The sequence below is a fragment of the Paenibacillus sp. Lou8.1 genome (assembly GCF_024213565.1).
Lineage (GTDB): Bacteria > Bacillota > Bacilli > Paenibacillales > Paenibacillaceae > Paenibacillus > Paenibacillus polymyxa_B.
This window is the reverse complement of the sequence record NZ_JANAVN010000010.1, coordinates 57,672-115,342: the sequence shown is the minus strand read 5'-3', so window position 1 is coordinate 115,342 and position 57,671 is coordinate 57,672. Positions and strand designations below refer to the sequence as shown.

Here is a 57,671-nt window from a genome sequence, read left to right as displayed (position 1 = left end):
AGGTCTTCTAAATGAAACAAAGACGATTAGGTATAGACGGTCCATTGGTTTCAAGCATGGGTCTAGGCTGTATGGGAATGTCAGGAGGAACATACGGCTCTGCGGATCGCGCAGAAAGTATTAACACGATTCACGCTGCACTAGATGCAGGAGTTACGCTTCTAGATACAGGGGACTTTTATAGTTCGGGACACAATGAACTTTTGGTTGCTGAAGCTTTGAAAGGAAGAAAGCGTGAAGATGCCATCCTCAGTGTGAAATTTGGCATGCTGATCTCACCGGATGGCTCCTATTCGGGAATTGACTGCCGTCCTCAGGCTGTGACAAACTCCCTCTCGTATACTTTGGCACGATTGAATACTGACTATGTGGACATTTATCGTCCTGCCCGGCTGGATCCTACAGTTCCTATCGAAGAAACGATTGGTGCCATTGCTGATATGGTCAAGGCGGGATATGTCAGGCACATCGGTTTGTCAGAAGTTGATGCAGAGATACTCCGGCGAGCTCACGCTGTTCACCCAATCACAGATCTGCAATTCGAGTATTCTCTGATGTCAAGAGATATCGAGAAAGAGATTTTACCAACAGCGAGAGAACTCGGCATTAGCATCACAGCCTATGGAATCCTCTCGCACGGATTACTTAGTGGAACATGGGACAAAGATCGTCGAACTGATGGTTTCGATTTCCGTAAACATTTACCACGGTTTACTGGTGAGAATTTGGATAAAAATTTGGAGCTAGTAGAGGCCTTACGTACCATCGCTGAAGAAAAAAACACAACCATTGCATCACTTGCAACCTCGTGGGTTCTATCTCGTGGGGATGATATTATCCCACTTATTGGTGCTCGCCGTCTAACGCAACTTCAGGATGCTGTCACAGCGCTCGACTTACAACTTACCGCATCTGATTTAGAGAAAATTCAAGAGGCTGTCCCAGCAGATGCTGCCGCTGGTACCCGATATTAATGGTAGATCAGTTTCTAACAAAAGAAGCCATTCTGGACGCGACGGAAGACGTTCTTCGTCGATTTGGGCCAGAGAAGACGAGTGTAGTTGATGTGGCGCGATCATTGAATGTCACACACGCAACCATTTACCGTCATTTTCCAAGTAAAACAGCTCTACGTCTTGCAGTTGTAAAACGATGGTTTCATGTAATCACTGAACCTTTGGACAAAACATTCCAACAAGAATGCTCTGCCAGTGAGCGTTTACTTATATGGATGGATACGTTAATTCGGATCAAACATACCAAAGCCCAACAAGATCCCGAATTGTTTGCAATTTATACTAAAATTGCTGAAGAATCGGATGATATTGCTAACGAATTTGTTAATCATATCATCGGTAACATCACCAAAATTGTAGAAGCAGGGATAAGCAATCACGAGTTTAAAGAAGGATTAGCAGAAGAGGTTGCGCGTGGAATCTATGTGGCAACAGTCCGATTTCATCACCCTCTTCACAGTCGAGAGTGGTTATTACCGACCATTCATCAGGAATTCGAAGTTGTTTGGAATCTCATTATGTCTGGAATTCTGCAATAATTTAAGGATGGGTTTCCCCCATCCTTTTTTTGTTGTCAAACAATTTACTCCTCGACTTATTCATGAGGAAGATATCCACGGTATCCCTGGCTAACGCTTTAATTGAGCTTCATTCGAAGCCCCGGACTTACGATCGAATGTAATCGGGCCTTTACGGTTCACAAGCCGTTTCAGATCCACGGTCATTTCATTCTTCAATTTATCAATGAGCTGGTCTTCTTGGATGCCTTTGCTTTTAGCAACCTCGGCCAATGACTTCCCTTGTCCCAGTTCTTTCTCTAATTGGACAGGAGTGATGCCCAGCAGCTTGGCTACTTTCTCGTTGAGATGGTGATTCAAGCCGCCAGGCCGTTTGCCGTGTCTATGTCTGTGAACATGCCCATGTCCGTGGTCGTCCTGTGGTTCAACATTCCATTGGCGGGCTGCCCCTTGGATAGAACCGTTGGGAGTGAGAGTTTGCAACGAATTACCCGGTTCGGTCCCGGAAGCTCCTGCTGCACCCGCAGTACCATACATCATCACTCCTCCATATAGGATAGCAGCGGCCAATTTCAATTGTTTTTTCATGTTGCAGACCCTTCTTTCATCCTTTTTCATCTATATTTTCTCTTTCTGCTTTTTTTATTCATTCCCTATGTTTTTTCACAACATTCTCAATGTAAAAATAACAAAATCTTGAAAATTGCAATCTGTTGTATAATGGCCGGTAACAACTAGAAATCGCTATAAAAATATTCATAAGAGATGCAGGTGATGGCGATGGAATGGTATTTTGCATACAAAGACGAATTGGAAAAAGTATTTCGTCAAGCGGAGGAACGGACGTCCACGTTTCCAGCTCCCTTTCAGCAAGAGGGTTTAAACTTTCTGGCGCGTTTTAATCCGTTGCGGGAAGACAGCACGCGTAATTACATATGCTATTTGCTTCCATTTTGGCTGCAAGAACTCACCGGACTCCCCCCCGAAACATGCCACAAGCTGTCACTTGGCAACGTGTTTATCATGGCTCACTATTTAATTCAAGATGATGTGATGGACACAGCAGCAGACAACCGTAAAATGCAACTCGCCTTAAGCCAGCTCTTCTATACCGAGTGTATAAGCGTATATCGGGACCTTTTTCCGGCAACCTCTCCTTTTTGGTCATATGCCCGAACGTATGTTGATGAATGGGCCGTTAGTGTGATATCCGAAGGAACAGAGGACTATTTTCAAGGAGAAAGAAATAAGGTCGCGCTGAAAGCAAGTCCATTAAAAATGGCCGGAACGGGTGCTTTACTGCTCGCAGGCCGTGCTGATCTGATCCAGACTATTACAAATATAACGGACTTGGCGCTACTCGTGCTTCAAATGTCGGATGATTGGGCGGATTGGTCAGAAGATTTGGTCGAACATAGCTATAACTGTCTTTTGTCCCATATCAGTGCCGAGCAGAAGACAGCTTACTGTGAAGGATTGGGACCCCAACAGATTCAGGAAGCGATTTATGTACGCGGTGTGCTCGCCAGCTATGTGAGCATTGCCGATCAAGCAGTCCAACAGTTAGAGACCCTGGAGCCTTCTATCCACGGCCTAAGTAGCTTTGCACATTCTATCGCAGCAGAACTGGGCGAAGTGGCGGCGGAAATTGAAGGCGGACGCTCGCATTTGAGAAGAGGCGGACTTGACTACTGGCTCTCCAAAAATATGAAATAATGCTAGATTTTTCTGAGCCTTTCGTGGTATACTGACTAGGTAAATATAACCAATTGAATGAGAGGGTGATTTTTGATGGCTACTGAAGTTCTTCAAACACAAGTCATTCAAAAAGCTTGGGAGGATGCCAGTTTCAGAGAGAAACTGATGACAGATCCCAAATCTGCAATTCGTGATGTGTTAGGAGTCGTGATCCCCGATCATATCCAAATCAAAACGTTAGAGGAAACGCCTGATCAGTTTTTTCTGGTAATTCCTCCAGACCCCTCCGGCGTGCTCGCTGCATCCCAGAAACCTCGCTCGATGTGGTAAATTAGTTGTTCATGCTTATTTAATCTATATTCCTTAATCTCATGTGGGTGGGCTCAGCAAGCTTCCCTCCGTTTTCTCCGAATGCAAAAAGCCGGATATTATCCGGCTACGGGGAAGCGGATGGTCGCTTCTGTTCCCACCCCTTTTGCACTTGTAAAAGTTATTTTGCCATTCATCGTTTCAATAATCCGAAAAGTCACCATCATCCCCAAACCCGTGCCTTTTGTCTTATTCGAGAAATAAGGCTCACCTAGTCTGGATAAAGTCTGAGCATCCATCCCTTCACCATTATCCCGAATATGAATGACAGCTTCTCCGTTGTCCACATAAGCCCATATATGAATATGACCCTGATCTCGCAGCGCTTCAATGCTGTTTTTGATGATATTGATGAACGCCTGCTTGAACTTGGAGGAATTCCCGCGTACTTTGATTTCCTGGGGAATATCCAGTGAAATTTTTCCACCTTGCAAATTAGCCATTGGACTGATGATTCCTTCAATATGTTTGAATTCGTTCAATATGGTCAACGTTTTGGTTTGGTCAAATTCTGGCTTGGCAAAAGTCAGAAAATCAGTAATAATCGCGGAAGCTCGATCCAGCTCCTCCAGAGCGATATGTAGATAGTCTTTATTTTTACCATCCTCCTGCTTGCTCATCAACTGAAGAAATCCACGTGTAACCTGAAGGGGATTACGTACCTCATGAGCTACAGATGCAGCCAGATCGCTAATAATCTCCATTTTCTCCGAACGTTGAAGCTCATTATTGAACATTTCCAGTTCTCTGGAGTACCGAACCACCTGCTTGTGCTTTTCTGCCAGCCTTCTGCCCAATATCGCGATCAACGCCAGTACAAAACCGAACACGCCCCATTTCCACAAAAACATATTGTAGTGTCCGTCCAGAATGAAGAACCAGCTCAGTTCCCCGATAGAGATGACTGCAAAAAATGCAAAGCCTGTCGATAAAATGATCGCTTCGTGATCACCCTTAAGTGCCATGCGAACCGAAGCAAATACCAGCAGTATCAATAAGGCGACGAGTAATATACCCAAGATGACTACACTAAAAAAATAATATATATCGTTCAACCGCTCCTGTGCTCCTAAATTCACAATCATCATGGTAAAGCAGAACAAAGAGTATGCGGTTAACAACTTTCTGAATTTGCGAATCAGTATAATCGAATTGATATTTTGTTCAAAAAAGAAGGCTAATGAAGGCAGCAGAATAAATAGTGCCACATCAAAAAGTTGTAAGTACAGCTTGCCATAGCCGCGATAGAATGTATACAAGAATGGTGAATACGTTACGATCATCAGACCAATAGACAATACTATTGCACTTAGGGACAGCCACATGGCCATACTCGGACGGAACAGGAAAAATGAGCAGATCAGTAGTACCAGGGCGATAAAGATAAACGTACTGCCCAGTACAATATCTAAAACATCCATTCTGACCAAGGTCCCCAACAAATCACGATAATCACCGGTCATCACATTGCCGATAATGCCCAGTCTATTCTTACTGCTTTCCGTCCATATGTATAATGTTTTACCGCTGTCTTCCGGCTTAAGCGGAATCAGAATACGATTATTCTCATAATTGTACCCACGGTAGGATTCGTAAAAATTGGTCCCATCTTTATACAGCGTAATATGCCTGCCATAAATATTTTCAAAAAGCACCGCTGGCGTTTCATCATTTAGCGAAGGTAACTTCATACGAATCCAGGCAGAGCCTATATTACCGGGCTGCCTAAGCAGTTGTGTATCATTTTCAATATGCATCCAGGCCTTGCTGGAATCCTTTACCTCATCTAAAGAGCCATCCTCGTTTACCGCTCCCCATCTCATATCCCAGGAGGGTATCTTATAATCCCTTTCCGGGGTCATTTTGGCCGCATAGGCGGAGTAGCCCAGCGACAACAACAACACAATGACCGCTAGCAGGGTGGCGACAGCTTTGGGCACATGCCTCATATTAAGCACCTCAAAGTTACATAGTAGGATTTACAAGTTTGTATTCGTTTTAACATTTTTTACGTCCTGAAATTATATTATTCTATACGATGATGTGCATACCTTCTTCATTAGTAGGGTATCATGTTCTTTTTACTCATTTTTTGTAAAATCTTCATATTGATTAATGATCATTTCCTGTTCGCGCCGCTCCTTCTGCTCTCTAAGCCCCAACCATGGTTCACAATCTTCATCCTCATAGATCGTCCAAATATCGGAAAATAAATAATCGCGTATTTCTACTATTTTTCCGGCCTGTCCGCCATCTGTCCAGTATAAGCCTTCCGGGCGCCGAATGAGGGTACGGGAAAATCCCGGGGTAGATGCCTTTTGACCTACTCGGATACGACTAATCATCGGACCAAACATGTACCATTCCAATTCATATCCCTCCCTATCCTCTTTATCATATCACAGCAGTTACCAAAAAAACGCTAATTGAGAATGGGCATATCCCTATTCGCATGATTTTAACTTCCTACAGACACACTAACTCAAGGTTTAGCCGTTCTACTGTTTGGGTAAGGTCGGAATAAGCAACAAAAAGCAAAGGAGCTGAGCAACATGGCCAATCGTGATGATCGAGTTAATGAGCTACATGACAATGATTTTGAGCCTTCTCTGCAAAATGCAGAAACCAACTGGGAGAATCTAACCGAGGGCCCAGATACTCCTCTCGAAGACGTCCCAGATGCCGATGAACTGACACCGAACAGTCCTGTTGACCCTTCTGCTCCTGCCGAATTCCTGCATGGTACCGATTTGCTGAATGGTACCGATGGGGACGAAGAAGAGCAACTGGACAGCGACGATATGCTGGATTAAGCACTTCATTTTATCAGGTGAAGGAAAACGGTTACCTATTCTGCTATGCGGGTAATGAAGTGTATAACCGAAAGGAGTTGACTGATCTCCTATGTATAAAGATCCGATGTCTCAAGCCGATATGGAGTATAAGCGCTACAAAGCCTTGAATCCCGTGGAAGAGGATGACCGCAGGTCTGCGGACAAGACAATTACAGATGATATCTCGGCCGAAGATAACCCACGAGGAGTCGCATCTGCGAAGCCCGAACCCAGAGATCAAGGAAAATGAAAGGACAGATAGAGAATGCAAAAAGGGTGCTACCCAAGCCACACAAATGATACACATGGCTTGAGTGCACCCTTTTGAACTTCACATGTTTACAATGGCAGCAATGCTACTGTCGATTTGGCTTCCAATCCATCTATCATTTCGTTCCAGACAGCAGGCTTGTTCGGCAATACTGTATAGTAACGACGTAGGAAAGCTGCCACCAATTTGGCGCTCACTTCTTCCATGCTATCATCCTCAGGCATAAAGCCTAAATTCAGCCCTTCTACTGCTACACCATCGTTATTCCAGGACGGATGTACGTAGTACAGATCCAAACGCTTATAGCCCAGATGAGATAGCACCTCACGTCGCACGTACGGGTCCATTGGCTTGACACCACCAAAGGGATGCTCGTTGCCACGGTAAGGGTCATAGATTTCAGCAAACATACCCAGCAACTGCTGTCCGCTGGCCTGAGCAAGCGCGTGCAAGTCATTCTGGCGTCGTGTCCAAAGAAAACGGCCAATGCCCAGTCCCGATTGTCCGATGATCGTAAAATCTGTCATAGCTACATTAAAGTCCTCATAATAACGATACTCTGTTGCACCAACTACCTTATCATCCTGTACCGCAACAAAGACACGAATACCCGGGTCTTCCAGCGGTTCCTTCCACAGACTGTACTCTAGCACTTCCTCTGGTGGAAATACTCTCTGCATTAGCTGATGCATGCTCGCAAACAAGGGGTCTTCAATATGAGTAATGCGATGATATTCCATAGGATAGGACACGCTCCTCTACAATTAGTGATGGGTATGAAACGGATTTCTCCATTCCATGAGGGCAGCATAATTACGCGATTGTTCATCATCCAAATAATTCGGCAGGATACAAACGGGCACCCGTCCGCAACGAAGCAGAAAAGTTAATACCGGGTCCTTCAGCTCACCAGACACTACGGCATCCACATACGCTTCTGCGCTCAATTGGTCGGCATGATGCTGATAACCAGGCATACGCCCCGCGCCCAGCAAACGATCCAGTCTCCGTTCAATCACAAGATGATATAAGGAAAAAATCAGCCATTTGCCCAGACCCAATCTGCGGTAAGCAGGACGTACCGCCAAATCAATCACATACAGCGCCTTGCCGTCCTCACAGTGCGTACGAATATAACCGTCATCCGCTACTTCATCCCATGTATGCTGGGGATGTTCGGGGTTATAATGCATCAGTAGGCTGGTTACCGAACCCGCCAGTTCCCCCTCAATTTCCACACACAGCGCTCCATCTGCAAAATGCTCTGTCTGGCTGGCAATCTGCTCCCGGCTCCATAACAGCTCCTGCGGATAAGGTGGGGGGAAGCTCTCCTGCTGAATACGCAGCAACCCCTCATAATCGGCTGTAGAATAATTACGAATCACCGCCCGTAGCGGTCGATCGCCGTCAAAGATGAACCATTCTTTGCGATACATGGCTTATTTCCTTTCATTAGCTCCAGTCTGTGTATAAATCTGTTCTACGGTCACGCCAGGTTGTAACCGAGCCCCGCTCGCGCACATCGTACAACAGCTGCAAATCGAGATCTGCTGTCACAATCATATCGTTGTTCAGTTCACCCTCCACCATAATGCCGCGTGGCGGAAAAGGAATGTCATTGGGTGTAATGACTGCGGCTTGTCCATAATTGGCACGCATAAAATCAACCGTAGACAAAGCGCCGACAGTCCCCGTTAAAACGACATACACCTGATTTTCAACCGCTCTGGCGTGGCTTGTATACCGTACCCGGTAAAATCCGTGACGATCGTCCGTACAGGAAGGACAGAAAATAATATCTGCTCCCTTGGTCTTCGCCATGCGAACGATTTCGGGAAATTCAATATCATAGCAGGTCAGCATCGCTATGGTGCCCTTGGACGTCTCAAACACATTCAGCCCCTCACCGGGAGCCATATTCCATTCATGCACCTCTGTCGGTGTAATGTGAATTTTGTCCTGAGTGGCCACACGCCCGTCCGGGTAAAACAAATGTGCCGTATTATATAAACGTTCGTTTCTCCTAACTACATGAGTGCCACCGATAATATGCATCCCGGTTCGACGTGCGAACGAAGTGAATAATTCAAGGTACCGGTCCGTAAAATCCGGCAGGTCGTTGATCGTCAGAGCTTTGCCTTCACTGTCACCAATCGACATAAGCTGGGTCGTAAAAAACTCGGGAAACAGAACAAATTCCGCGCCAAATTCCTCCGCTGTTTTGATATAATGCTCCGATTGCAGGGCAAATTGCTCGAATGAGTCAATCGTATGCAGGTGATATTGAACCGCCGATACTCTGATTTTGCTCATAATTCCTCCTCAGACATCACGTCTTTTAGATTGGCAAGGGGGTCCCGTTGCTGTTCACATTATAACCGATTCAAAACGGTGCGAAAACTGAACCTGATAATCAGGGCTTGCCTTCTGCACCTACTTTGTTTAAAATAAGGTCAAATCTTTTGAATACCATGAACAAAGACATCGACGGAGACAAGTAGACGTTTAACGGATTCCCACAGAAAGGTACGAATTGCTGAGAGCGTACCGCAATCCCGCGTTGAAATTCACTCCCGAGTCGAGCCTTGAACCGACAGAAGGATTCATTCCTTTGTCCGCAGTAGAGGTTTCCGGAAGCCCCCGTTACGGGCATCAAGATCAGAAGTTACTGCCGTCGACTGAACGACGTTGACGATTCGTATGTATACTTCTGTAATTAGGGTGGTACCACGGCATTCGTCCCTTGCGGCGAATGCCTTTTTGTGTTATTTTCTGCAAAAAAAAGTCCATTGGCTAACAGAAAAAACAAATTTAAATTCGGGAAGGGTGTACTGTATGTCTACAAATGAAAATTCTTTGGAGCTGTTGCGGGAACAGCTCGATGCTACAAATTTGCAATTGCTGGAGTTGCTGTCCCAACGCGCTGAACTGGCGGGACAACTTGGAAAATTGAAGGAAGCTCAAGGGGTACCTGACTTTGATCCGGTACGCGAGCAACAAATGCTGGACAAGCTGATCGCGGCTAACCGTGGACCATTTGACGATGCTACGATTCGCCAGCTGTTCAAAAATATTTTCAAGGCTTCTTTGAACTATCAAAAAGAAGAACACAAAAAGCATCTGATCGTCAGCCGCAAAAATCAACCGGATAGCACAGTTATCAAGGTTAAAGATACGTTGGTGGGCGGCAAAGCCTCCATTATGGTCGCAGGTCCCTGCTCGGTGGAAAGCTACCAGCAAACTCGCGAAGTAGGTGCGGCTCTCAAGGAAGCCGGTGTGCCGATTCTACGTGGTGGTGCGTTCAAACCACGTACGTCCCCGTATGATTTCCAAGGACTGGGCGTAGAAGGATTGCAAATTCTTAAACGTGTAGGCGACGAGTTCGGGCTGGCTACAATCAGTGAAATCGTCGATCCAAGACATTTGGAGGAAGCGATCCAATACATCGATATTATCCAAATTGGTGCGCGCAACATGCACAACTTTGAATTGCTCAAAGCTGCGGGTGAAACCAGAACTCCGGTTCTGCTCAAGCGCGGACTGGCTGCCACAATGGAAGAGTTCCTTCATGCTGCTGAATACATCGTTTCCCGTGGTAACACGCAAGTCATGCTGATTGAACGCGGTATTCGTACGTACGAAAAATGGACGCGTAACACGCTGGATATTTCCGCTGTTCCGATTTTGAAAAAGGAAAGCCATCTGCCTGTATTGGTAGACGTGACTCACTCTACAGGACGTAAGGACATCCTGGCCCCTTGCGCCAAAGCTGCCCTAGCTGCTGGAGCTGACGGTATCATGGTGGAAGTTCACCCGAACCCGGCAGTCGCTTTGTCCGATGCTCAGCAACAGCTGAACATTCCTGAGTTCCACAACTTCCTGTCTGAAGTCAAAGAATCCGGTTTATTCAAAGCGTAAAACTAATTTTATGCCGGCATTCATAAACCGCTTTCATTTTCTCAGATAATGATGTAGAATTGGATCAGGATTGTGACTGATCATGCAGGCAAAACCTAAATGTATATATGCTCGACTTTTGTTGAGACATATATATGTTTAGGTTTTTTTTATGCCTAATTCTTGAATAAAAAGAATACCTACATGGTTATAATCCACAAAAAACATCATAGGAACGTTCAGAGAGGGGAACAGAAATGAGAGAAAGAAAAGGGTTAAGCATTTTTCTATTAGCCATGATATGTATTCTGATCATCAGTGGTTGCAGTGGTAAGGCGCCCGCCGTTGTGAAAGATGAAAGCGCTGCTCCAACAGAAAAACAAACGGAAAATAAAGTAGAAAATAAAACTACCAAGGCCAGAACGGTGATCACTACCGATGGAGAAGTAGATGATATGAACTCTGTCATTCGCTTCCTTCTTTACTCCAATGAAATGGATTTGTCCGGGATTGTACTGACTAGCTCTGTATATCATTATGCAGGTGATGAAAAAGCTGGTATCAAGCCATTTAGATGGACCGGAACACAATGGGTAACGGACATGATTGATGCCTACGGAGAGATTTATCCCAACTTAATTAAACATGCCGAGGGATATCCAAAGCCTGAATATATCAAGAGCGTTACCAAAATAGGTAACATTTCAAATAAAGGTGAAATGGACAAAGAAACGGAAGGCTCCAATTTCCTTAAAACGCTTTTCCTGGACGATGACAAAAGAGATTTATACGTACAAACTTGGGGTGGAACCAATACCACGGCCAGAGCTTTAAAGTCCATTGAAGACGAATATAAAAATACAGATCAATGGGAAACGATTCGAAAAAAAGTAAGTGATAAACTCGTACTGTACATCATTCTGGACCAGGACGATAGCTACAATAATTACATCGCTAAAAATTGGCCTGACATCAGAATTATTAATGATCAATCTAACTTCTGGCATTTCGCTTATGCTTGGAAAATGCACACAGAAGAAGTAAACAGCAAGTTGCACGGGGAATGGAATTTCAAAAATATTAAAGAGGGTCATGGCAAGTTGCTCAATATGTATGCCTTGATGGGCGATGGCAATATCATCAAAGGCGAGTTGGATGAAGAACAAAGAGGCAGTGAAGCCTACTTAAAGAAAAATCCACAATACGACAAGTATGACTTTATTTCTGAAGGTGATTCTCCATCCTTCTTCTATTTAATTGATAACGGATTGCGGAGTATGGAAAACCCAACCTATGGTGGCTGGGGAGGTCGTTTCGGTGTCGTTAACGATAAATTGTTTAGAAATACTGTGTTAGATTATGATGTGCATACGAAAAAATTCGAAGCAGAATATTCTCTGATGCGTTGGTTTGATGATATTCAAAATGACTTTGCTGCTCGTGCAGATTGGGCTATTGCATCCGACTACAAAGATGCCAACCATAATCCAACATTGACCATTAAAGAAGGAATAGACCTAACGGCTAGTCCAGGGGAGAAAATAACCCTGCATGCAGAAGGTGCAGATCCAGACGGTGATCAATTGACTTACAAATGGTGGAGATATTTTGAAGCCGACACGTATGAAGATTCCAAAGTAAAACCCGCACAAGTTAAACCTGAATTGCTGGGAGAAATGCAGCTTGGGCTTCACCGAGAAGTAGCTAAAGGCGAGAAAGTAAACACAATTGACTTGCAAGGAAGTGACACAAATACAGCAAGTTTCACAGTTCCAGCAGATGCTAAGTCTGGAAATACGCTTCATATCATTGCAGAGGTACAGGACAATGGTAAACATCCTTTAAAGCATTATCAACGTGTGATTATAACCGTAAAATAATAGAACACAACATCAATAAAATTAGGCTCATGGAATAACACTCCATGGGCCTGTTTATTTTTGCACATCGAACCTCGGACAATCTCTATACACGTTTAATGCTTTTTTCAGTCAAAGGAATATAATATCCTTTGCCATTCGGGCCCATAGCAAATTTATTGCGAAGATGAATTAGATTAGGGCCGAATTTCTCCTCTAATTGTTCGCGGAACTCATATAGGATTTCCATGATATAAATATCATGAATAATCACTTCAGTAATCGGCATCACCAGCCCCGGATGCAACGTCCATGCAGCGCGGCTGTCATCACCAAGTGAAAGTATGCCAGCTACGACCTCCCGGTCGTCTATGCTAAGTACAATCCACCGACCACCAATTTCAGACGTAATCTCCTCACTCATATCATGGCGGTAAACAGTAGCGAAATCAAAGTTAAGCTCCCCATACGCTACAATGATCACTTCAATTCCTTGCTGAGCGACTTGCTCTAAGGCATCTCGGAACACCTCGGCATCCTCTTTCCAAATTTCTAATAAAATTCGGTGTTTTGCTCCCTTTACCCCTTCATTTATGCGATTGATAATGGCTTCATACCCCGAAATATTCCAAATATTCTCTCTATTTTGAAATGATGCTGTGTACTGCTCCAAACTCTCTTGCGCCACATTGAAAATCTGCTCTGCTTTGCGTTTTCTCTGGGCAATCAATTCATGTGGCGGAAGCGGCACATACAGAGGCGTATTTTCTTGACTGACCATGATATCCCCACGGTTAACCATTCCAGACAAAACCTCGTAAATTTTGGATCTCGGTACCCCGGAATTCAATGAAACGGCGTATCCCGAAAGTGGAGAGCTTTCCAATAAGGTCACATAAGCCTTGGCTTCATATTCACTAAAATTCAAATCTCGTAGAATTTCTAATATATTTGGTTTTGGTTTCATGACGTCTTCTCCTCAATTCGTGTTCATCCTTACTATATCACTTCCCCTTGACAAAAACTGATATACACACTATCTTTTTAGTAACGTTTTTATAGTAGTCACTTTAGTAGCAACTATTATATTTCACAGGGAATTACCTCAGGGAGGATTTAACTTGAACAAAGTCATAGCTCATCACAGCGAAAGCAACCGCATTTACTACGGTTCTACGATTCTAGCCCTATTGATCTGGAGTACATCGTTTATTGCCACCAAAGCAGCCTACACGACGTTTCCCCCTCTTACCTTGGGTCTATCCAGATTTATTATAGCTTCCGTTGTGCTAGGTATCGTTTTGCTGATTAAAAAAGAACATGTCAAAGTAAAGCCAAAAGATTTGGCTACGATTTCGTTTAGTGGTGTTTTGGGGATCACTCTCTACTTTTCAATGGAGAATATAGGGGTTAGCCTGACTACCGCTTCCAACGCAGCATTAATTGTTGCATCATATCCCGCAATTACGTCGCTGCTTGAACTTATTTTGTATAAAGTGAAAATATCCAAATATAAAATTTGCGGCATAGCACTGGCCATGATCGGGGTATATTTCTTGACTTCAGTTGGCGAAAGTTCGGATAGTAAGAATCAACTAATCGGAAATTTAATATTAATCGGGACGGGTTTTGCGTGGGCGTTTTACACTTTCATGACGCGCAAGGTTGTGGACAAATATCCGCCTTTGACGTTATCTTTTTATCAAACCGTTGCAGGGAGTATCTTTTTCATACCGTTGGCTCTATTAGAAAAGGATCGTTGGCAGGTTCCGACAACCGGATCGTTTATGTTGTTAGTATATCTGGGTGTATTCTGCTCCGTTATCGCATTTTTGCTCTACAATTACGGATTAATCAAGCTGTCACCGAGTAGTTCCGTTTCTCTGATGAATTTGGTTCCGATATTTGGAGTCTTATTTTCTGTGTTGCTTTTGCAAGAAACGATTACATGGCGCCAAATCATTGGCGGTTTGGTCGTTATTATCGGTGTTTTACTGAGTGCACATCAAACAAATCGTACCTAAAATGAAAGATTGCACACTAGTTATAAAAGTTAAGACAAGCATCGTTGTTATAAGTTCAGCGCTACAATATAAGGGCGAGTGACCTCACCAAAAGTTTCTCGCCCATCGGTTCCATTTATGCAGTTGGCTTTTTTTCTTTTATATAAAAAAGGTGGTTATATTGATTGATGAGGTTATCCATAATTACAGACTGTCTGAGCACACTGGCATGATTAAAACCATGTTTTGCTTGCAAAATATACAGCTTTTGACGAGCTTTCTCAAGCTGTTGACACAAAATGTCGTCTCTTATCATAATATATCCCTCCTTGTCATATTATCAGTGTAGAGGGTTATGAATAAGTATACTAAAAGTAAAGGTTTGGGATAATTATCTAATAACACAAAAAAAGACCTGCTCTATGAGCTCTAAGGTTGTCCTCTTCCACAATCCTGTGTGATTCGCTTATCCGGCAGAATGAATATCCTGATCCGTGACGTTCTTCTTGGCTGAAACCGGGAACACGTTTTTCCCCTTCACCCCTAGCAACAACGCTGCAAGCAGCAGTATGCCACCGTTTAACACAAAGATCCAGCGGATCGGCATCCAGCTGCCAAGCATGCCGCCAATCAACGGCCCTGCCATTGTCGCGAGTTGAGTGGCTGATTGGCTCAAGCTAAAGGCTCGTCCGCGAAACTCCGGCTTGGTGACCTCCACAGTCATCGCGTTGATAGCAGGCATGACGGACGCATAAAACAATCCATATCCAAACCGAAGTGCACCAAAACCAACAAAGTTGGTTATAAAAAATTGTAAGATATTCCCGATTCCCGAACCGATCAGCCCAATCAGCAGCACGTGTGCAAATCCGGTCCGTCCTCCAATCCGTCCCCATCGGGGAGCCATCAGCACCGCCGCGATGCCTACGGCTGAGAATACAATCCCGGAACTTAAAGACGCCTGGCTACGGTCAACTCCCATTTCAAGCACATATACCGTAATTAACGGTTCCAAGATCATGACGGAAAAGGTACTTAATCCCGCCAAAATAAGCAAAAAGCACAAAGGCCGATTAGCAATAGCCTCCTTGATATCATCACGAACATGCGAGCGGGTACTGGTTCCCTTGAAGCTGTCCTCTCTAGCGCCAAAAGTCGCGATTAACGCAGATACCAGTACAAGAGCCGCAGAGAAAAAAAAGGCATTCCGATTGCCATAATAATGGCTCACCACACCGCCAATTAACGGACCTATAATGCTGCCTGTCGCCCCAGCGGTCGCCATAATACCGAGTGCATAGCCGGTTTTCTCCTCAGGCGAACCTGTTCCGACCAGCGCAATCGCAGCAGGAATAAACCCGGATAGTAGGCCTTGAAACAACCGTACTCCTACGAACACATATGGATCTGTCACCAAAGCACATATCAGGTACAACACCGCCAGGCTAAAGCCTGAACGAATCAGCATCGGCTTACGTCCATACTTATCCGCAAGCGAACCCCAAAATGGGGCAATCAGCGCGCTGGCTAAAAAAGTGACTCCAAAGGCAATACCCGACCACAGTTCCAGATGATCATTTACACCCATTTCCGTATTCAGAAATATAGGTAAAAACGGAATAGACACGGAATAGGCCATGCTGCAAAACAATACTCCAATCCACAAAATGACCAGATTTCGCTTCCAATATAGATGCATGATGCCACACGTCCCTTCTGCTCATTCCATTATTACCCTCTAAATTAGAAAAGTCTACCGTCCCCTCATCCTTCAATCGTGGAACAACCGTGAAGAAGCTGATATAATCGAATGGAATGGAGTTGATGACATGGCTAAGAAGAGAAATTCGTCTTCCCCTGCTCCTGCGGCTCAGGACAAACCTACTACGTTAAAGGATTTGTTGAGTCAGGATGTGCTGAATAAACTTAAGGCTCAAGCCAATGAAGCCCAAGCAGAACAGGACAAGCGTAAAGAAGACGAACGGCAGCGTGCCGTCGAAGCAAAAAAAGCTGAACAGAAGAAGCTGGATAACAACTTTGAGCATCTGCTGAATAACAGCAATTTGGACTGGCACAAATACAAATAAACCAAAACCATAACGGTTTTGGCCTATCTTTACGCTTTATGTTATAGCCAGTCACGAATATGTTGTACTGAGTACAGCACCCCTACCCAAACCGGCAGACTGAACGCCATACCCCATATGAGACCTTTTGCCAGCTTTTTGTCTACCTCCATCATGATCCTGCCCCTTTCCTTGGGAATAGCAGCAGTATGGGTCAAGAATACGGCTTTCAAACCCGTATTTCCTTATCCCCAGCAAAAAAGGTATGATAGAAAATGGAAAAGTGTTCTGCGCTGCCCCCAAACTTTAAAATTAGGATGTTACACCATCCAACCTTTCAGGAGGAATATCAATGAACCGAAAAACGATACGCCCATGGTACACGCTGTGCCTACTGGCCATCATGCTCGTGCTGGTTGCTGGATGCGGTACAAAAGCGGCCGATGTGGAAGCTGCCAGCCGGACAAGCACTACAACTCCTGCTGCGACTAAAGACAAGAACAAGGCTGTTTCCCATCCGATTGTCACGATTGTCATGAATGATGGCAAGAAAATTAAGCTTGAGCTGTATCCGGAAGTAGCACCGAACACGGTTAACAATTTCATTTCTTTGGTGCAAAAGGGAGCCTATAACGGTACCATTTTCCACCGTGTTATCCCAGGCTTTATGATTCAGGGTGGTGATCCGCAAGGTAACGGTACAGGTGGCCCCGGCTACAGTATCAAAGGCGAATTCAAGAGCAATGGTGTTAACAATACACTCAAACATACACGTGGCGTATTATCCATGGCCCGTTCAGCGGATCTGGATTCGGCCGGATCGCAATTTTTCATCATGGTTGCCGATGCGGACTACCTCGACGGTCAATATGCCGCTTTCGGTAAAGTAACGTCCGGGTTGGATGTGGTCGATGCTATCGTCAATTCCAAACGGGATAGCAATGACAAACCGATCCAACCGGCTACGATGAAAAAAGTCACTGTGGATACGCTGGGTAAAAAATATCCAGCTCCAGTCAAAGTAAAGTAAGACATTCAAATCAGTCTTTCAAATCGGGATAACAGCAACGACCTTGTGCATACGCATGAGGTCGTTTTTGCTTATCCCTTGATGCTCTCTAAGCTGCTGCCTCTATGATGTAGTAAGAGTATATACACAAAAGGAAGCGTTTTCAATCATTATTTCTAAAGTTTTTTTTCGTTATAAAAGCCGTCAGCGTTCGACAAAAAAGCTACTGTATGAGCAGTAAATTCGTCTAATTGGACTTGGTCTCGACTGAACGAATACCTTCCATCTCTTGAAGCAGTGACAGCAGTTCCTCCACTCCCTCTGACCGGGACAGCTTTAAAAGCATATGAATAACCAACTGCTCACCGTTATTGATGCGCTCGACGTGAAAGCTGTGAATCGTCAGCTTCTTGTGCTTCAGCAGTTCTTTGATCCGATTCAGTACGCCCGGCTCATTGTTGACCTGAACAACTACTTGTTGCGTGGACGGGGTAGCCATCTGATAAAAACGACTATGGAGCAAGGACTGAGCCGCTAAAATAAACAACGTTACACCTGCACCAAGCCCATACATCCCTGCACCTACGGCAATACCGATTCCGGCGGTAGTCCAGATGCCTGCGGCAGTGGTCAGTCCTTTAATTCTATTTTTTTGTGTAAAAATCATCCCTGCGCCGATAAAGCCCACTCCACTTATAACCTGTGCTGCTATTCTGGAAGGGTCCAGCGACAGGTTAGACCAGACGGCTTGATCCTGAAAACCATATTTGGATACCACCATCATGAGCGCTGCGCCAATACCAACAATGAAATGCGTGCGAATGCCCGCCTCCTTCATCCGACTTTTACGCTCATAGCCGATTAACGCGCCGCATAATCCTGCAAACATGACCCGAATCAGGTAATCCCAATCCCACATACTTTTTTCACTCCACTATAGTTTATGTTTTGAAAGATGTTGCCTCAAAGTATACAATTTAAAAATACTACGGCAAATGAGCCATTTATACAGCTGTTATTTTGTTATTACCCAAATTTCAAGGAACCCTCACTTCATCCTCTGGCAGATTGCGATGTGCCTTCCTTCCCTTGAGCAGCCATAGCTCCGGTGTATCCTGCACACCATCAAGGCGCAAGCTGAACGCCCCCGCTGGTAAATTGCGTACACGCAGCAATAGACGGTTTCCGTCTGCTACGGCATCCACAAGCTCCAGCAACGTTAGTGAATCGTTCCTTAGGTGGCGGCTCAGGTCGCATGTTGTACCTGCTCTGTCCTCCCGGCTCCAAATACGCAGCTCATCTACAGACGGCGTGGCAATTCGCTTGCTGAAAGAAATAACCACCTCATCTTCGGCTGAACGTTCCGCCCTTAGCGGTTTGGGCGGCTCATCGTACATGTAACCACCCAAATGGTATTCATAGGCGGTCCAGGCGTCGTAGCCGCCCTCCAGGGCGGTAGCCCCGAACCGCCGCGTCCACTCGCGGTCTCGAACCATCCGCGCGAGCGAACCGATATCCGCCTGCACCCCGAGGGGCAGGCCCGGATAAGCGGCGCGAATCGACTGCGCGATGCGGGCATAGCCGCGAATATACTGTGGCGGCAGACGGCGGCGCATCCAGTCCGGCCAATGGGTCTGGAGTACGTGCATATCCGGGGCGACGCACCCGATCATGGCTACCGCGTCCAGACCCTGCCATTCCCGCAGCTGGCCGGGAACATCGCCGCGCCCGCTCACAGCAAGCGACCATGTCGCCACGCAGATGTCCGGCCGGACATCGCGCACACCGCCTGCGCCGTTCACCAGCTCGCTGATCAGGCCGTTCACGGCGTCCACGCGCAGGTCGACCCACTGCGCGTACAGGTTCGGAACCTTCCGGTAGTAATTCCGCGCATGCTTGTCGCGGAAATCCGGAATGTTCTCACCACTGCGCTCGCGAAAGGTACGCTGTGCATGCGGCCCAATATCCCCGTACACTCCACTGCGCAGCCCGTTCCATTCGGGGAAATAAGGCTCCGCCACCTCGAACCCGTCGAACGGAATGTCGGTGACGAGCCGGGCAGCGGCGTTCTTTTTCCATTCCACATACTCCTGGGCAAAATGCGAAAGCCGCTGAAATCCGTCGTTCGGTTCGCGCAGCAGCTCCATACGCCATTCTTTCCACTCCGGCGGTAGCTGGGACACGCCAAAAGAGCCGTTGCCTAGCACCATTGCCCACACCGCTATGCCTCTGCGTTGAAAAGCAGCAACAAGCGCTCCATCCACTTCATTTTCACGCACGACAAAATAATGAACGGTCTGGTAGCCCGCAAGGGCGATCTCATCTGCTATACTGTCCCGCGAACGGTTGGCGTAATAGGGAAACAACGGATCGATTTGAATACTGGGGCCGCTCAGTGCCCACGGTTTCATTTTTCCGGTCAGTGCTATAGCGTCTGTCGATTCGGGTCGGTCATTTGCGTTATAGCTCAATTCGATCCACCTCCGTCACTCGGTCTTCTCCATACTTGTTCCTGCTATATATTTTTGCTACAAGTTCCTGCTGGTTCGCCTATGTTACCATATTTCGCAAATGGGATAAAATCCAGCTGTGACTGTTTCACCATCAACGTCCAGAGGTATGGAATAACGAGTCAGGTTTAGTTTATGAACGGAATGGGAGGAATAGTCAATGGCAGAGCAGAGATTGCAAGGAAAGATAGCAGTGGTCAGTGGTGGAGGTTCAGGAATTGGCAAGGCGACCGCGATCCGTTTTGCAGAACAAGGCGCCAAGGTGGTCATGCTGGATCGGACACCCAAGCATGCAGAGGAGACCAAAGCAATCATCGAGCAGGCTGGCGGCGAGGCGCTTGTACTGGAATGTGATATATCCAAGCCGGATATGATTCAGCAGGGGTTCGCTAAAGTCGTGGAAACGTACGGAAAGCTGGACATCGTCTTCGCCAACGCAGGCATTAACGGAACCATGGCCCCCATTGAAACGCTGGAGCTGGAGGAATGGGACCGCACGATGAACATTAATCTTCGTGGCACCTTTGCTACCGTTAAATATGCCGTCCCTTACCTGAAAGAACGCGGTGGCAGCATTATCATTACCAGCTCCATCAACGGTAATCGAACCTTTTCGGGTATTGGATTCTCAGCCTACGCCTCCACCAAGGCAGCTCAGGTTGCTTTTATGAAAATGGCAGCGCTGGAGCTGGCACGTTACAAAATTCGGGTCAACGCGATATGCCCGGGAGCTATCGACACGCAAATTGACGATAACACGTACCCTTCGGAAGACTTGAAGCAGGTACAAATTCCAGTCGAATTTCCGAAGGGCGGAGAGCATCCGCTAGAGGATGCCCCTGGTGAGCCAGAGCAGGTTGCCAATCTGGTCCTGTTTCTCGCCTCAGACGAGTCATCTCATGTATCGGGTACGGAAATTTATGTAGACGGCGCAGAATCACTACTGCGTTAAAGTGTCAGGGATCGTTGTATCCATGCGTACTACTGTTTAGTCATTCTTAGTAGCCTTTTTCCTGGTCATATCCTTGTGGAAAAGGCTGCTTTTATATGGCTTTACAACGCCTCTACAACCTCTCTATGTCGTCTCTATGACGACCTGTCAGCACTATGCACAGCTCCTTTACGTGAGCGGACATACAGCCTGCCTCCCGGAAGCACCTCGAACAACAGCATCAGAAGAGAAAAGAACAGGAGCGCAATGGCCTCTTCTGCCACAATATACAGAGGATATGGCCCTAAAAAATCTAATATCGACGGTGTTGACGGCTTTCCGGCCAGAAACATGTAGTTAGCTCCGAGAGCATCGTCTACGATCCACACCTTCAGCGCCAGGCCATTCAGAAAAAGCATCACTCCTCCCACACTCTTCCACGTCGGTCGGAGTCCTTCTATCCAGGTCATATACAAGGCTGCCAGAATAATAGCACTATGAGCTATGAAAAAATGGATAAAACGATAATGCGGAAATGCGTATGCCAAATTAGGCGTGAGTACGGCTTGAAGCGCCCCTCCAATTCCGGCAAAAAGGATGATCGGATATAACCAGCGGCTTCGAAAAATGAGCATCAGGATAGATAGCAGCAGTGTCACACTGCACAGTTCTAATGGCAATGAGGTCTGGATATCCCAAATATGCTGCATCACATACCAAATATTCAGAGTCACCTCTGACAGAATGAGGACTGTAATTAACAACCAGCGAATTCCCTCGCTTATAGGCTTGTTCGACCGAATCCATCCCCGAGTCAGCCACAGCATCAAAGCGCATACAATGAGTCCCAATATAGCCAACCCATGTGACGGAGTAAAAGCCTCGAACCCTTCTGGCGCGTTGGCATCGAACCAAGGCCCTGACCACGACCTATCCATAGCTAGCCCCCTTTGATCTCTTTCTCTCTTCGTTGCATTCTATTTTATACCCAATAGCCGATTATGTTCTAGCCGTGTTTCTTGCTTGTTCCATACCTTACCTTTATGATAAAAGATATTATATTCAAAGGAGAACCCTCATGGCCATTAATCGCCGTTTAATTACAGATCAGGATTTCAGCGAGGCACTGGAACGTCATCTGCGTGTCCGGGTATTTCAGGATGACCAATTGATTGGCTCTGGCGGAATCATAATCCGTTTTGACGATCAAACCATTGTCGTGCAATCCAGCGTCAGTGATCTGGCTTACCACCCCAGAAAACAATGTGAGTTTTTTGAAATTAAAAAATAGCCACTACACACCGGGGAACCATTTTGCTGCGTTTTCCGGTGTATAGCGGCTATATTTTGTTTGTATATATCATGCCTCACATGATGGTTTCTGTTATAGTTGCATTCCACGTGTTTTCATCATCAGTTTATTCGTAAGCACTTTCAAATCCTCGGAAGAAGACGAAATTTCCTGCATAATTGCTGTCTCCTCATGAGCAGCCTTATAAATTTTATGAGCTCCTTCAGAGAAGGCCCCTGACATTTGCTGAATACGATGGATCTGCTCAAAGGTTTGATCTACCCGATTCGTCTGCTCCGTCACGGCTTCTTCCATTAATCGGATGCTCTCGACAAATTCACGTACAATAGCGTTCAAACGGTTCAGCGTCTGATCCACAGAGCTTGTCCGTTCCGCCTCAGCACTGACCAATGACGTTTGCTGATGCATCAACTGCACTGTCTCTACGATTTGTGACTGGACACGGCTAACGATGGCATTTATTTGCTGCACAGACTCCGTACTTTGGGCGGCAAGTGCGCGAATTTGGTGAGCCACTACCGCAAACCCGTTCCCTTCTTCTCCCGCACGCGCCGCTTCTATGGAAGCATTCAACGCTAGCAGATGGGTCTGTTCGGCAATATCCTTCACGGTGCTTGTAATCGCTTCAATTTGGGAAGCTTCTTTTTCCAGTCGTGCAATTACCTGCTGCGAACGACCATGTGATGCTGTCAGCTCTCCCATTCCATCCATCAGGGATGAAAATACAGTCTGCGTCGAATCTACTGAATGCTCCATATGGCCTGACAGTTCCAGCATATGCCCCGATTTGCTACGCATCATTTTAAAATCGCCCAGCATTCGGTCTGCTGTTTTAATAGATTGGGCAGATGCTTGCTTTTGCTGCTCCACGCCATTCAAAATATCTTCTACCACCGAAGACATGGACTCAATTTGTGTGGTAGCCTGCACAATAGCCAAGCTCAGATTTTCCGCACTTTGCGAAGTTGTTCTGGTGCTGTACGAGATCTCATTGAACATATCTTTAATGTTCAGCATCATATGCCGAAATGCATCATACAGAACTTTGATTTCATCCTCCGAACGACGTTCAGGAATTACAACAGACAGATTCCCCGCCGAAGCTTCCTCTGCCGCCTTTGCCAACCTAACAATTGGCCGTGTGAGTAATTTTGAGATCAACCAGCCCAAAATGCCACTCCACAGGACACCCAATAACAGAATGATCGAAGTGTACACCCATTCTTGTGTACCTTGAGCCAGCCAGTCCTTGAGTACAAAAATAAAAAAAGCGCTTGTTCCATAGGTTATTGCAGAAATTGAGACAAATGCAGTAACCATTTTCGTACCTAGTGACATCTTCATGTACTGTAGCCCACCCCAAAAAACTCAAATTTGATTCCATTTTACCATAAAATTGCTACATTTCTAGTAGAATTTTTCACAGACAGATATATTTATGAGCATAAAGATACAGAGTCTTAAGTCCCCTATCCTAATTACAAAAAACAATATGTTACCAGGTAGCAGCTTGCATCTTAAAACGGACGAATCGCGCTATCACAAGCTTTACAGGCTATTCGTCACATCTTAAGCGAGCTGTTACCGACAAAGTCAATTTCCATTATTAAAAATCATTGTCATTTTTCTGTTCAACGACTGCTTTCTTAATCGCTTCAATTGTGTCTATTTGGTGACTGTTTTTTTCCAGTACGGTAAACTCCCATACACCGATGGTCAGCTTTTCTCCTTGCTGGATATCAAAACGCTCTGAAAGCATCCATCCGCCAATCGTATATACGTCCCCGGCCTCAATATCCGTCTCCAAGCGCCGATTGACCTCATGAATGAGCGCCTGTGATTTGAGTATGTAACGATGATCATCTGTTTTTGTAATGAGTGGAGTTAACGCTGCGGGGGTTTCGGTGTCGGTATAGGAAGGAATGTCTCCAACAATTTCCTCCATAATGTCCTCCAGTGTGACAAGTCCAGATGTTCCACCATATTCGTCCACCAGCACCGCTACTGGAATGCGTCGTTTTTGCATCTGAATCAGCAGATCCCGAGCCTGAACCGTCTCGATAACCTGAAGCACCGGGTGAATATAAGAAGCCATCGTCGTATTCCCTGTGCTGTGCCCACGTGCCAAATCATGCAGGGCTTCCTTGACGCGAATTATTCCGATAATACGATCCCGGTCTCCATGTTCAGCTACAGGTAGAAAATTATAAACTTTATCCTCGATCAGCTCCATGAACTCGGCCACTGTTGCCTGGTGGGAGATGGAACGGATATGGATGCGCGGTACCATAATTTCCTGCGCCGCACGGTCGTCAAAATCAAATACATTGTTCAGATACCGATATTCTGTCGGTGTAATTTCACCACTACGAAAGCCTTCAGATAACGCCAAACGAAGCTCAGCTTCACTGAGTGCTGCATCTTCTTCAGATACCTTTTTGAGCCCGAATAGACCCGTAATGACACGCGATGAACGACTGAGCACCCAATTCAGGGGATAGGTCATTTTATAAAATATCGTGATCGGACGGGCAAAAAACAATGCCATGGGTTCAGCAATCTGTATAGCGAATGTTTTCGGTACCAGCTCCCCAATGACCACCTCGAAATAGGTCAAGATCAAAAAAGCCAGCAAAAAGGAGAGCACTCCCGTCAGGCCTGCCGGAATATGAGCCAATACAAACAGGGGGTGTAGCAGATGTTCAACAGTAGATTCCCCTAGCCAGCCTAGCGCCATTGAGGTTAATGTGGTTCCGAGCTGACAAGCAGATAAATACTCGTCCAGCCGAGACAAAATGTTTTTAACGGCTTTCGCATTTTTGTTGCCTTCAGAGGCCAATTGATTGATGCGAGATACCCGCACACGAATAATGGAATACTCCGAGGCCACAAAAAACGCAGTTAATGCGATAAGTAATATAACCAGAATGATATTTATCGTTTCCATAGCCCTCTCTTGCTCCGTTTATGACGAAGCAAGAAGCACCCCCTTTGACATTCATTTTTGGATGGAACCATAACATAAGTAATGATGTCCATAATCGTGTATTACCCAAAAATGACAAGGAGTAGACTATGTATAACCCTGTTAGCGAATCGCCAGCGGACTCTTTTGCACGATATCTATCCATTGATCAGCTATCAACTGATGCCCAACTGCTGTCGGATGAACCCCATCATGCAGCCAATAGGAGGCGTCCGTCTGGGTAGCTGCTTCGTTCAACATGCTCTGGAGCGGCACAAATACGGCCCCAAATTCGTCCGCAAGCTGACGTACAATACGCTGATACCCCGTTATTTTTTCTTGCCAAATATCCCATCGCGCCTCGGTAGCTCCCGTTTTCAAAATAAACGGTTCACACAACACCAGCCCGATATCGGGCATCACTTCACGCGTTTCTTCCAGAAGGTGGCGATAGGCTCGTTCAAATCGGTCCGTCACCCCGGACGGCTCCTGCTCCACGATCCGCCAGGCATCGTTCACTCCGATTAGAATACTGAGCAGGTCTGGCTTCAGGCTAAACATGTCCTCATTCCAGCGTGCATACAAATCCGAAACTCGATCCCCCGAAATTCCCCGGTTCACAAATTCTGGCTGCGTAGTAGTCAAACGGCTCCCCAATGCACCTGCGATCAGATACACATAGCTCTGACCCAGCCAATGGTTCGCGTCCTCATTTCGTCCCCTTCCTCCGTCTGTTATAGAATCTCCCTGAAAAAGAATACGTGCGTGTTCTGTACTCGTCATCTTCCTAACTTCCTCCTTCGAATTTTCCAATAATACCCTTATCATACCTCGCATCATCTAAATTATAAAGCGGTTTCAAAATATAGAAGAATTATAGATTTGCCATATAGCCGGATTCACTAGCTTTAATTAGGGTAGGAATCCGGGGGCAAAAGCGATCAAGTCATTTCACACCGCTCGGTACTTACACACCTCACGAAAATTACAGCCTCCGCACGCTCTGCGTGAAGGCATCGGAGTGAAGAAAGACTCGGGCTTGGGGCGATTATAGTAATCGTCATCGAGACAGGACTTCATTTCCTCGATGTATCGTCCGACATTGCCAACTACCTTGTCGATATCCTCTTGCGCGGGACGATATACCTCATGCTCTCCTGTCATCAAATACTCCACACGTACCTCAATCTTTTCTAAAGGAAGCTGATAGTGCTCCTGCACATAGGAAGCATACAAAAAAAGTTGGTCGGAAAAATCGCCTTCCTTGCCTGTTTTCCAATCCACGATGACCATGTCTCCATTGTCTCTACGGTAGAGCAAATCCATTTTGACATACACTTTCGTCTCATGAAGGAGCATCGTATCCCACTTCTCCACTTCAACAATTAGGGCCTTTCCCTGTTGCAGTTCACGCCAAACCGCAGTACGGTACAAATTGTGTATCACCGCATGCTGCCGCTCCTTAATAAGGGCGATCCGTTCCGGAAGCACCTCGTCGTCGTAATAAACCTCCGCCAGCATGACTCGATTTTTCGGATCTTGTAGCCATAGCTCACGGTGTAGCGATTCCTTGTAACTGTTATTCAACATGTTCTTCATAGCTGTCTCGAGGTATGCTGTGCGCGGGATAGCCCCTTTTTCCATCCATCCACGTATGACTGATTCACACATTTGATGCGTAATATTCCCGAATAAAATATATAAGTTGCTCAGTTGCTTGAGCCGATACAACGTAACTTGCTCTTCAGTGCCCTGCGCCGAATTCCAGCCATTATGCGAGCCGTAATAATGATAATAGTATTTGCGTAAGCATTCATCGAACGTTTGAGCCCTCGATTGCGAATAGGACCAGGACGGGTATATAGCCATGACAGGCCCTCCTTCATTAAAACTATCATCTCTTTATTATAACGCAAACCCAAGCTGTATCGGCGATAAAAAGGACGAAGACTTTAACCCATGGGTTAAAGTCTTCTACTGACTGACTAGTTTGTAGACTCGCAATGAGTCCGTTCAACATGTATCAAATCACTAACATTAACAGCACCGTCCTCACGGACGTTGACAACAAGTACCGGAGTTTCCAGCATGCCGCTGATCCACTCCTTATAATCATCCACATGATCATTCGGAAGAATCGTCAAGATGACACCAGCAAAGCCACCACCATGTACTCTGCATGCACTGTTATCTATTGTCTTTAAATACATTTCTGTTAGAGCCAGTGCAACCGATACGTCTTGTTCCCCCGCAATTCCACTTCTATATACGTTTTGGAGCCATTTCCATGAGGAATTACCAGATTCGGTAACGAGCCTCAGGAAATCAGTAAAGCGCCCTTCCTCCAGTGATTTCACCTGTTCATCCACGCGTCTATTTTCTTCAAAAAAATGCAACGCCCGCAGCACTGCACGGTCTCCTGCTTTTTCCCTGACCATTTTAAGGTTGGCATATAGATCCTCCGGCAATAAGTCACGGCAAACCGAAGCGTCTAAAGACTGAGCCACTGCAAACATTTCGTTGGGCACCGCCGCATAATCGTCCGTTAAATCAGCATGATTTCCACCTGTATTTACAATAACGAGGGAATATCCGTTTTGTTCAAAATTCCAATGAACAGGATTTATAATCGGTTCCTTGGGATTTTCAAAGTCAATGGAAATCAAGCCGCCATACGCACAAGCCATCTGATCGAGCAGCCCCGACGGCTTGTTCCAATAGCCATTTTCCGCATACTGACCAATTTTGGATTTAGCAACAGCATCTAACGCTCCCTCGTTATAAAAATGATTTAATATCGTACATATCAACATTTCAAAAGAAGCGGAAGAGCTTAAACCTGAAGCAGAGAACACATTGCTTGATATATAAGCTTGGAATCCCCCGATACGGTATCCGAATTCAAGTAGACCAGCGGCAATGCCACGGATCAGCAGCATCGTACTGTCATCCTCCGGTTTTGGCGACAAGTCGGTTAAATCGATGACGTACTTCGTCTTGTAGCCTTCAGAAAAGAATGTAATTACAGACTCCTCCACTTTAGAAGCTGCAGCGATGGTATCGAGTGTAATACTGCCTGCCAGCACCTTCCCGTGATTGTGGTCTGTATGATTTCCACCAATTTCGCAGCGCCCCGGAGCACTAAACAGTTCAATATCCCCTACACCAAAATGCTCCCGATACGCCTGTATAAGTGATTCATATCGAGTCGTTTGCTCAGAGATTTGCTGTTGACCGTACATTCGGGCAAGCACCATTTGTCCCTCTCTGGAATTCAATAGTTCCATATCTTTCATCGTATATCCCCCTAATTGTATGTGTTTTGCTATGCTGGAATGATACTATCATTATCTCAATTTTCCCTGTATGAAAGTATGGCACTTTTAAAATTTGTAAGCGCTTATTTTAATCGCTTTACTGAGCATTTTACCAATATAACAAAAAAAGAACCAGCCCCTAATTGGGCCGGTTCCTTGAATTTCTTTTTAGTCGCGTTTCAGTACATATTCCCCATCATTATTACGAGTTACTGTGGCGCCAAGCGCCTCGGCAACTGGTTTGAAAGGAACATACAATGTACCATATTCATCCGTATATGGAGCTTGTGGCAGCGTCAATGTGCTTCCTTCCAATACAGCCTGTTTGGAGCCACTTTTCAGCTTAACCGTCTTACCTGTAATATCATCAATTACAGTAGTCTGTTTGGCAGCTGCATCCCATTTTAACTCGGAGCTCAGTTCGCTCGTCAGTTCACGCAATGGAATAAAGGCAGTGCCACCACGATTCTCCAAGACGTAGTAATCGTCTTTAGGATCGAAAGTTGTTTCTACTTTTGTAATTTTCAAATCATTTTTTAAAATGTTGTAGATCGGAGAATTCGCTTCAAAATTGCGCAGCGTCGCTCCCGGAGTTAATTCAGCTTGTTTATTCAAGTCAATAACACCGTTAGAAATATCCACTTTATCAGCCGTCACACTACCATTGACGTTCCATGATTGAGTTTCGGTCAGAATTGTGAAGGACTTCACCGGAAGACCGTCCACATCTGGCAAAGCAACCGTCAGGTCTGTCGCCGCTTTGCGAACATTTCCTTTTTCATCAAAATACATGTCGCTTTTCAGAACCGTGTTAGCACTCAGAACCGTTTTGATTTCAGGGGACTGTGCATACATGGTGCTAACGCCTACATCATACTGATCAACGGCCAGATCCAAATACTTTTTAACTTCGGTATAAGCCTCATTGACCATTTTTTCTTTGTTAGCACTCAGTTCCGCTGTTACTTTATCACTACCTTCAATATTCATACCGGAAGCAATCGTTTTAGTCATATCAATAGCTTGCCCGATCAGCTCTTTCAAGCCTGCTTCGTCCTTGGCCAGATTCGCCAGGAACGGTTTTACCAATGTTACCAGCTCATCACCACGAAGTTCAGCATGCAGATGGGTCAGTTTCACTTTGTCTTTCTCACCGTATACTTCCTCGGTTACAGACGTTGCAGAAATGGTAGAAGGGTTAGGCGCATGCTTGAGCATAAGTGCAGCGGCTGTTTTCGTCAGTTCTCTCACGTCTTTGGAATATACATATGGATCAAATCCAGCAGGCAGACCGCTCAAACTCTCTTGCGAGTTCAAAGATATGTAATAAGGTTTTTTGGCACCTTCCAGTTGAATAGCCAAACCTTGGCGGTCTAAAGCAAGTTCAAACGGCAAATTATACTTATCGATGTGCAATGTACCTTTGGCAGAAGCAAGTTCCTCCGATTGTACTTTGGCTTCATCCACAGTGACGGAAATCGAATTAATCAAATCTACGATTTCCTTATCTCCTTGCGTGATTCCTTCTTTTGGAGTCAATTTAAGAGAGATTTTCTCCGTTGTCTGCTGGGATTTCACATCAAGTGTTCCCAATAAACTTTTACTTACATCAAATCCACCTACTGCCTGGCAACCTGTCAAAGCTACCATTAACAGAATAAGAGGGACGGCGATCCATTTTTTTATATTCATATTAATCCCCTTTCAAAATATTTCCGTAATCTCTTCTATTATCTCAGTGTTAACACGCATTGTAAATGAGTAGAATGGAAAATAGAACTAGTTATTTAGAATCAATTTTCAGCCTGAAGCATCCGGTAAGCCAGTAGTGCCATTTCCAGGCAACGACGTTTGTCAGGGTCTGCCAGATTTCCCTCTATGATTTCATTAATTTTATCCAGCCGATTATAAAGGGTCTGTCTGTGAATGTACAAAATTCCGGCGGTATCACGCTTGGAGCCATGGGATTGAAAATAGGCATCCAGTGTATCCAAAAGCTGCATATGGTGCTCACGATCATGCGCAATCAGCTCGCCCAAATGGTCCTCTACGAACTCTTGTAGAAATGGAATGCGGGGCACCGCCTTCAACAACTGATAGATTCCGATGCTGTCGTAAAACAACCGATCCTTCATAACTGGGACGCTTCGTGCCACTTCAATGACCTCATATGCCTCTTCAAAACTGCGATCCGTCCCCGTCATGCGATGCCTTACCTTACCAAAGCCTGCATGAATGCGCACCTTATCAAGCTGTCCTGCGGCATAGTTCTGAATATATTGAACAGTATGGGCAAGCACTTTTTTCATTTGAGCTGCGGAACGCAGTGTTAATTCCTCCTTGGCACAAAGGATGTAGCATTGACTACCCTTCATCATCAGCAGGTTGTGCAACGTTTCTTTTTTCAACAATGAACGAAGCAGCACTAGCACATCCTGATTGATGGATTCCTTGCGCACCTGACTGGCATCCTTGTCCTGATGTTCTACCTCAATGACCCCTGCCCAAAATAAATACTGCCCCTTCGATAACAATCGCAGGCCCATCCGGGTCTGAGCCTGTTCTTCACTGGGAAGCTGTCCGCTCAGCACATCCTGAATCAATTCATTTTGATTACGCAGCAATCGGTCTTCAAGAAACTGTGTTCTCAGCACCAATGTAGCGGCTGCCTTGGCAGTGTAATCGAGTAGCAGCGACATTTCTTCCGTCGGCATTTCACTATGCAGTACCAAACCTACTGCGGAAAACACCTGACCGAAGCATACAACGGGCTGAAACAAGACGGCAGTGGATTCATTCAGGTGAAACAGCAGATGCCCCTCCCGATCGGCGGTCATACTAGATTCCACTTCATTGGCATAAAAATCTGCAATACGGTCCGCTAGATCCGGCTGGACGGAAGGTACGAATCGATTGGTTTCAATGGAAGACATGTAGATGACCTGCCGGGCTGCATAGTCATGAAGCACACGCAAGAGGGCGTTCATATCAGTGCTGCGCAGGGTTTCCTGCTGAAGCTGACGTGAAAATCGCTCCAGATCTTTTAGAAGTTCATGATGTCGGTTAATAAGTAGGGAATGAATATCTTGTGTAATTTCAACAAAACGCACTGGCTGCTCAAATACGATGACCGGGAAGTGATGTCGTTCCGCCAACTCCAGAATTTCAGAGGGGATTTCATGAATGCTCGTGCCCAGCTCCACACACAATCCTGCGGCTTCCGAGCGGATCAGTTGCTCCATATACTCGGCACGCTCTTCCCCCTTCCGGGTGAGCCACAGGCCGGTCGTCAAAATCAAGTCATGACGGCTCACAAACGGAGAAACATTTGTGATTTCTAGCACATGGACCCAACCCACAAGGCGATGTACGCCCTGTTCCCCCGCCGCCAGCTTCGCCCGCCGGAAAACAGGACGTATCAGCACATCCGCAATGGTAAATGTTTTTTTACCGTTCATCGGCATTCTCCTTATGCTTATGTCTTTATGTCATTTTATATGACATATATTCATCAAAAAGTCGAGCCTTTAAGTCAGATAATCCGACAAAATGTATGATGTCAAGGAGCTTCACCCCTTGTAAACTGTACCTAATCTAACATGAATTGCATTTATCGGCTTGAGTCCATGTAACTAATCGGCAGGGCTGCGCAAAAATGATAGTGTAATTTTCTTAACAATTATTTTTAGGAGAGGTGAATGAAATGAAAATTGGGGTTCCGAAAGAGATTAAAAACAATGAAAATCGTGTCGCTCTAACGCCAGCAGGTGCAGCTCAATTGATTCAACACGGACATCACGTATTTGTGGAAAGCCATGCAGGTGTTGAAAGCGGCTTTACGGATGGAGAATATGCCACTGCGGGTGCGACTCTTGTGCAGCAAGCTGCGGACGTGTGGTCCCAGGCGGATCTGATTATCAAGGTAAAAGAGCCGCTCTCCTCTGAATACGGATATTTTCGACCAGGATTGATTTTATTCACCTATCTGCATTTAGCTGCCGAGCCAGCACTGGCCCGCGCTTTAACAGACAACGGCGTAACCGCCATTTCCTATGAGACGCTAGATGTTGAAGGCAGCCTCCCGCTGCTTACTCCGATGAGTGAGGTTGCCGGTCGAATGGCTGTACAAATTGGAGCACAACTGCTGGAAAAACCAAAGGGTGGCAAAGGCATTCTGCTGGCAGGTGTGCCGGGGGTGAAACGCGGTAAAGTGACCATTATTGGCGGAGGGGTGGTCGGCACCAATGCTGCCAAGGTCGCCATCGGTCTTGGGGCAGATGTGACACTGATCGACCTGAGCCTGCAAAGACTGCGCCAACTAGACGATATTTTTGGCAATCAGCTCCATACGCTGGTATCCACCCCGTCCAACATTGCTGAAGCCGTGGCGCAAAGTGATTTGCTGATCGGTGCTGTCCTGATCACTGGTGCCAAAGCTCCGCGGCTCGTAACGGAAGCCATGGTACAGACGATGCAGCCCGGCTCTGTGATTGTGGATGTGGCCATCGACCAGGGCGGCATAGTCGAGACGATTGACCACATCACGACACACGATCAGCCTACCTATGTGAAGCATGGCGTCATTCACTATGCGGTAGCAAACATGCCGGGCGCGGTACCGCAAACCTCGACGCTCGCTCTGACGAACGCGACGCTCCCCTTTGCTCTCCAGCTCGCAGATTTGGGTGTGCAGGAGGCGCTTCGCAGAAGCAAGCCACTGCTTAGCGGCACTAATGTCCTGAACGGACATATTACCTACGAAGCGGTTGCACGTGATCTGGGATATCCTTATGTTCCCGTGGAACAGGCATGGCAGGCGAAAGCCTTACAATAGAATAGAAACAGCTCAAAGAACCACACGCTCTTCCCAGCAGGGACTGAAGCGTGTGGTTCTTTGAGTGCTAGCTGTATTCACCGTGCTTACTGCATTTCAGACGATTTCTGACGAAAGGAACGTTTGAAGATGGCGATAAATATCTGTGATTTCTTCCAGCGACATGCGCACCAGTCCACTAGACGAAGGTGCCACAAATTCATGCATCTCGGGAATGAGCGGTTCAGGCTGAAATCCCCAATTTACTTTGGATTTTTTACTGTATTCGGTGTACACGCCTTTGCCGACAAAGCAAGCAACCTTCGGGCGGTATTCCTTTAGCTTCTCGTATAGCTTCAGACGTCCTTCGGCGTATTCCTCGCGTGAAATATCCTCTACTCCCCTCGTGGGACGGGAAACAATGTTCGTAAAGCCGAAGCCCAGCTTTAGCAGCTCCCGATCTTCCGATGGATCGTACAAGCGAGGTGTCAAGCCTGCTCCCTCCAGTATGCGCCAAAATCGGTTGCGCGGATTCGCATAATGATGTCCTACCTCGCCTGATTTCAAGCTGGGATTAAAGCCGATAAATACAACGGATAATCCATAATCCAGATGATCATCTACCTCATGCAGTTCTGTCTCTCGCTCTGTCATGGGCTCCTCCTTCCTCAAACAATATCCAGCGGCTGCTTCCGCGTTGGCGGAGGAAAAACTTCGTCTATTTGTTGAAGTTGTTCAGGAGTGAGCCGAATACTTGCTGCCGCTGCATTTTCTCGTACATGCGATTCCTGCACCGCCTTCGGAATTGCCCAGACATCACCGTCCCGTATGACCCACGCGAGCGCAATTTGGGATGGAGTTATCCCGTGGCTGGCAGCAATGTCTACCATAACAGGATGCTCCAACAGCCCCCGTCGCAGGCGGCCACCTTGGGCAATCGGGCAATAGGCCATCACAGGCACTCCATGCGTACGGCTCCAAGGTAGCAGATCATATTCGATGCCCCGCGAAGCTGCGTGATACAGCACTTGGTTGACAGCGCAGGCTTCGCCTCCACTTAGGCTCCATAACTCCTCCATGTCGGACTTGTCCAGATTGGACACTCCCCAGCTGCGGATTTTGCCCTGCTCACGCAGTTTTTCCATACCTTGTATCGTCTCTTCCAGCGGAATATTCCCACGCCAATGCAACAAATACATGTCCACGTACTCCGTTCCCATTCGGGTTAGGCTCGCTTCGCACGCTTGAGCCAGTCCTTGGCGGTCCGCATGATGAGGATACGCCTTGCTAACAAGATAGACATCATCCCGGCGACCCCGAATGGCCTCTCCGACGATCTCTTCTGCGCCGCCCTCCGCATACATTTCAGCCGTGTCCACCAGCGTCATGCCCAGCTCCAAGCCAAGTTGAAGCGCGCGCACTTCTTCCTGGCGGAGTGATGCTTTTTCACCCATATGCCACGTGCCCTGCCCGATTAGCGGCACATCACGACCGTCAGTCCAGGTAATCACACTTTTCTTATGTTGGCTCATATGCATTCCCTCCTTAGGAGCCTGATGCCACAGGCTTGTCAAATACATGGCTCTGCGCCCAATGCTGTCCACCATCCGAGGTGGTATACATGACTGGGGCCTGCTCTGAATCCGAGAAAATAGCCCAGCCTTCCTTGGCATTTGCCATCCCGATTTGCTGACCACCATAACCGTCAAAGCCTTGCTTGCCATTGTTCCACGTCTTGCCGCCGTCAGTCGTCCAGCCGATGGTATTGGGCTTGTCGCACGGTGCGCAGTAGCCGCCCATCCATGCGGTATTGCTATTAACCGCATAGAGCATACCTGGTGCAGCCCCTTCATTTTTGGGAACCTGGTTGTCTTGCTGGCTAATACCTGGTGCCGGACCGCCGCCAGCAGTGGTATTCGCCAGCACAGCACGCCAGCTTTGTCCACTATCGGCAGTATGCCAAAGCGAATACGACGTCTGATTCATCCCCGTATCGCCAACCAGCTCGATCCATGCGTTGCCACGTTCTACCGAACGAATAATGGCTCCATTTAGTGGCGCCTCCGTTGTCCGTGACATGACAGTAGTCCACTTTTGGCCCCCGTTAACCGTGTGTAAAATCTGAAACGAACGGTCTGTGTCCTGCGTAACTGCCCAGCCGTTTTGCTGATCATGGTAATATGGCTGTCCTACCAAGTGGCCAGGCACGGGGAGCGAGGACCAGCTTTGCCCGCCATCCTTCGTATATTGGTTGCCACTGAACCCTTCCTTGGATGATACAAAGTGTAAAAAGCCCGCTTGCCCTTGCTCAGGTACAGTCCCGACAACCTCCCAGCGTTTGCCGCCATCGCGAGTGGCCAGCAGCGTTCCGCTATCTGCCATAACAGCCCAGGCCTGCTGCCCGTTCAAGGCAAAAATCTGCTGAACCGTACCTTGGCCCTGATATTGCACATTCCACGTCGATCCGACTGAACCGGATGCAGCCGCGTCCGTTCGGGCAATCCAGCCATTTCCGCCGATCCAGCCGGATTGGCCGTCAATCAAACGCAACGCGGTAATATTGTCCATGCGGACCTTCGCTTGAGTAGCATCTGTGGTTGCTTGTCCTCCTGTTTTCGGTGTATCTACAGTCGCTCCCGAACCATTCGCTTGTGCCGAGGCGGCACCCTTTTGCTCATTTTGAGCCGTTTGTCCTGTTTGCGAACTTGTTTGTGAGCCTGTTTCACACCCCGCTGTCACTATGGCTACGGCGAGTAAAAGCACCCAGACCGATGTTTTTTTCTTCATTTTCGTTCATCCCCTTATGTTGGTGATATACATGGCTGTGCGGGTATCGTATTCACAGCCATGTATATTCTATGTATTACCCTGCTGTCTTCGTTTCACTCTTAAGGTGAATATACGGAATGGACTGAATGCAAACCAGTGTTACAGGATTACGAGTTTACAGGAACAAAGCCACCCTTTTCGATGGCCCGGGTTCCTGCTTCGCTTTGCAGCCATTCGAGTAGTCGTTGCATCGAAGGGCTTGGTTTCTCGCCTTCCCGTGTGACCACGAACAGTTGAGCTGTGAATGGATATTGTTTCGAGCGAATGTGCTCTTTGTTCGGCTCCACTCCATCAATAGACAAAAATTTGACCTCTTGACGATTATGCATCACATTTGCAAAATAATAAAATGAATATCCGAGCGCGTTGTGATCCTTGTTAAAATCTGCGACTGCATTAATCATACCACCCATAATGCCAATTTGTAGTTCACGTGGCGGGTCAGCCATCTCATGGCCTGCCATCACTTTCTTTTGCATGTATGTCTGACTGCCTGAATTTTCTTCTCGCTGGTAAGCAATGATCGGCTGATCCTTGCCCCCTACATCATTCCAATTATGGATAGCCCCTTCATATATGCGACGAACCTGCTCCGAAGAAAGTCCCTTGACTGGATTGTCTTGATGTACGAGAAAAATAAATGCATCCCACCCAATGGGTGTGAGCTTCATTTGAATTCCCCGGCTTTTTGCCAGACGCAGTTCCTCATCGGAAGGACCGGCCACCAGGATCAGATCCGCCTTCTTTTCGATCAAATTGACATATGCCTGATGGGTCGTGTTGAATCTCAGCTCGTGCGCCGCTCGCGCCTTGCTCATTCCAGTCAGTTCATGCAGCATATCCTGCGCAAAAGGAATGGCCGCCGTAGCCCCGTCTACTACCGGAAAATCCCTCTCTGCAATGTACGGGCGTTGAGGAAGCATCAGTGTAATCGTTAGCACAATGAAGAGCGCAGCAGATATCGCGGCAACAATCCATTGCCATCTATAATCCACCTTACCATTCTTGTCGGTTAGCGCTGGATAACGATTCACCCCAACTCCTACTACCATGCCAGCTATCGGCAACAGTGCTGCCAGTAGAAACCAAACTTCACCATGCTGTGTATATGGCCCCAATACCTCCAACACAGGCTCCGCCCAAGCGTGATAGAGTGAAAAGAGCTCCCACGCCCCTCCCACTTCAGCAGGTTGGCCACCAGACCCTTGTATGCCTACAATCCACAACCACAGCCCACATAATAATGATAATAGCCCAGTCAGCATCAGCGAAAGCTTGCCCATGCTAGACATACGCGCACTCAAGGCACCATAAGCTGCAAAAATGAGACCGATAATCCATGCATATAGAAGTAATATTACAAACACAGTTGTATCTGTGACACCTTCATGCCTCAGCAGAAGCTGCACTTGGGGTGCCACAACCATACTCCAAACTACATTAAACATGACTGAAAACAATCCAAACATAAACGTACCGCCCAGCCATGGCCAAAACCATGCTATCCGCACAGACTCATCCTTTTCCGGCTTGGTTATAACTCTCTTTGGATCAGACATGTACATCCCCCTATATCTAATGAATGAAATGAGACTGTAAACCATTGCTTCTTCATTGTACAATTATGGTAAAGATTAGTATACGAGAGGAGGATAAAAATGTCCTTATCCGATCATCCGAATGAGGAGGCACTCAAGCTGCGTATGGCAAAAAAGGCCTCCCCTACGGGAAAGGCCTTTTTGGTATCGAATCTTCTTTATATCGCTCCGGCATGGATCAAAAAACGGTGCTGCTTCACGTCCCAGTACCCATCACGTTGGATATCCAAATACAGACCATACAGCTGTTCTATATATTTCTCTGGCTGAAAGTCTGCAATCTGCCATTCAATGGCTTTTAAAAATAGTAGACAAGTGCAAAATACGTCTTACCGTCCGTTGGCGAAAATGACTCATGCTTATTTAGCACAAGATCGAACCCGGCATCGCCAAACGGAGGGGAATTGTCATCCTGTATAGCTATATCGTGGGCTTAAGGAATTGCTGGTAAAGCCTTTGCAAGCTCCGGTGTCATATCTTTCGGAGTTAATAAGTAATAGCCTGTGTGGGCATCTGAACTGTATAAAGGCTTAATCTTAACTTGAAACATATAAGTGCCTTTCTCTATATTTGGAGTAAGGTTATAAGGTCTGCGCTTTTCCAGTACAGTACTCCAAAGCTTCTGATCTGTAATAGTTGTTGCTTTGTGTTTCTGTTGAATACTTCTAAATAGTTTATAGTCTTCAATATACTGATTGGGTTGGTAAGGCTCAAGCTCTTCAGTAATAATAGGAACAGCCCGTATTGAAAAAATATCCTTAGAATCAATGATGACCTTATCCGCATATCCCTTTTGTTCTAACCATTCTGTAAGCTTGTGATAGGAAGCCGGCCAATTAAATGAAAGTTCACGGTTCCATTTCGGTTCATTGGTAAAAGATGACTCTTTATTTGTAACAGAAACACTCCCCAAGGGATATCGATCTGATTGCATTTCGCTATAACTCATATTTAAAACTTCTTCTTTGAGTACAGCTTCAAATTCATGAATCTCTTTGGGTTCGCTCAAAACCACTCGTCGTTCATTGTCATCTACTGATTGGATATTGATCGTTTCTGCTCTCCCTTGCAGCTTATCCAGCTTGTATCTTACTGTTTTATAAGGCTCTGCTTCCATCACCTTAGTCAGTTCTGTCTGGAAAGGCTTCTCCGGGAATGTATAGCGGCGAGTCATGGTGGAACCATCATCCAAACGGTAGACTATGACTGCCGATTCGACGGCCAGGTTTTTGGACAACGTTTTCTCGCCAGCTGCATGTGCACGTACAAGTTCACGATGTAAATTTAGCACAGAGGCGATATAAGCCCTGTCTTGGGAGTAATAAGCTTCTGTTTGTGCATCTCCCCCTAGAGGCTCCTCTTGCCCCACATAAACCTTTTCTACGGAGTGAGCTGTTGGAATCCGTCCCTCATAACCCAACCAACCTGAAATCGGGATATACAGTACCAACCCCATGATCACACCGTAAACGACCATTTCCACCAAAGCACGAACACGCACAATTTGCCACGTCTTGCGGATGACCATCTCTACAACGATATAGCCTAAAATAGCTCCAAGTGTATAGCCAAAAATCGACCAATTTACTCCTCTTGTACCTGGATTATAAAAATAATCACCTAGTACTAGCATGGCGCATAGTATAACCCCTGCCTTGAACAAAGGCTGTAAGAAAGGAAATGCTATGGCCTGAGTCGCCTTTTCGACCAAACGTTTACGATACAAACCATAACTCAAGGCGACAAACAGCAGAGAGATACCTAAATAGGCAAGTAGCTCTATGTAGGAAAAGGCGCGCTGCGGCAAGTTCTCCACAATGCGTACAAACGGCGATAAGTTTTCCCAAACATTATTATTACTACGAAACTCCGAACCGTTAATATATTGGACAACGGTTTCTCGTACCCGCACATAACCGTATAAATTACGTTCCAGAAAACGCCCCATCATCATGAATAGAAACTGAGGCAATAGCAGCAAAACATACACTACTACGGCCTGTAGCAACGATTGTCCCACACAAGTCCCTACAAACACGGTAAAGGTAAACAGGAAAATCGTAAGGACGGATACGACCAGAGCCCACGATCCAATATCATTGATATGGAAAATATAAGGCAGTTCGATTGACGTGTTAACCCAAGCAGTTACTCCCGCAGTCAGCCACACAGGTACAAGTAAAAGAATAAGACCGCTAATGAAATGTGCCGTTAATAGATGCTCTCTACGCAAAGGTAGGCTATGATACAAATCGGATGGCCCCTGTCGCTGAACAAAACGAAGCAGCATCACGCCTGCCAGCACCGGTACGGTCATTAAAATCAATTTTTGCAATTCATTACCCGAGTTTGTGCTATCGAACAAGCTTTTTAAAACCACTTGCGGTTGTTCATCACCAATGCTCACAAACAATGGCAGCGGTACTGTAAACAGCAATCCCGCCAAGTACAATAGACCGATCCAGCCATGCTGTGTCAAGCATTGGCGAATTACGCCGCCGCTACAGAAGAATCGGTTGGATGTCATAACCTGCGTCCTCCATTTCATAAATGAAAATTTCCTCAAGCGTCAGCGGCAACAAATCGAATACATGCGGCTCATACGCTTCAATTGTCTCTGCAATCCGCTCTCGCTCACCCCGGATAATAAGCAGCAGAACACTGCCCCTCCGCTCCTTATGTACGACCGAAAGTTGGCCACAGACAGCTTCCTCATGCATGCTGTCCCGAAAAGCAACCTGCACCTTATGCGTATCAGATTTGAGGTCGTCGACCTCTTTTTCCAACAGCATCCGTCCTTGGTGCATAATGCCCACATGATCACACATGTCTTCAATCTCACGCAAATTATGAGATGAAATTACGACGGTCATCTCACGTGCAGCGGTTTCTTGGAACAAGAGATTTTTGATCATTCTGCGCATCACGGGGTCCAGACCATCAATGGGTTCATCCAAAACCAGCAGCTCAGGCATACAGCTCAAGGCAAGCAAAAAAGCGGCTTGACGCTTCATCCCTTTGGAAAATCGGTGAAGTTTGCGCTTCGGGTCCAGCTTAAAAATACCTGTTAGCTGTGTGTAGCGTTCTTCACTCCAACTTGGATAAATAGAGCGGTAAAACCGGGCCATCTGACGAATTGTCGCTTGTGGGAAGAAATAGGGAGCATCCGGCAAAAACAGAATGTGCTGCTTGACTTCAGGCTGCTCATATACCGGCTGTCCACCGATTAACACCTTGCCAACATCGGGTCGGTAAATCCCGGCAATAATTTTGAGCAAGGTCGTTTTCCCAGCTCCGTTCGAGCCCAGCAGTCCAAAAATGGAGCCCTTCTTTACCGTAAGGGCTAGCTGATCAACAGCTTTTTCTTCTGTAAATGTCTTTGTGACTTCCCTTAATTCAATCAAGGGACATCCCCCTTTCCTTTGTTTGTGTAGCTTCCACGTATATTCCGTCCACTTCCTGCTGTGTAAAACCGAAATGGACAGCTTCGATCATTTGTTTTAACAATGCCGCCCGAATCTCATCTCGCTTGATTTGTTGCGGCTGCTGCTGGGTAGGCGTGACAAAGCTGCCTTTGCCTTGAACGGAATAGATATAGCCTTCACGTTCCAGCTCACGATACGCCTTCTGAATCGTATTCGGATTCACCGTAAGTTGAGCGGACAATGCCCTTACAGAAGGCAATTGCTCATCCGGCTGAAGCGATCCGTACACGATCATTTCCTTTACCCTGTCCATAAGCTGTTCGTAGATCGGCTTGCGGCTGCGGATATCCAGCTCGAACATGGACTTCCTCCTTCCAACACTGGCTCAATTTCAATTTATATAGGTTAACTGTTCTAACTGTACTATTAACGGTAGTACAGTTAGAACAGTTTGTCAATCTTTTCTTTGGACATTTCTTACAAAAATAGCCGTGATGCATCATGCATCACGGCTATCTCTTATTAGCCTTCCTTTGACTCATAAGGTTCATCACGGCTTATATTCGCAAGTGTTGAACCTTCCGGCAGCTTAAGATTCAGCTGGAACCGGAACGTCGCTCCTCTGGCCTCATCGCTATCCACACCAATGGAACCCCCCATCAGCTTAACCAAGTTTTTACAGATGGACAATCCCAGTCCTGTCCCTCCATATTTTCGGTTCAGTGCCGGATGAAGCTGGGAAAAAGGCTGAAATAATAGATGCTGGCGGTCTGCTGGAATACCGATCCCAGTATCCGTTACACTGAACTCAATCAGGCATCTATTTTTACGACGGCTGTAAGCCTTTCTCTCCACAAAGATATTTACACGCCCTCGCTCCGTAAATTTGATCGCATTGCTCACCAAATTCACCAGCACCTGTCGAATACGCACATGATCACCGACCAGCATCCCCGGCATTTCCTGATCTATATGCCATTCCAGTTCAATGCCTTTTTCCATAGCCTGCGTCATGAATAGGTCAGCCACACTGCCGACCACATCATCTAGCACAAAGGACTCGTGAAGCAAAGACATCTTGCCAGCTTCGATTTTGCTCAAATCCAGTATCTCATTCAATATCTGCATTAAAGCACCGCTGCTGCTGGTAATAATGTCTATATAGCTACGCTGCTCCTCATCCAATTCAGTATCTGCCAGTAACCCTGCCATGCCTATAATGCCGTTCATCGGTGTACGGAGCTCATGACTCATCACAGAGAGAAACTCTGACTTGGCCCGATCGGCGCGTTCAGCAGACTCCTTGGCCCGAATGATCTCCTTTTCATTCGTCCTGTCTACAAAAACCATTACAGCCCCTTTTCGCTCGCCATTATCCATCAAAGGACTGATTCGATAGGAGGCCAGAAAGCTGGACCCGTCTTTTTTCCAAAATACAGCTTCCTCAGCCTGATAAGAGGCTCCGCTTCGAATCGCTTGAAGAATAGAGGACTGTTCGTCTGGAAAATGACTGCCAATTTCGTCAGCATGGCGGATCATATCTATGCATGCGCCATTCAGCGGATTGGCCGAACTTACACCGAACATCTCGACAGCTGCCGGGTTCATAAAGCGGACATGTCCTTCGTTACTTAAACCCACAATTCCTTCGGATACGGCATTCAAAATAAGCGAATGCTCATTACTAAGTTTTTCAATTTGAGCAATGTAGCTTTTGAGAGGGGTCACATTTTCTATAATCCCGTAGCAGCCTACAATTTCCTCTTGCACGAAAATCGGGATATTCGTCATCTTAATGAATAGACGCTCCCCCTCCTTATGTATGAATTCCGATTCATAGGTTTGCGTCTCACCCTGCTTGGCCAGTTCCATATGACGCTTGATTTTGTCCTGTTCCTCAGAGGAAGCCATGATAAGTATGTCAGCCCCAAGCAGCTCATCCTTCGTATAACCCGTAAGCTCCACCAAGCTCGGATTCACACTCAAGATATGACCTTCCATATTCACGGCGCATATCCCAAGTGGATTATGCTGAAACAGTGACCTATAACGGTTTTCACTTTCGCGCAGACGCTGCTCCATTTCCCGGTGCTCTGTAACATCCTGGATCATACCAACCACTTGAACGGGCTTGCCTGCATGCTCGTCCATTTCAGCTTCCCAGATTGAACGCAGTACTTTTTGTTCCCCATTGGGCAATACAATCCGGTAAAAGGTTTCTTCGTGAACTCCCTTTAATATAACGTTGGTGATAATCTGTTTCATGCGCTCTGTATCTTCTGGATGAACAGCCGCCATGAGCGCGTCAATACTTGTTTCAACCGGCTTGACAAGATAACCAAAAATGCTACGAAATTCCTTGGAGAAATGCATAACATTGTTGACCAGATCCCAGTCCCATGAGCCGAACATCGCCAACTGCTGAGCTTTTGCCAAATTCTCCTCGCTCTTCTGGCGCTCTGTGATGTTGCGTCCGATGGACAGTACTCGCTTGATTCTGCCCTGTTCATCCCGAATAATGCGGTACGATACTTCCAGCCACAAATAGTGCCCGTCCTTATGACGAACACGCCGCTTCATGATGCCTGTTTCCTTGAAGAGTCCATGTACACGCATATAATCGGCATCTTCAACATGGTAGAATTGGAGCCGCTTTTTGCCGAGCATTTCCTGCTTCGTATAACCTAGGAGTTTTTCCACCGAAGGAGAAATATATTGGAGTATGCCGTCCGCTGTGCTATATGAGATAACATCCGGCGTATTTTCCGTAATCAGCATGTACAAATCCTCATTATCCGAGAGCACCTGCTCCATATCTTTTTTCTCCGTAATATCCATTGCATACGCAATCAAATAAGATTGTTCGGTAGCCTCATCATCAAATATGGTTAATTCCAGCGATAGCCAGACGGATGTTCCCCGTTTATGTTTCAAACGCAGCTCTGTCTTATAGACTTGATCTGTAGCCTTAAGCCAACCTGCGTAAGCCTCCCTCAACCCTTGCTGATCCTGAGCCTCTTTATATAAGAGATGGTAATATCGGATATCTAGTAATTCCTCCTGCTCATATCCGACCATTTTGCAAAAGGCGGGATTGACGTACAGGCACTTCCCCTCCCTCGACAAAATCACGATTCCTGTCGGGGCATGATTATACATATGTTCCAGCAAAGGCAGTCGTCGAGCAGCAGAAAACACAATGAATCTCCTCCTTTGTGGTCCGGCAGTTTTTCTAACTATACCTATTCTAACATGATATGGAATTTTTATAACGGTGAGTCCGCCTCTAGATGAATGCCCTTAAAACATGTATGCACAAAAGATTGCCGATGCAGGTTCATCGGCAATCTTCGAATTATTTTTTTATACCACCCGGCTAAGAAAATGACGCAAAAATCGCTCCGCATCGACTTTAAGTGCCACGTCAACCGTAGTCAGTGCTTGAGCTTCGTTCTCATTTTGCACCTCACGGGTGCGACCAACCTCGGTGGAATCGCCCACCTCAACGGCAATGTGCATTGGACGCGTCTCCACAAAGCTGGAATCTATCGCTAATCCTACAGCCAGTGGATCATGCAAAGCACATCCTGCTATACCAGGTCTGAAGTTGCGATAAGCTTCCATATAAAAATCTGTCATATCTGCCATAAACGCACCCAGCTCGGTCCCTTGCTCACGCCATTTGTCCACATCCTGCTGTGGAAGCAGTGTTTGCATCGTGACGTCCAGCCCAACGAGCGTAAGCGGAAAGCCCGCTCCCAGCACATAGGCTGCGGCTTCTGGATCGGCGTAAATATTCGCTTCAGCCGTCGGAGTTACATTCCCTTTCACTGTGACCGCGCCGCCCATGATGATCAGGCGGTCAAGCAATTGGGGCAATTCGGGACAGCGATCCAATGCAATCGCAAGATTGGTCAGCGGTCCCACAGCTACCAGGGTAAGTTTGCCTTCATAGCGACGAGCCTGTCCGATTATAAAATCAGCGGCATCCCCAGACGCAGCCTGACGGGAAGGTGCTCCTTTCAACTGATTGCCAATACCGTCTTCGCCGTGAATATGCCGGGAATAAGGTTTAAACAGCTCCCGAGTATACGGCTTGTGAGCGCCAGACACGACCGGAGCCTCTACCCCCAGTTTTTCCAGCAGAATCAGTGAGTTACGTGTTGCCTCCTCCACCGAGATATTACCAAAGGTGGTTGTAATACCGAGTAGCTCCAATTCCGGCGAATGGACCGCGTACGCAATAGCAAGCGCGTCGTCAATGCCAGTATCTACATCTAAGATTAACTTTTTGCTCATGATGACCCTCCACAGTAGAACAGCATTCTTTTGTTCATTATACACAATTTCAATGCTTATTCCCTTGGTCATCAAATTCTTTATTCGAAGACGTAAAAAAGGCTACGACAGTTATACCGTAACCTTCTTTTAATACTTTTCAATCATTCAAGGGCACATGTTCTGACCAAATCCTAAGGCTCGATTCCCCACACCAGCTTATCATTGTGGAACAACGTTGCTTTGTTCCATTCTGCATAAGAGGTTTTGGTTGGATCGAAGGAGTAATCATTGGATTCGTCCAGATTAGACCAGTCGCTATTGTTCATGCGGATCTGAATATCACCTGTTTGCGCTCCGGCAGCAAGCGTACCGGCAGCAGCACTGAAACCAATTTCAATATAGTTGTCAGTAAAGGTACGCAGCACGTTATCATTACCTACTTGCGCATAGTCTACTGCAGATTGCAGCTCCTGGCTGCCATCTTTCGTGAAATAGTAACGGACTTTGAGCTCACTCAGCTTCACAGGTGTTGTTCCTTTATTTTTCAAGTTAAAGAAAGGCTTGACTGCGTTATTCGCTGGATCAGTGTCCCCGGCCCGATACATTACAACCAGATCTCCCGCTGGTTCTGTAGGATCTGTAGGGTCTGTTGGATCAGTCGGTGTACCTTTAGGTTCAGCGCTTACCGCTGCGGAATCCTTACTTGTTCCTTTCGCATTCGTAGCACTTACAACATAGAAGTAAGTTGTTCCGTTCGTCAGTCCCTTATCCGTGTACTCTCTTTCCGTTACAAGAGGCGCAACGGCTGTAAAAGGACCTGCTTCGCTAGTAGCGCGTTTGACCGTGTAGCTATCGGCACCAGTAGACGCATTCCAAGTCAGCGTTACTTGAGCATTGCCCACAACAGCCTTTAAGCCTGACGGTACAGCCGGAGCTGTAGGCGCTGGGTCCACACCACCAGTGGAAGGCACGATAGCAGGGTACGCATTTTGTACCAGCATCACAAACTGATCATGGAACCATGCTCCTGAAATAGGTGCATTCGGTAAAGCATCTGTTAATGTGCCATCCTTGGTTGTATAGGTAGGATCACACATACGGTCAAAGCCTTTACCCTCATCGTTCGGAATGAGTGAGCTGGAACCATCGGAATCACCCGGAGGTTTCGCCCAGACATAGGCATCGATATGGCCAGCTGGAGCCGTTTGTGGCGGCGTTCCCATACCTGCTCCACTGTTATTACACCAGTTACCACGGTGTGAGCGTTTGTCTACACGGCCTGAGTTTACATAGGAGTTAATATCATTGCCGACTGCGGAAGTCGGACGGTTAGGTCCTCCCCATCCATTACGGCCTGTATCAATTAACATACCGAGTGAGCTCGGCCAGCCTGCGCTGACAAAATCTCTATGCAATGCCTCTGCGAAATCCGATTCATCGAAATTAGGATTCCATTCGTAGTACTTGGACGATTTGATCGGCTGTCCGCCGATATTCAGATTTGGATCAGGTAAATTAGGTTCTGTCAGCGGTGAAGTGTTGGCTGTATTCGTGATAAAGCCATCTACACTGGCCAGACCTTTGCTAGTATCTTTGAAAATGGTTGTAAACAGGGATACCGTTGCTGAACGGTTGTTATCCCAACCTAACCAACCAGAGTGACCGATATCTACGTATTTGTACACATTCGGAATCTCGTTCAGCTTATTCATTGTGTACTTCACGCCAGCTTCATAGATTCCTGTAGACTTGGCTTGTGCACATTTCGGATCATCCAGATTAGTTACCAGATTTGGCAAACTGTCTGGTTCAATGATCGCTACGATACGAATATCCTTATATTTGGGATTTGCAAAAATAGCAGCTATTTTGTCAATATAATCCTTCTTATAGGTTTCCAGACCTGCCTGGGTCAGCGGCAATTCACCATTGGAAGCCAAGGCATGACAATCCCGTCCGGGCAGATCATACACAATAAATTCCGCCGTAATCGGTGTGCTGCCTTTCTTTTGCGCCAATACTTGATCCAAATGCGCTTCCAGGCCAAGCTTGCCTCCACCGCCGTTAATAGCAGCGATACGATCAAGCCATACGGCTGTCGGGAATGTTTTGACCGTTTGCATTTTTGCTTTCAGATTGGCATCCGTAATTTTGGCAATCGATGTGTCGACACTAGCCGCATAATCAGGGCTAATGTATTTTGTAGCCCCTTGGTAAGGATTGTCCACATGGGATTCTGCATGTATTTTATCCGTAAATCCTGCACCTGGTAGAAAGCTGCTTGCGACGAGTGATAGCGCAAAAGCATACTTCATGCTTTTACGAAGCACTTGCTTTGTTTTCAATTGCTTCACCTATCTTTCCGTGGATTTTGTTGAATCTTCCTATGTCGGCACCTGATTGTTACATGATTAAATGTGAGTTACGCCTACTCTCTCCAAAAAAAAGCGGCGTTCATAGTTGCGAAAGGTAAGCGCTTTCTATTTGTCCATGCGCTCACATTTTCCCCTTTTTGTCACCTCCTATGTTAGATTATAGTGAGCTGGAAATCTGCTGTAAATTGAATAAATTAAGGACTACATTATTAATTAGGCATATGAATTGCCACTCTAACGGTTCGTTGTGGCACCTCTTTTTCTGAAGTCGGTTTCTTCATTTGTTGAACATCCCTGCTATAACAAGCTTTCGGGAGATTTAGGATCGACGGCAAAAGAGCAAATTCATAAAAAGTAAGACCGTATTCTTTAATTTCCGTCAGCCTAAATCGACAATGATAAACTTCAGCACGCCAACTATGCCAAATCGTCATATCTATCGACAGCAAAAAGGTGCTTTCAGGCCCTCATGACCATGAAAACACCCTTTTATTGTAGTGAAGTCAATCTCTGCTATTATTGTTCTACACTTTTTCGCGATCCTTGCCTTTGTCGGATTGCCCTGCATTTTTATTGGCGGCATCCCGATCCAGTTGCATTTCTTCAACCGTCTTCACCTTAAGTCGTGCTGCTCCCTCATAGGGTCGGGTTGGAATCAGATCGCCTGCAGCCAGACGTTGACGCGCCTCGGCAATCGCTGCTCCATATTGCGGCAGCCATGCTTCCTGCGCCACCAGCATCTCATCGACCATCTGCCAAATTTCTTTCGGATTACACACCGCGCCCACTAGCGGATCCATCATAAACGCTTGCCGCAGCAGCTTATCATCTCCGTGTACAGTCGCTTCGACAGCCAAACGCTGGACGGAAATACTTACATTGCAGACGGCAGCAAGACCGAGCGGAAGATCTCCTACATGTGGCATGGAGATACCATTCCGATCCACATATCCAGGTGCTTCAATAATCGCGTCGTCTGGCAAATTGGAAATGACACCGTTATTTACGACATTAAAATGCCCCCGGTATACACGTCCGGTTTCCAGACCTTCGATAATGTATGAACCATGCTCTTCACCGCGATTTTCCGCCTTGTACTCCAATGGGTCTTCTTTCATCCAGTTAGGGAAATCTGTTTCAAACCAATTACGTCCTTCTGTACATACACGCAGATAGCCGCCTGTTTCTCCGTTGATCCAGCTGCCTAGATCAATCCAGTCCATAATTTCATTCGGACGCTTCCGGTACCAAGGTACATATTCACTGAGATGACCATTCGACTCTGTGCTGTAATAGCCAAAACGACGAAGCATGTCGATGCGTACCTTTTCGGTGCGGCTATATTCGGGATGTTTTTCAAAAGCCTCCAGCAGTCCGGCTGTCAGATCCTTGCCTTCATGTGACGCCTGAATGTACCACGTCTGGTGATTGATGCCGACACACACAATGTCCACATCCTGCTTCTCCAGACCATACACCTCGGCAATTTGGTGATGCCCATGCTGGACGCCGTGACATAGACCGATTGTACGCACACCGCTGTATTTATTGCAGGCCCACGTCATCATCGCCATAGGGTTCGAGTAGTTCAGCAGCAATACATCCGGTGCACTTAGCTCGCGGATATCCTTGCAAATCTCCAGCATTTCAGCGATGCCGCGCTGACCATACATGATGCCTCCTGCACACAGGGTATCGCCCACGCATTGATCCACGCCATATTTCAGCGGAATATCCACATCGGTCGCAAAGGCTTCAAGACCGCCAACCCGGATCGTACAAATGACGTATTTGGCATCCTTTAAAGCTATCTTTCGGTCCGTAGAGGACTGTATTTGTATCGATAAACCGTTCTCCCGAATATCCCGTTGGCACAGCTCAGTGACCATATCCAAATTGTGCTGACTGATGTCCGTAAAAGCCACTTCAATATCGTTAAATTCCGGCACTGATAACAGATCTCGTAAAATTCCACGGGTAAAACCGATGCTTCCTGCTCCAATAAACGCTACTTTAAATGACACGGCATTCAACCTCCGGTAATTAGAATGGGTATATACCGTCATTGTAGCAATAGGCCCGTGGAAAGCGTTATCAAAATCATGACCAGTTTCGTATTTAGGTGTCAAAAATCCTAACTTTCGCATCAATAAATGCTGCTTGCCGTTGACGATTGCTGCCTACGCTTCTTTTGTTGCTGTATAATGAATTAAGTCTCTAAATATTGACAAAGGAGCAAGACATGTCAAACCGTAAATGGACATTTATCCTAATCCCCGTCTTTCTGCTATTTGCCTGGCTGCTCTTTCAGTTCACTCTGTCTTCTTTTCAGATTCACCAATTTGCAGAGTTATTGAAGACGGTTTCTCCAAAAGACGGGGTTTCCGATACAAAAGTCGTACTGATATCACAGGAGTTGGATAATTATTACTGGCGGTCAATCGAACAAGGAGCCCGAAAGGAAGCGGAACAGTACGGTATGCGGCTCGATTATATCGGGCCGGACCGCATTAATCCGTCCGAGCAGGTCAAACTGCTGGATAAAGCGATCGCCAGTAAGGCGGATGCAATTCTGGTTCAAGGGATAAATGATCCAGAGTATCGCCGATTAATCGACAAAGCAGCCGGACTTGGCATCCCCGTCATCACGATCGATACGGATGAACCAGGCTCCCGTAGACTAGCTTACGTGGGAACGGATAACGAAGGAGCAGGAAAACGGATGGGCGCGCTGTTAGCGAAAGCCTCTGGAGAGCGTGGCGACATCGGAGTTATGATCAGTAGCGAGCGTGTCGAGAATCAGCGACTCAGGCTTACTGGATTTCGTTCCGTGATCGGTCGCTATCCCAAGCTCCGCATTGTGGAGATTCGCTCCTCAAATATTTCACGGCTTCAGGCAGCACAGCAAGCTCAGAACATGCTCACCCGGTATCCGCAGATCCGCTACATGGTCGGATTCAGTGCGCTGGACGGCCTTGGCATTCTGGAAGCCTCGGAGCGGCGCGGCGCGCGGAGTTTGCAGATTTTCGCTTTTGACGATATGGCCGAGACGTTGGAAGCCATCAGAGATTGCAAAATTGAACTGACCCTTGTTCAACAGCCAGAGGAAATGGGGGCTAAGGCCATAAAATTGCTGAATGATTATCTAAAGGGGAATGCCCCCCAGGAATTAACATACACCAGGATATATGAGATGCATGCGGACACTCCCGACAACATGTCCGGAGATGACAGACGATGACGATCAGAACGAAGCTGCTTCTGTTCATCCCTCTTCTAGTTGTGTTCGCCAATATCATCGCTTATTTTGTATTCCAAAGCGGAAAAGTCGTACAACAGAGCTACGATGAAATGCTTGGCCGAATTCTCCTCATTGAGCAAACCTCCGAATCGGCGGAGAGCAACTTAAAGCTCCTATATGCCTATCTGCTTAATCCAAGAGGCGATAAGGCTGTGCAGGGTCCGACAGAATACCAATTAATGCAGTTGAAAGCCAGAATTCAGGAAGTCTCCGACTCGACCGACCCTTCTTTCGCCGAGGAGGGCTACGTGAATCTGTTGGCCACATTTCTTAAAGAGAAACAAGCCGCAGTTCTGGATGCAAAGGCACAAGATCCTCAATCGGCTTTTGAACATTATATTGAAGCGGAAAAAACCGTCAGCTATATTCATGAGGAGGGTCAGCAACTGATCGATGATGAACTGGCTTATTACCGGCCAATCATTGAGAACATCCGGAACAAGAATGAGCGAATGAATGGATGGGGAGTAGCGTTGTTCGGCATGAACGCGCTGATGGGGGTTTTGCTTGCAATCTGGGTCTCGCGCAGCATTACTGGCCCTGTCGGCAGACTTGTCGGACTGGCGAAGCGAATCGCCACAGGTGATCTGAATATTAGGCCCCAACCGCGACGGGATGACGAGCTAGGCGTACTGTCGGACGCCATTTCGCAAATGTCCACCGATTTGAGTATCCTCATCGAAAAGGATAAACAGAGTCTGGAAATGCGGCGGCTTGTGAAGGAACTGGAGCTTCTGGCTCTGCAAAATCAAATTAACCCGCACTTTTTATTTAATACCTTAAATGTGCTCTCCAAGCTGGCGATCCTAGAAGGGGCGGAGAAAACCAGCGACCTGATCGTTTCGCTGTCCAATCTGCTACGGTACAGCCTGCAGAAGCTGGACAAACCCGTAACTCTCCAGGAGGAACTGGATCATATCCGCGAATACGTAACCATCCAGCAGGCGCGCTTCAGGGACAGAATTCGCTTTGATCTTCACTTTGACGCTTCCGTACTTCAGCAGCAAATTCCGGCCCTGACGATCCAGCCATTTATTGAAAACGCTTTTCTTCATGGTGTGGAAGATATGGAAAGCGGAGCCATTATCGTATTAACGCTGTCGAGAGCGAACGAAGATGTACAAATTGAAATTTCGGACAACGGAAAGGGCATGACAGAGGAAACCCGACTGTCCGTACTCCGTCTTAAAGGCGAAGCCGAAAGCGGCAGTTCAACAGGACTTGGAATGCAAAATGTGTTTAGGCGGCTGCAGTTGTTCTACGGAAAGGAAGAAGAAATGGTTGAAATCAATAGCAATATCGGACGAGGTACTACCATAACCATACGAATTCCAGTCAAGAAGGAGAGTGAGCGGACTGATGTATCGGTTGTTGATCGCGGATGACGAGGCTTTGGAGAGGGAAGGACTGGAATTGACAGTGGAACGGGCGATGCCGGGGATATTCCGGTTTATTCATGCTGGCAACGGCCGCATGGCGATTGAATGCGCGGAAGAGCACCGTCCCCATATTGCCATTCTGGATATCAATATGCCCGGAATTGACGGGCTTGAAGCGCTTCGTGAATTAAAGGAGCGGCTTTCCGATACCCGATTCGTGCTCGTCACTGCCTATGATTATTTTGCCTATGCCCAGAAGGCACTCTCTTTGGGCGTAAAAGAATATATTCTGAAGCCGGCGAAGCGAGAACTCATCATCGGCACTTTGAAACGACTGATTGAAGAAATTGAGTGCGAGAAGCGGGCACGTACGGAAGAATTGGAGCTTAAGCATAAAATCTCACAGTTAATGCCGCTCGCAGAAAATGAGCTGGCTTTAATGCTTATGGTCGACCAGACCGTGGATTCGAGCGCTTCCCAGCTATCAGAATGGCTGGACTTTCCTCTTGATCAGGGAAGCGCCATCATTGCCGCCTTTGACGGATATACGGACGAGCAGGATAAAAAGAAAATTTACGATCATTTCCGAAGCTATGTAAAAACGCATGGCCCGAATGCCATTGTAAGCTCTTTGATCGACCATCATGTAGCCACTTTTTTACGCAAGCCGCCTGCCACCAGCGAAAACGACTGGCGCCAGTTGGTTAAACACCTCGTTCAGCAACTTTCCGAGCTTGCCCAGCAGCAACTTGGTATAAAGACAGCCATTGGAATCGGATCGCTGCATAGCGGCGAGGAAGGACTTCGCAAGTCCTATTTCGAAGCCGTTTTTGCCTCCACCCTACGCAAACGGGATGGAGGTTACTGCCACTTTGACGAACTGAAGTCATCAGAGGCTGGAAACGCTTCTTTGCTTGCCGTCAAAGCGGAGAATGGAATGCTTCAGCAGACGTACGTCATGTCAGCACTGCAACGGATACGCGAACAGCGAGAGGTTCAAACACTGACTATGCTGGGTAGGGCGAAAATGTATATCGAGGAACGGTTCAACGATGATCTTTCGCTGGAAGAAGTGGCTGATTTTGTCCATTTGAATCCTCACTACTTCAGCAAAATTTTTAAACAGGAATACGGAGAAACATTTATCGACTTTGTAACCCGGCTGCGGATTGATAAAGCCATCTCTCTGATTAAGGCTGGCAACCTTACTCTTAAGGAAATCAGCTTTGAAGTGGGTTATAAGGACCCGAACTATTTTAGTCGCGTCTTTAAAAAGATAACGGGCGTTCCTCCCACTGAGTTTAAAGGCCAAAAATAGTGAGATTCATCCATGCCGACTATCGGCATGGATTTTTTTAAGCTCGAATGACAAGGTAATGCTAGGTTCAGCCCCTCTATCTCCGATTCGGGAACCGAAGCCAAAATCGTGCATGAAAAGGTCCGTTTATTGAAGACGATAACTGGCCTTTCTTTTATAAGCGCATGTTATACTTCTCCTCGAAGAACGGAATGAGGTTCCAGAGATCTGGAGGGGAGATGATCATATGGCAGTAATCATCAATAATGAAAGCGCTCAACAGAAAGCGCTTCAATCAGAAAAACCCAATATGCTTTTTGTGACGTTGGTATCCATCGTAGCTGCGCTCGGAGGCATCCTGTTCGGTTTTGATATCGCGGTTGTTTCGGGAGCAGTCGAATTCCTACAGCAGCGTTTTTCGCTGAGCGAATTTCAGGTTGGTTGGGCCGTGTCAAGTCTGATTGTCGGGAGTGTCACCGGAGCAGCTCTCTCCGGCTACATGAGTGAAAAGATCGGCAGAAAAAAGGTATTACTGGCCGCCGGATTTTTATTCGTCGTCGGCTCGATCTGCTCTGCGCTTCAAGACACGTTCACCGGGTATGTTATCTTTCGCATGATCGGCGGCATTGGCATAGGAATCACTTCCACCGTTTGTCCGGTGTACAACGCGGAGATCGCTCCCGCCAAATACCGAGGTCGTTTGGTTGCTTTAAATCAGTTGGCGATCGTAACAGGGATTTTCCTGGTTTATTTTCAGAATTCGTGGATCGTCAGCATGGGGGATGAAGCCTGGGGTGTCTCAACAGCCTGGCGCTGGATGTTCGGAGTGGGAGCCGTTCCGGGACTGATCTTTATGCTCTTGATGCTCTTCATACCCGAAAGCCCGCGATGGCTTATCAAACAAAATCGACCTTATGAAGCGCTGCCGATTTTGCTGAAAATTCACGGTGAAGAAGCCGCTAAGCAGGAAGTGCTTGATATCAAGGAATCATTCAAAAATGAGAACAACTCATTGAAACAATTGTTCGCTCCCGGTATTCGGGTCGCTCTCTTTATCGGTGTCATGCTCGCCATTATGCAGCATATTACCGGCATCAATGCCATTTTGTACTACGCGCCGGTTATCTTTAAAGGAATGGGACTCGGTACGGACGCTTCTTTGACCCAGACCATTTGGATCGGGTTGATCAATGTGTTGTTCACCATCGTATCCGTATGGCTGATCGACAAAGCGGGACGAAAAGTCCTGCTGATCATCGGCACCTCGTTGATGACCTGCTGTTTGGTTATTATTGGCGCCGCATTCAAAATGGGTTTGACCACCGGACCGCTCGTACTCATCATGATATTGATCTACGTGGCCTCCTATGCTATATCGCTTGGGCCGATCGTATGGGTTATGATCTCGGAAATCTTTCCGAACCGCATTCGCGGCAAAGCGGTGGCCATCGCTTCGATGGCATTGTGGGCCGGCGATTATCTAGTATCGCAGGCATTCCCTCCTCTGCTGAGTTCAGCCGGCCCGTCCAATACCTTCTGGTTATTCGGAGCCATCTCGTTGTTCGTCGTAGTCTTTATATGGCGCAAGGTTCCCGAAACCAAGGGGAGATCACTTGAACAGATGGAAAATATGTGGCTTGGGAAATGACCCAACTTTAGCCACGCCCTCTGAGTCATACCGACCTTAAATCGGCAATGGTTCAGAGGCTTCTTATTATCAGCTCCCATCCTCCTCCGCATAGTTCCTCACATTGCGCTCCACAGCTGAGCGGTATTCTACAGGGGTTTGGCCTGTGTGCTTTTTGAACAACATATGAAAATATTGCCTGCTGGCCACGCCTACATAATCGGAAATTTCTTGAATGGGAATGTCCGTTTGCTGAAGAAGCATACGGGCCTTGTCCATTCGCAGCATCGTTAAATACGCGGTAAGCGTTTGCCCAGTATGTTTTTTGAAAATACGGTGCAAATAACCTGGGTGCAGATTCACGGCTGCCGCCATGTCCTTAACCACAATATCTCGGTCATAGTTTAGATGGAGAAATTCAATGCATCGTTTGATGTACATATCCGTTTGCTGCGTGTTGCTGCGCTCTGCCTCTTCCCGTAGACGTGCAATTCGTACTAGCAATTGCATAAAAAGCATCTCGGCCATTGCACCCGGCTGTTCTTTGCGTTGGTCCAGCTCCAGCACGAGACTTTTCAGCGCATAATATACCTCTTCCGGGTCCGATAGTACCAAATACGGGAACGGACGTGACATGAGAGTCGTGACCTCCTGCTCCTCTGCTGCCATTTGTCGGATAGACGGTCCTACTCTCACTCCCTCCGAAAAACCAAACTCTACATTTAGCATCCGGCACGGTTGTTCTCCCTCCACCACCAGTCGATGCGGTACACCTGCGTCTAGCATAATAAACTCGCCTTTACGCAGCGTGATGCTTTCTTCCACATTTTCTCCCGTTTGTACATCTACCCTGCAAAAGCCGGAAATCATGTACATAATTTCGGTAGAATGATGATCGTGGTAAGACATGGTATAGTCATGCCATTGCTTGTAATAGTAAGCAAAAAAACGGGGAATATAATCCCCGTCACGCAGCCGTGGCTCAAACAGACTTCCGTTCATCCCCGCACCTCCACAAAATAGATAAGGCTAACACGACAACGTATCTGCAACCGCTCTATTTTCACAGTTTAACAGACTGAGCCAGGTACTTCTATTTCACTCCATCGGACGATCTGGAATCCTTTGGATTACGGCAGGGGACTCCTGCCTGAAAGGTTGGGGATTTATCACTTTCTGGACTTAAATACTGAATCAACATTCCCACAAATCGGTTAGCAATTTGTATATCATCAAGTTCGTTATTCCAATCGTCCCTGGACGTCAGACTCATTTTCTGGAGTATACCCATCATAGACGTGAAGATAAAATGAGCGGTCTTTAAGGGTTCCGTGTCAGACTTCAATGATCCATCTTGGAATCCAGCTTCCAGAGCATCCATCAGGAAATGTCGTTCCTTTCCCCTGCTAACAAAATTTTTGTACTGTTCTTTGAGTTCTTGATTTGAATCATAAGCTTCGTAATGCAGATCGAATAAAAGAATAAACTTAATGTATTCTGGATGTTGCCAAGCGTAATCAATCCATGCATCAAGCATCGAAGTAAGCATCTCCTTACCACTCATTTCGGCTGAAGGTGCCCTTCTAACAAATTCGGTCATGCTCTCCAGGATTTCCATCTGAACCTCAAAGATCAGTTCGTTCATGGACTGAAAGTGCTTATAGAATGTGACCCGGCTTACACCAGCCACGTTGCATACATCCTTAACATTAACTTTGAGAAAGCTTTGCTTCATAAAAAGTTCCTTCGCAGCAGCAATGAGCTCTTCCCGATTTTTGTTTTTCAAATTCTGGTGCCAGTTCTCAGTCATTAGCAACCATCCGTTTCTCATTTTTTGGTTTTTGTAAGGTTAAGAAAAGGGCAGATGCAAGAATAAGTGCACCAAAAATATAAGGAATATGAATGTGCTTGTCAAACAACAAACCCGCTAAAATAGGCCCCAATATATTGCCTAGGCTAGTATACGTCGTATTCAATCCGGCGGCATATCCTTGACGATCACCAGCTGAGTTCGCGATCATTGTACTTACGGTTGGCCTTAGGAAGGCATTAAAAGCAAAAAACAGTGCCGATACCACCAGCAGATAACCTAAATTGATCTTAATTATCATTAACAGTAAAGCGACGGCTGTCATGATCAAAGAGAGACGTATTAGCTTCATCTCTCCAAG

51 protein-coding genes and 1 other annotated feature (1 of these 52 only partly in view) are annotated in these 57,671 nt (G+C 46.6%); of the genes, 18 read left to right on the top strand and 33 right to left on the bottom strand.

Annotation, left to right across the window (positions count from 1 at the left end):
* Positions 1-11: 11 nt before the first annotated feature.
* Both NLX78_RS15730 and NLX78_RS15725 read left to right on the top strand, forming a co-directional pair.
* Positions 12-974 (top strand): aldo/keto reductase, encoded by a 963-nt coding sequence (locus tag NLX78_RS15730; protein WP_254350921.1) that lies wholly within the window; start codon positions 12-14, stop codon positions 972-974.
* Positions 974-1,555, top strand: a complete 582-nt coding sequence (locus NLX78_RS15725) for a TetR/AcrR family transcriptional regulator (RefSeq protein ID WP_254350920.1) — start codon at positions 974-976, stop codon at positions 1,553-1,555. Before NLX78_RS15730 ends, NLX78_RS15725 begins: the two co-directional genes overlap by 1 nt.
* Before the next feature lie 90 nt (positions 1,556-1,645).
* On the opposite strand, the gene NLX78_RS15720 is transcribed toward NLX78_RS15725, so the two are convergent.
* On the bottom strand, positions 1,646-2,122 hold the full coding sequence (locus NLX78_RS15720) for a hypothetical protein (RefSeq protein ID WP_254350919.1): 477 nt from the start codon (positions 2,120-2,122) through the stop codon (positions 1,646-1,648).
* 192 nt (positions 2,123-2,314) lie between these two features.
* On the opposite strand from NLX78_RS15720, the gene NLX78_RS15715 reads away from it, so the two are divergent.
* Together NLX78_RS15715 and NLX78_RS15710 are read left to right on the top strand one after the other, a co-directional pair.
* On the top strand, positions 2,315-3,250 hold the full coding sequence (locus NLX78_RS15715; RefSeq protein WP_367988318.1) for a class 1 isoprenoid biosynthesis enzyme: 936 nt from the start codon (positions 2,315-2,317) through the stop codon (positions 3,248-3,250).
* 75 nt (positions 3,251-3,325) lie between these two features.
* On the top strand, positions 3,326-3,562 hold the full coding sequence (locus NLX78_RS15710) for an NHLP leader peptide family RiPP precursor (protein ID WP_013309068.1): 237 nt from the start codon (positions 3,326-3,328) through the stop codon (positions 3,560-3,562).
* Between the two features lie 98 nt (positions 3,563-3,660).
* Here NLX78_RS15710 and NLX78_RS15705 read toward each other — a convergent pair whose 3' ends face one another.
* Positions 3,661-5,550 carry a sensor histidine kinase gene (locus NLX78_RS15705; protein WP_254350917.1) on the bottom strand — a complete coding sequence of 630 codons (1,890 nt, stop codon included), beginning with the start codon at positions 5,548-5,550 and terminating at the stop codon, positions 3,661-3,663.
* A 132-nt stretch (positions 5,551-5,682) separates the two neighbouring features.
* A complete protein-coding gene (locus tag NLX78_RS15700; protein WP_023987328.1) occupies positions 5,683-5,970 on the bottom strand; it encodes a hypothetical protein in 288 nt (95 codons plus the stop codon).
* Between the two features lie 183 nt (positions 5,971-6,153).
* Here NLX78_RS15700 and NLX78_RS15695 point away from each other — a divergent pair, with 183 nt between their 5' ends.
* Both NLX78_RS15695 and NLX78_RS15690 read left to right on the top strand, forming a co-directional pair.
* The gene (locus tag NLX78_RS15695) at positions 6,154-6,414 is read left to right on the top strand and encodes a hypothetical protein (RefSeq protein WP_061831212.1); all 261 of its coding nucleotides are present in this window, start codon (positions 6,154-6,156) and stop codon (positions 6,412-6,414) included.
* Positions 6,415-6,505: 91 nt separating this feature from the next.
* Positions 6,506-6,685 carry a hypothetical protein gene (locus NLX78_RS15690; protein ID WP_235307519.1) on the top strand — a complete coding sequence of 60 codons (180 nt, stop codon included), beginning with the start codon at positions 6,506-6,508 and terminating at the stop codon, positions 6,683-6,685.
* 89 nt (positions 6,686-6,774) lie between these two features.
* On the opposite strand, the gene NLX78_RS15685 is transcribed toward NLX78_RS15690, so the two are convergent.
* The 3 genes from NLX78_RS15685 to NLX78_RS15675 are packed head-to-tail and all read right to left on the bottom strand — an operon-like array spanning position 6,775 to position 9,019.
* On the bottom strand, positions 6,775-7,446 hold the full coding sequence (locus NLX78_RS15685; protein WP_254350916.1) for a GNAT family N-acetyltransferase: 672 nt from the start codon (positions 7,444-7,446) through the stop codon (positions 6,775-6,777).
* Between the two features lie 24 nt (positions 7,447-7,470).
* On the bottom strand, positions 7,471-8,142 hold the full coding sequence (locus NLX78_RS15680; RefSeq protein ID WP_061831215.1) for a GNAT family N-acetyltransferase: 672 nt from the start codon (positions 8,140-8,142) through the stop codon (positions 7,471-7,473).
* Between the two features lie 16 nt (positions 8,143-8,158).
* Positions 8,159-9,019 carry a carbon-nitrogen hydrolase family protein gene (locus NLX78_RS15675; protein ID WP_061831216.1) on the bottom strand — a complete coding sequence of 287 codons (861 nt, stop codon included), beginning with the start codon at positions 9,017-9,019 and terminating at the stop codon, positions 8,159-8,161.
* 162 nt (positions 9,020-9,181) lie between these two features.
* Positions 9,182-9,453, top strand: a binding site (T-box leader).
* 88 nt (positions 9,454-9,541) lie between these two features.
* On the opposite strand from NLX78_RS15675, the gene NLX78_RS15670 reads away from it, so the two are divergent.
* Both NLX78_RS15670 and NLX78_RS15665 read left to right on the top strand, forming a co-directional pair.
* A complete protein-coding gene (locus NLX78_RS15670; RefSeq protein ID WP_013309063.1) occupies positions 9,542-10,624 on the top strand; it encodes a bifunctional 3-deoxy-7-phosphoheptulonate synthase/chorismate mutase in 1,083 nt (360 codons plus the stop codon).
* 236 nt (positions 10,625-10,860) lie between these two features.
* Entirely contained in the window at positions 10,861-12,483 is a 1,623-nt protein-coding gene (locus tag NLX78_RS15665; protein WP_254350915.1) for a DUF1593 domain-containing protein, read from the top strand.
* An 85-nt stretch (positions 12,484-12,568) separates the two neighbouring features.
* Here NLX78_RS15665 and NLX78_RS15660 read toward each other — a convergent pair whose 3' ends face one another.
* On the bottom strand, positions 12,569-13,429 hold the full coding sequence (locus NLX78_RS15660; RefSeq protein ID WP_165176560.1) for a TrmB family transcriptional regulator: 861 nt from the start codon (positions 13,427-13,429) through the stop codon (positions 12,569-12,571).
* A 154-nt stretch (positions 13,430-13,583) separates the two neighbouring features.
* Between NLX78_RS15660 and NLX78_RS15655 the strand changes: the two genes are divergently transcribed.
* Entirely contained in the window at positions 13,584-14,486 is a 903-nt protein-coding gene (locus tag NLX78_RS15655; RefSeq protein ID WP_254350914.1) for a DMT family transporter, read from the top strand.
* Positions 14,487-14,601: 115 nt separating this feature from the next.
* Here NLX78_RS15655 and NLX78_RS15650 read toward each other — a convergent pair whose 3' ends face one another.
* A complete protein-coding gene (locus tag NLX78_RS15650; protein WP_061831220.1) occupies positions 14,602-14,781 on the bottom strand; it encodes an aspartyl-phosphate phosphatase Spo0E family protein in 180 nt (59 codons plus the stop codon).
* A 150-nt stretch (positions 14,782-14,931) separates the two neighbouring features.
* Complete coding sequence (locus NLX78_RS15645; protein WP_061831221.1) at positions 14,932-16,164, bottom strand: MFS transporter; 1,233 nt, start codon at positions 16,162-16,164, stop codon at positions 14,932-14,934.
* 130 nt (positions 16,165-16,294) lie between these two features.
* Here NLX78_RS15645 and NLX78_RS15640 point away from each other — a divergent pair, with 130 nt between their 5' ends.
* Both NLX78_RS15640 and NLX78_RS15635 read left to right on the top strand, forming a co-directional pair.
* Positions 16,295-16,552, top strand: coding sequence for a YqkE family protein (locus tag NLX78_RS15640; protein WP_254350913.1), 258 nt, complete (start codon positions 16,295-16,297; stop codon positions 16,550-16,552).
* Between the two features lie 331 nt (positions 16,553-16,883).
* Positions 16,884-17,561, top strand: coding sequence for a peptidylprolyl isomerase (locus NLX78_RS15635; RefSeq protein WP_069291265.1), 678 nt, complete (start codon positions 16,884-16,886; stop codon positions 17,559-17,561).
* A 226-nt stretch (positions 17,562-17,787) separates the two neighbouring features.
* Here NLX78_RS15635 and NLX78_RS15630 read toward each other — a convergent pair whose 3' ends face one another.
* A complete protein-coding gene (locus tag NLX78_RS15630) occupies positions 17,788-18,459 on the bottom strand; it encodes an MgtC/SapB family protein (RefSeq protein WP_254350912.1) in 672 nt (223 codons plus the stop codon).
* A 118-nt stretch (positions 18,460-18,577) separates the two neighbouring features.
* On the bottom strand, positions 18,578-19,951 hold the full coding sequence (locus NLX78_RS15625) for an N-acyl-D-glucosamine 2-epimerase (protein ID WP_254350990.1): 1,374 nt from the start codon (positions 19,949-19,951) through the stop codon (positions 18,578-18,580).
* Between the two features lie 259 nt (positions 19,952-20,210).
* On the opposite strand from NLX78_RS15625, the gene NLX78_RS15620 reads away from it, so the two are divergent.
* A complete protein-coding gene (locus NLX78_RS15620) occupies positions 20,211-21,002 on the top strand; it encodes an SDR family oxidoreductase (protein WP_165176566.1) in 792 nt (263 codons plus the stop codon).
* Positions 21,003-21,136: 134 nt separating this feature from the next.
* Here the strand turns inward: NLX78_RS15620 and NLX78_RS15615 are convergent, their stop codons facing one another.
* Positions 21,137-21,919, bottom strand: coding sequence for a YwaF family protein (locus tag NLX78_RS15615; RefSeq protein WP_235307511.1), 783 nt, complete (start codon positions 21,917-21,919; stop codon positions 21,137-21,139).
* Between the two features lie 140 nt (positions 21,920-22,059).
* On the opposite strand from NLX78_RS15615, the gene NLX78_RS15610 reads away from it, so the two are divergent.
* Positions 22,060-22,272: a hypothetical protein gene (locus NLX78_RS15610; protein WP_025723740.1), complete on the top strand. Its 213-nt coding sequence runs from the start codon at positions 22,060-22,062 to the stop codon at positions 22,270-22,272.
* Between the two features lie 93 nt (positions 22,273-22,365).
* On the opposite strand, the gene NLX78_RS15605 is transcribed toward NLX78_RS15610, so the two are convergent.
* From NLX78_RS15605 to NLX78_RS15575, 7 genes are all read right to left on the bottom strand, one after another.
* Positions 22,366-23,637, bottom strand: a complete 1,272-nt coding sequence (locus tag NLX78_RS15605; protein WP_061831071.1) for a methyl-accepting chemotaxis protein — start codon at positions 23,635-23,637, stop codon at positions 22,366-22,368.
* A gap of 262 nt (positions 23,638-23,899) precedes the next feature.
* On the bottom strand, positions 23,900-25,240 hold the full coding sequence (locus tag NLX78_RS15600) for a hemolysin family protein (protein WP_254350911.1): 1,341 nt from the start codon (positions 25,238-25,240) through the stop codon (positions 23,900-23,902).
* A gap of 141 nt (positions 25,241-25,381) precedes the next feature.
* Complete coding sequence (locus tag NLX78_RS15595; protein WP_254329382.1) at positions 25,382-26,041, bottom strand: SGNH/GDSL hydrolase family protein; 660 nt, start codon at positions 26,039-26,041, stop codon at positions 25,382-25,384.
* A gap of 168 nt (positions 26,042-26,209) precedes the next feature.
* On the bottom strand, positions 26,210-27,127 hold the full coding sequence (locus tag NLX78_RS15590; protein WP_254350910.1) for a PD-(D/E)XK nuclease family protein: 918 nt from the start codon (positions 27,125-27,127) through the stop codon (positions 26,210-26,212).
* A 116-nt stretch (positions 27,128-27,243) separates the two neighbouring features.
* Positions 27,244-28,554 carry a galactokinase gene (locus tag NLX78_RS15585; protein ID WP_254350909.1) on the bottom strand — a complete coding sequence of 437 codons (1,311 nt, stop codon included), beginning with the start codon at positions 28,552-28,554 and terminating at the stop codon, positions 27,244-27,246.
* 189 nt (positions 28,555-28,743) lie between these two features.
* Positions 28,744-30,267 (bottom strand): copper amine oxidase N-terminal domain-containing protein, encoded by a 1,524-nt coding sequence (locus NLX78_RS15580; RefSeq protein WP_254350908.1) that lies wholly within the window; start codon positions 30,265-30,267, stop codon positions 28,744-28,746.
* 101 nt (positions 30,268-30,368) lie between these two features.
* Entirely contained in the window at positions 30,369-32,033 is a 1,665-nt protein-coding gene (locus NLX78_RS15575; RefSeq protein ID WP_254350907.1) for a PucR family transcriptional regulator, read from the bottom strand.
* Between the two features lie 245 nt (positions 32,034-32,278).
* On the opposite strand from NLX78_RS15575, the gene ald reads away from it, so the two are divergent.
* A complete protein-coding gene (ald, locus tag NLX78_RS15570; RefSeq protein ID WP_250267598.1) occupies positions 32,279-33,409 on the top strand; it encodes an alanine dehydrogenase in 1,131 nt (376 codons plus the stop codon).
* A gap of 96 nt (positions 33,410-33,505) precedes the next feature.
* Here ald and NLX78_RS15565 read toward each other — a convergent pair whose 3' ends face one another.
* From NLX78_RS15565 to melA, 11 genes are all read right to left on the bottom strand, one after another.
* The gene (locus tag NLX78_RS15565; RefSeq protein ID WP_254326603.1) at positions 33,506-34,042 is read right to left on the bottom strand and encodes a mismatch-specific DNA-glycosylase; all 537 of its coding nucleotides are present in this window, start codon (positions 34,040-34,042) and stop codon (positions 33,506-33,508) included.
* 14 nt (positions 34,043-34,056) lie between these two features.
* A complete protein-coding gene (locus NLX78_RS15560; RefSeq protein ID WP_061831062.1) occupies positions 34,057-34,920 on the bottom strand; it encodes an aldo/keto reductase in 864 nt (287 codons plus the stop codon).
* Between the two features lie 13 nt (positions 34,921-34,933).
* A complete protein-coding gene (locus NLX78_RS15555) occupies positions 34,934-36,175 on the bottom strand; it encodes a WD40/YVTN/BNR-like repeat-containing protein (protein WP_254350906.1) in 1,242 nt (413 codons plus the stop codon).
* A 149-nt stretch (positions 36,176-36,324) separates the two neighbouring features.
* Positions 36,325-37,776, bottom strand: coding sequence for a PstS family phosphate ABC transporter substrate-binding protein (locus NLX78_RS15550; RefSeq protein WP_254350905.1), 1,452 nt, complete (start codon positions 37,774-37,776; stop codon positions 36,325-36,327).
* A gap of 472 nt (positions 37,777-38,248) precedes the next feature.
* Positions 38,249-40,342, bottom strand: coding sequence for a DUF6449 domain-containing protein (locus NLX78_RS15545; protein WP_254350904.1), 2,094 nt, complete (start codon positions 40,340-40,342; stop codon positions 38,249-38,251).
* On the bottom strand, positions 40,317-41,219 hold the full coding sequence (locus NLX78_RS15540) for an ABC transporter ATP-binding protein (protein WP_061831055.1): 903 nt from the start codon (positions 41,217-41,219) through the stop codon (positions 40,317-40,319). The genes NLX78_RS15545 and NLX78_RS15540 overlap by 26 nt, the downstream gene beginning before the upstream one ends.
* The gene (locus tag NLX78_RS15535) at positions 41,212-41,601 is read right to left on the bottom strand and encodes a GntR family transcriptional regulator (RefSeq protein WP_254350903.1); all 390 of its coding nucleotides are present in this window, start codon (positions 41,599-41,601) and stop codon (positions 41,212-41,214) included. Before NLX78_RS15535 ends, NLX78_RS15540 begins: the two co-directional genes overlap by 8 nt.
* 161 nt (positions 41,602-41,762) lie before the next feature.
* Positions 41,763-44,438: a PAS domain S-box protein gene (locus tag NLX78_RS15530; RefSeq protein WP_254350902.1), complete on the bottom strand. Its 2,676-nt coding sequence runs from the start codon at positions 44,436-44,438 to the stop codon at positions 41,763-41,765.
* 165 nt (positions 44,439-44,603) lie between these two features.
* Entirely contained in the window at positions 44,604-45,539 is a 936-nt protein-coding gene (locus NLX78_RS15525) for a nucleoside hydrolase (RefSeq protein WP_254350901.1), read from the bottom strand.
* Positions 45,540-45,712: 173 nt separating this feature from the next.
* Entirely contained in the window at positions 45,713-47,875 is a 2,163-nt protein-coding gene (locus NLX78_RS15520; protein WP_254350900.1) for a glycoside hydrolase family 6 protein, read from the bottom strand.
* Positions 47,876-48,420: 545 nt separating this feature from the next.
* Positions 48,421-49,920, bottom strand: a complete 1,500-nt coding sequence (melA, locus tag NLX78_RS15515) for an alpha-glucosidase/alpha-galactosidase (RefSeq protein ID WP_254350989.1) — start codon at positions 49,918-49,920, stop codon at positions 48,421-48,423.
* 218 nt (positions 49,921-50,138) lie between these two features.
* Between melA and NLX78_RS15510 the strand changes: the two genes are divergently transcribed.
* The 4 genes from NLX78_RS15510 (at position 50,139) to NLX78_RS15495 (ending at position 55,521) form a co-directional block, all read left to right on the top strand.
* A complete protein-coding gene (locus NLX78_RS15510) occupies positions 50,139-51,137 on the top strand; it encodes a sugar-binding protein (RefSeq protein WP_254350899.1) in 999 nt (332 codons plus the stop codon).
* The gene (locus tag NLX78_RS15505) at positions 51,134-52,582 is read left to right on the top strand and encodes a sensor histidine kinase (RefSeq protein WP_254350898.1); all 1,449 of its coding nucleotides are present in this window, start codon (positions 51,134-51,136) and stop codon (positions 52,580-52,582) included. The genes NLX78_RS15510 and NLX78_RS15505 overlap by 4 nt, the downstream gene beginning before the upstream one ends.
* Positions 52,557-53,894: a response regulator transcription factor gene (locus NLX78_RS15500; protein ID WP_254350897.1), complete on the top strand. Its 1,338-nt coding sequence runs from the start codon at positions 52,557-52,559 to the stop codon at positions 53,892-53,894. The genes NLX78_RS15505 and NLX78_RS15500 overlap by 26 nt, the downstream gene beginning before the upstream one ends.
* A gap of 226 nt (positions 53,895-54,120) precedes the next feature.
* Positions 54,121-55,521: a sugar porter family MFS transporter gene (locus tag NLX78_RS15495; RefSeq protein WP_209941085.1), complete on the top strand. Its 1,401-nt coding sequence runs from the start codon at positions 54,121-54,123 to the stop codon at positions 55,519-55,521.
* Between the two features lie 69 nt (positions 55,522-55,590).
* On the opposite strand, the gene NLX78_RS15490 is transcribed toward NLX78_RS15495, so the two are convergent.
* From NLX78_RS15490 to NLX78_RS15480, 3 genes are all read right to left on the bottom strand, one after another.
* On the bottom strand, positions 55,591-56,502 hold the full coding sequence (locus tag NLX78_RS15490; RefSeq protein ID WP_254350896.1) for an AraC family transcriptional regulator: 912 nt from the start codon (positions 56,500-56,502) through the stop codon (positions 55,591-55,593).
* Positions 56,503-56,593: 91 nt separating this feature from the next.
* Positions 56,594-57,310 (bottom strand): TetR/AcrR family transcriptional regulator, encoded by a 717-nt coding sequence (locus NLX78_RS15485; RefSeq protein ID WP_254350895.1) that lies wholly within the window; start codon positions 57,308-57,310, stop codon positions 56,594-56,596.
* Positions 57,303-57,671 carry the 3' end of an MFS transporter gene (locus tag NLX78_RS15480; protein WP_254350894.1) on the bottom strand. Its footprint extends 831 nt past the window's final position, so the window shows 369 of its 1,200 coding nt (coding positions 832-1,200); the start codon falls outside the window, past its right edge; its stop codon occupies positions 57,303-57,305. The genes NLX78_RS15485 and NLX78_RS15480 overlap by 8 nt, the downstream gene beginning before the upstream one ends.

Bases quoted from the DNA above. Each gene is read 5' to 3' on its own strand.
- NLX78_RS15590 (WP_254350910.1), bottom strand. From the start codon at position 27,127: ATGGCTATATACCCGTCCTGGTCCTATTCGCAATCGAGGGCTCAAACG.
- NLX78_RS15680 (WP_061831215.1), bottom strand. From the start codon at position 8,142: ATGTATCGCAAAGAATGGTTCATCTTTGACGGCGATCGACCGCTACGG.
- NLX78_RS15505 (WP_254350898.1), top strand. From the start codon at position 51,134: ATGACGATCAGAACGAAGCTGCTTCTGTTCATCCCTCTTCTAGTTGTG.
- NLX78_RS15710 (WP_013309068.1), top strand. From the start codon at position 3,326: ATGGCTACTGAAGTTCTTCAAACACAAGTCATTCAAAAAGCTTGGGAG.
- NLX78_RS15545 (WP_254350904.1), bottom strand. From the start codon at position 40,342: ATGACATCCAACCGATTCTTCTGTAGCGGCGGCGTAATTCGCCAATGC.
- NLX78_RS15490 (WP_254350896.1), bottom strand. From the start codon at position 56,502: ATGAACGGAAGTCTGTTTGAGCCACGGCTGCGTGACGGGGATTATATT.
- NLX78_RS15725 (WP_254350920.1), top strand. From the start codon at position 974: ATGGTAGATCAGTTTCTAACAAAAGAAGCCATTCTGGACGCGACGGAA.
- NLX78_RS15500 (WP_254350897.1), top strand. From the start codon at position 52,557: ATGTATCGGTTGTTGATCGCGGATGACGAGGCTTTGGAGAGGGAAGGA.
- NLX78_RS15585 (WP_254350909.1), bottom strand. From the start codon at position 28,554: ATGAAAGATATGGAACTATTGAATTCCAGAGAGGGACAAATGGTGCTT.
- NLX78_RS15495 (WP_209941085.1), top strand. From the start codon at position 54,121: ATGGCAGTAATCATCAATAATGAAAGCGCTCAACAGAAAGCGCTTCAA.
- NLX78_RS15600 (WP_254350911.1), bottom strand. From the start codon at position 25,240: ATGGAAACGATAAATATCATTCTGGTTATATTACTTATCGCATTAACT.
- NLX78_RS15605 (WP_061831071.1), bottom strand. From the start codon at position 23,637: ATGAAGATGTCACTAGGTACGAAAATGGTTACTGCATTTGTCTCAATT.
- NLX78_RS15550 (WP_254350905.1), bottom strand. From the start codon at position 37,776: ATGTCTGATCCAAAGAGAGTTATAACCAAGCCGGAAAAGGATGAGTCT.
- NLX78_RS15665 (WP_254350915.1), top strand. From the start codon at position 10,861: ATGAGAGAAAGAAAAGGGTTAAGCATTTTTCTATTAGCCATGATATGT.
- NLX78_RS15640 (WP_254350913.1), top strand. From the start codon at position 16,295: ATGGCTAAGAAGAGAAATTCGTCTTCCCCTGCTCCTGCGGCTCAGGAC.
- NLX78_RS15555 (WP_254350906.1), bottom strand. From the start codon at position 36,175: ATGAAGAAAAAAACATCGGTCTGGGTGCTTTTACTCGCCGTAGCCATA.
- NLX78_RS15630 (WP_254350912.1), bottom strand. From the start codon at position 18,459: ATGTGGGATTGGGATTACCTGATTCGGGTCATGTTTGCAGGATTATGC.
- NLX78_RS15560 (WP_061831062.1), bottom strand. From the start codon at position 34,920: ATGAGCCAACATAAGAAAAGTGTGATTACCTGGACTGACGGTCGTGAT.
- NLX78_RS15535 (WP_254350903.1), bottom strand. From the start codon at position 41,601: ATGTTCGAGCTGGATATCCGCAGCCGCAAGCCGATCTACGAACAGCTT.
- NLX78_RS15485 (WP_254350895.1), bottom strand. From the start codon at position 57,310: ATGACTGAGAACTGGCACCAGAATTTGAAAAACAAAAATCGGGAAGAG.
- NLX78_RS15625 (WP_254350990.1), bottom strand. From the start codon at position 19,951: ATGAAACCGTGGGCACTGAGCGGCCCCAGTATTCAAATCGATCCGTTG.
- NLX78_RS15730 (WP_254350921.1), top strand. From the start codon at position 12: ATGAAACAAAGACGATTAGGTATAGACGGTCCATTGGTTTCAAGCATG.
- NLX78_RS15715 (WP_367988318.1), top strand. From the start codon at position 2,315: ATGGAATGGTATTTTGCATACAAAGACGAATTGGAAAAAGTATTTCGT.
- NLX78_RS15575 (WP_254350907.1), bottom strand. From the start codon at position 32,033: ATGAACGGTAAAAAAACATTTACCATTGCGGATGTGCTGATACGTCCT.
- NLX78_RS15695 (WP_061831212.1), top strand. From the start codon at position 6,154: ATGGCCAATCGTGATGATCGAGTTAATGAGCTACATGACAATGATTTT.
- NLX78_RS15525 (WP_254350901.1), bottom strand. From the start codon at position 45,539: ATGAGCAAAAAGTTAATCTTAGATGTAGATACTGGCATTGACGACGCG.
- NLX78_RS15610 (WP_025723740.1), top strand. From the start codon at position 22,060: ATGGCCATTAATCGCCGTTTAATTACAGATCAGGATTTCAGCGAGGCA.
- NLX78_RS15635 (WP_069291265.1), top strand. From the start codon at position 16,884: ATGAACCGAAAAACGATACGCCCATGGTACACGCTGTGCCTACTGGCC.
- NLX78_RS15580 (WP_254350908.1), bottom strand. From the start codon at position 30,267: ATGAATATAAAAAAATGGATCGCCGTCCCTCTTATTCTGTTAATGGTA.
- NLX78_RS15670 (WP_013309063.1), top strand. From the start codon at position 9,542: ATGTCTACAAATGAAAATTCTTTGGAGCTGTTGCGGGAACAGCTCGAT.
- NLX78_RS15685 (WP_254350916.1), bottom strand. From the start codon at position 7,446: ATGGAATATCATCGCATTACTCATATTGAAGACCCCTTGTTTGCGAGC.
- NLX78_RS15705 (WP_254350917.1), bottom strand. From the start codon at position 5,550: ATGAGGCATGTGCCCAAAGCTGTCGCCACCCTGCTAGCGGTCATTGTG.
- NLX78_RS15675 (WP_061831216.1), bottom strand. From the start codon at position 9,019: ATGAGCAAAATCAGAGTATCGGCGGTTCAATATCACCTGCATACGATT.
- ald (WP_250267598.1), top strand. From the start codon at position 32,279: ATGAAAATTGGGGTTCCGAAAGAGATTAAAAACAATGAAAATCGTGTC.
- NLX78_RS15645 (WP_061831221.1), bottom strand. From the start codon at position 16,164: ATGCATCTATATTGGAAGCGAAATCTGGTCATTTTGTGGATTGGAGTA.
- NLX78_RS15595 (WP_254329382.1), bottom strand. From the start codon at position 26,041: ATGACGAGTACAGAACACGCACGTATTCTTTTTCAGGGAGATTCTATA.
- NLX78_RS15510 (WP_254350899.1), top strand. From the start codon at position 50,139: ATGTCAAACCGTAAATGGACATTTATCCTAATCCCCGTCTTTCTGCTA.
- NLX78_RS15660 (WP_165176560.1), bottom strand. From the start codon at position 13,429: ATGAAACCAAAACCAAATATATTAGAAATTCTACGAGATTTGAATTTT.
- NLX78_RS15650 (WP_061831220.1), bottom strand. From the start codon at position 14,781: ATGATAAGAGACGACATTTTGTGTCAACAGCTTGAGAAAGCTCGTCAA.
- NLX78_RS15615 (WP_235307511.1), bottom strand. From the start codon at position 21,919: ATGGATAGGTCGTGGTCAGGGCCTTGGTTCGATGCCAACGCGCCAGAA.
- NLX78_RS15565 (WP_254326603.1), bottom strand. From the start codon at position 34,042: ATGACAGAGCGAGAGACAGAACTGCATGAGGTAGATGATCATCTGGAT.
- NLX78_RS15720 (WP_254350919.1), bottom strand. From the start codon at position 2,122: ATGAAAAAACAATTGAAATTGGCCGCTGCTATCCTATATGGAGGAGTG.
- NLX78_RS15620 (WP_165176566.1), top strand. From the start codon at position 20,211: ATGGCAGAGCAGAGATTGCAAGGAAAGATAGCAGTGGTCAGTGGTGGA.
- NLX78_RS15690 (WP_235307519.1), top strand. From the start codon at position 6,506: ATGTATAAAGATCCGATGTCTCAAGCCGATATGGAGTATAAGCGCTAC.